Annotated in this window: 44 protein-coding genes and 3 tRNA genes (2 of these 47 cut by a window edge); 27 read left to right on the forward strand and 20 right to left on the reverse strand. The window is 62.7% G+C overall.

All coding sequences use genetic code 11. From position 1 onward, the window contains the following. On the reverse strand, positions 1–280 hold the start of the coding sequence (locus ASC63_RS06540; RefSeq protein WP_055810977.1) for an alkaline phosphatase family protein. The gene continues 956 nt to the left of window position 1, outside the view; 280 of the gene's 1236 nt are visible here — the first part of the coding sequence; it begins with the start codon at positions 278–280; its stop codon lies beyond the left edge, outside the window. A 791-nt stretch (positions 281–1071) separates the two neighbouring features. On the opposite strand from ASC63_RS06540, the gene ASC63_RS06545 reads away from it, so the two are divergent. Then, the gene (locus ASC63_RS06545) at positions 1072–3369 is read left to right on the forward strand and encodes a right-handed parallel beta-helix repeat-containing protein (protein WP_055810980.1); all 2298 of its coding nucleotides are present in this window, start codon (positions 1072–1074) and stop codon (positions 3367–3369) included. Between the two features lie 60 nt (positions 3370–3429). Here ASC63_RS06545 and cysC read toward each other — a convergent pair whose 3' ends face one another. Beyond that, positions 3430–4647: an adenylyl-sulfate kinase gene (cysC, locus tag ASC63_RS06550; RefSeq protein WP_055810983.1), complete on the reverse strand. Its 1218-nt coding sequence runs from the start codon at positions 4645–4647 to the stop codon at positions 3430–3432. Positions 4648–4652: 5 nt separating this feature from the next. Continuing rightward, positions 4653–5630: a sulfite exporter TauE/SafE family protein gene (locus ASC63_RS06555; RefSeq protein ID WP_055810985.1), complete on the reverse strand. Its 978-nt coding sequence runs from the start codon at positions 5628–5630 to the stop codon at positions 4653–4655. 219 nt (positions 5631–5849) lie between these two features. On the opposite strand from ASC63_RS06555, the gene ASC63_RS06560 reads away from it, so the two are divergent. The 5 genes from ASC63_RS06560 to ASC63_RS06580 all read left to right on the forward strand — a co-directional run bounded on the left by ASC63_RS06560 (position 5850) and on the right by ASC63_RS06580 (position 10630). Continuing rightward, the gene (locus tag ASC63_RS06560) at positions 5850–6605 is read left to right on the forward strand and encodes a 3'(2'),5'-bisphosphate nucleotidase CysQ (RefSeq protein WP_055810988.1); all 756 of its coding nucleotides are present in this window, start codon (positions 5850–5852) and stop codon (positions 6603–6605) included. Next, positions 6602–7522 (forward strand): sulfate adenylyltransferase subunit CysD, encoded by a 921-nt coding sequence (gene cysD / locus ASC63_RS06565; protein WP_055810991.1) that lies wholly within the window; start codon positions 6602–6604, stop codon positions 7520–7522. The genes ASC63_RS06560 and cysD overlap by 4 nt, the downstream gene beginning before the upstream one ends. Continuing rightward, positions 7522–8766: a sulfate adenylyltransferase subunit CysN gene (gene cysN, locus ASC63_RS06570; protein WP_055810993.1), complete on the forward strand. Its 1245-nt coding sequence runs from the start codon at positions 7522–7524 to the stop codon at positions 8764–8766. Before cysD ends, cysN begins: the two co-directional genes overlap by 1 nt. A 107-nt stretch (positions 8767–8873) precedes the next feature. Further along, complete coding sequence (locus ASC63_RS06575) at positions 8874–9719, forward strand: sulfotransferase domain-containing protein (protein ID WP_162242880.1); 846 nt, start codon at positions 8874–8876, stop codon at positions 9717–9719. Between the two features lie 110 nt (positions 9720–9829). Beyond that, on the forward strand, positions 9830–10630 hold the full coding sequence (locus tag ASC63_RS06580; protein ID WP_162242881.1) for a phosphotransferase: 801 nt from the start codon (positions 9830–9832) through the stop codon (positions 10628–10630). A gap of 29 nt (positions 10631–10659) precedes the next feature. Here the strand turns inward: ASC63_RS06580 and ASC63_RS06585 are convergent, their stop codons facing one another. From ASC63_RS06585 to ASC63_RS06625, 9 genes are all read right to left on the reverse strand, one after another. Next, positions 10660–12768 carry an acyltransferase family protein gene (locus ASC63_RS06585; protein ID WP_055811003.1) on the reverse strand — a complete coding sequence of 703 codons (2109 nt, stop codon included), beginning with the start codon at positions 12766–12768 and terminating at the stop codon, positions 10660–10662. A 56-nt stretch (positions 12769–12824) separates the two neighbouring features. Beyond that, entirely contained in the window at positions 12825–14267 is a 1443-nt protein-coding gene (locus ASC63_RS06590) for a Wzz/FepE/Etk N-terminal domain-containing protein (RefSeq protein ID WP_055811007.1), read from the reverse strand. 75 nt (positions 14268–14342) lie between these two features. Beyond that, positions 14343–15833, reverse strand: coding sequence for an O-antigen ligase family protein (locus ASC63_RS06595; RefSeq protein ID WP_157487601.1), 1491 nt, complete (start codon positions 15831–15833; stop codon positions 14343–14345). A gap of 6 nt (positions 15834–15839) precedes the next feature. Next, positions 15840–20273, reverse strand: coding sequence for a PKD domain-containing protein (locus ASC63_RS06600; protein WP_200936801.1), 4434 nt, complete (start codon positions 20271–20273; stop codon positions 15840–15842). A 73-nt stretch (positions 20274–20346) separates the two neighbouring features. Next, positions 20347–21312 carry a hypothetical protein gene (locus ASC63_RS06605; protein WP_055811016.1) on the reverse strand — a complete coding sequence of 322 codons (966 nt, stop codon included), beginning with the start codon at positions 21310–21312 and terminating at the stop codon, positions 20347–20349. A 335-nt stretch (positions 21313–21647) separates the two neighbouring features. Further along, positions 21648–22355: a DUF4352 domain-containing protein gene (locus tag ASC63_RS06610; protein WP_055811018.1), complete on the reverse strand. Its 708-nt coding sequence runs from the start codon at positions 22353–22355 to the stop codon at positions 21648–21650. 120 nt (positions 22356–22475) lie between these two features. Beyond that, complete coding sequence (locus ASC63_RS06615) at positions 22476–23741, reverse strand: glycosyltransferase family 4 protein (RefSeq protein ID WP_082487340.1); 1266 nt, start codon at positions 23739–23741, stop codon at positions 22476–22478. Beyond that, on the reverse strand, positions 23738–24970 hold the full coding sequence (locus ASC63_RS06620; RefSeq protein WP_082487342.1) for a DUF1972 domain-containing protein: 1233 nt from the start codon (positions 24968–24970) through the stop codon (positions 23738–23740). Before ASC63_RS06620 ends, ASC63_RS06615 begins: the two co-directional genes overlap by 4 nt. Beyond that, complete coding sequence (locus tag ASC63_RS06625; protein ID WP_055811021.1) at positions 24970–26364, reverse strand: sugar transferase; 1395 nt, start codon at positions 26362–26364, stop codon at positions 24970–24972. Before ASC63_RS06625 ends, ASC63_RS06620 begins: the two co-directional genes overlap by 1 nt. A 722-nt stretch (positions 26365–27086) precedes the next feature. Between ASC63_RS06625 and ASC63_RS06630 the strand changes: the two genes are divergently transcribed. The 6 genes from ASC63_RS06630 (at position 27087) to ASC63_RS06655 (ending at position 31833) form a co-directional block, all read left to right on the forward strand. Continuing rightward, entirely contained in the window at positions 27087–28136 is a 1050-nt protein-coding gene (locus ASC63_RS06630; protein ID WP_055811023.1) for an ABC transporter substrate-binding protein, read from the forward strand. Continuing rightward, a complete protein-coding gene (locus ASC63_RS06635; RefSeq protein WP_055811026.1) occupies positions 28133–28897 on the forward strand; it encodes an ABC transporter ATP-binding protein in 765 nt (254 codons plus the stop codon). The genes ASC63_RS06630 and ASC63_RS06635 overlap by 4 nt, the downstream gene beginning before the upstream one ends. A gap of 302 nt (positions 28898–29199) precedes the next feature. Next, positions 29200–29796 (forward strand): ABC transporter permease, encoded by a 597-nt coding sequence (locus ASC63_RS06640; protein ID WP_235492293.1) that lies wholly within the window; start codon positions 29200–29202, stop codon positions 29794–29796. A gap of 62 nt (positions 29797–29858) precedes the next feature. Then, positions 29859–30314, forward strand: a complete 456-nt coding sequence (locus ASC63_RS06645; RefSeq protein ID WP_055811029.1) for an RrF2 family transcriptional regulator — start codon at positions 29859–29861, stop codon at positions 30312–30314. Positions 30315–30501: 187 nt separating this feature from the next. After that, positions 30502–31011: a nuclear transport factor 2 family protein gene (locus ASC63_RS06650; protein ID WP_055811032.1), complete on the forward strand. Its 510-nt coding sequence runs from the start codon at positions 30502–30504 to the stop codon at positions 31009–31011. Positions 31012–31071: 60 nt separating this feature from the next. Beyond that, the gene (locus ASC63_RS06655) at positions 31072–31833 is read left to right on the forward strand and encodes a glycerophosphodiester phosphodiesterase (RefSeq protein ID WP_157487603.1); all 762 of its coding nucleotides are present in this window, start codon (positions 31072–31074) and stop codon (positions 31831–31833) included. A 167-nt stretch (positions 31834–32000) separates the two neighbouring features. On the opposite strand, the gene ASC63_RS06660 is transcribed toward ASC63_RS06655, so the two are convergent. Both ASC63_RS06660 and ASC63_RS06665 read right to left on the reverse strand, forming a co-directional pair. Beyond that, complete coding sequence (locus tag ASC63_RS06660) at positions 32001–33644, reverse strand: esterase-like activity of phytase family protein (RefSeq protein WP_055811037.1); 1644 nt, start codon at positions 33642–33644, stop codon at positions 32001–32003. 179 nt (positions 33645–33823) lie between these two features. After that, positions 33824–34624: an SGNH/GDSL hydrolase family protein gene (locus ASC63_RS06665; RefSeq protein WP_200936803.1), complete on the reverse strand. Its 801-nt coding sequence runs from the start codon at positions 34622–34624 to the stop codon at positions 33824–33826. A 165-nt stretch (positions 34625–34789) separates the two neighbouring features. Here ASC63_RS06665 and ASC63_RS06670 point away from each other — a divergent pair, with 165 nt between their 5' ends. Both ASC63_RS06670 and ASC63_RS06675 read left to right on the forward strand, forming a co-directional pair. Then, positions 34790–35926: a GDSL-type esterase/lipase family protein gene (locus ASC63_RS06670; RefSeq protein WP_055811043.1), complete on the forward strand. Its 1137-nt coding sequence runs from the start codon at positions 34790–34792 to the stop codon at positions 35924–35926. A gap of 101 nt (positions 35927–36027) precedes the next feature. Further along, positions 36028–36672: a DNA alkylation repair protein gene (locus ASC63_RS06675; RefSeq protein ID WP_055815074.1), complete on the forward strand. Its 645-nt coding sequence runs from the start codon at positions 36028–36030 to the stop codon at positions 36670–36672. 330 nt (positions 36673–37002) lie between these two features. On the opposite strand, the gene ASC63_RS06680 is transcribed toward ASC63_RS06675, so the two are convergent. Further along, a complete protein-coding gene (locus ASC63_RS06680; RefSeq protein WP_235491939.1) occupies positions 37003–38721 on the reverse strand; it encodes a DUF2130 domain-containing protein in 1719 nt (572 codons plus the stop codon). Between the two features lie 195 nt (positions 38722–38916). Here ASC63_RS06680 and ASC63_RS06685 point away from each other — a divergent pair, with 195 nt between their 5' ends. The 8 genes from ASC63_RS06685 (at position 38917) to ASC63_RS06715 (ending at position 49965) form a co-directional block, all read left to right on the forward strand. Then, positions 38917–40347, forward strand: coding sequence for a hypothetical protein (locus tag ASC63_RS06685; protein WP_157487604.1), 1431 nt, complete (start codon positions 38917–38919; stop codon positions 40345–40347). Between the two features lie 50 nt (positions 40348–40397). Beyond that, entirely contained in the window at positions 40398–41969 is a 1572-nt protein-coding gene (locus ASC63_RS06690; RefSeq protein WP_157487605.1) for a class I SAM-dependent DNA methyltransferase, read from the forward strand. Then, the gene (locus ASC63_RS06695; RefSeq protein ID WP_082487350.1) at positions 41962–43149 is read left to right on the forward strand and encodes a restriction endonuclease subunit S; all 1188 of its coding nucleotides are present in this window, start codon (positions 41962–41964) and stop codon (positions 43147–43149) included. Before ASC63_RS06690 ends, ASC63_RS06695 begins: the two co-directional genes overlap by 8 nt. After that, positions 43149–44129 (forward strand): 5'-nucleotidase, encoded by a 981-nt coding sequence (locus ASC63_RS06700; protein WP_055811058.1) that lies wholly within the window; start codon positions 43149–43151, stop codon positions 44127–44129. Before ASC63_RS06695 ends, ASC63_RS06700 begins: the two co-directional genes overlap by 1 nt. Next, positions 44130–44252 (forward strand): hypothetical protein, encoded by a 123-nt coding sequence (locus ASC63_RS16735; RefSeq protein WP_268765142.1) that lies wholly within the window; start codon positions 44130–44132, stop codon positions 44250–44252. After that, positions 44249–45454 carry a GTPase gene (locus ASC63_RS06705; RefSeq protein WP_235491942.1) on the forward strand — a complete coding sequence of 402 codons (1206 nt, stop codon included), beginning with the start codon at positions 44249–44251 and terminating at the stop codon, positions 45452–45454. The genes ASC63_RS16735 and ASC63_RS06705 overlap by 4 nt, the downstream gene beginning before the upstream one ends. A 141-nt stretch (positions 45455–45595) precedes the next feature. Continuing rightward, a complete protein-coding gene (locus ASC63_RS06710; RefSeq protein WP_200936805.1) occupies positions 45596–46783 on the forward strand; it encodes a Fic family protein in 1188 nt (395 codons plus the stop codon). Next, a complete protein-coding gene (locus ASC63_RS06715; RefSeq protein WP_055811061.1) occupies positions 46780–49965 on the forward strand; it encodes a type I restriction endonuclease subunit R in 3186 nt (1061 codons plus the stop codon). Before ASC63_RS06710 ends, ASC63_RS06715 begins: the two co-directional genes overlap by 4 nt. Positions 49966–50093: 128 nt before the next feature. Here ASC63_RS06715 and ASC63_RS06720 read toward each other — a convergent pair. The 3 genes from ASC63_RS06720 to ASC63_RS06730 all read right to left on the reverse strand — a co-directional run bounded on the left by ASC63_RS06720 (position 50094) and on the right by ASC63_RS06730 (position 50412). Beyond that, positions 50094–50166, reverse strand: a tRNA-Phe gene (locus ASC63_RS06720). 68 nt (positions 50167–50234) lie between these two features. After that, a tRNA-Asp gene (locus tag ASC63_RS06725) sits at positions 50235–50308 on the reverse strand. 31 nt (positions 50309–50339) lie between these two features. Next, positions 50340–50412, reverse strand: a tRNA-Glu gene (locus ASC63_RS06730). A 322-nt stretch (positions 50413–50734) separates the two neighbouring features. On the opposite strand from ASC63_RS06730, the gene ASC63_RS06735 reads away from it, so the two are divergent. Both ASC63_RS06735 and ASC63_RS06740 read left to right on the forward strand, forming a co-directional pair. Further along, the gene (locus ASC63_RS06735; RefSeq protein ID WP_055811064.1) at positions 50735–52015 is read left to right on the forward strand and encodes a M23 family metallopeptidase; all 1281 of its coding nucleotides are present in this window, start codon (positions 50735–50737) and stop codon (positions 52013–52015) included. Beyond that, positions 52008–53348, forward strand: a complete 1341-nt coding sequence (locus ASC63_RS06740; RefSeq protein WP_055811067.1) for a C40 family peptidase — start codon at positions 52008–52010, stop codon at positions 53346–53348. The genes ASC63_RS06735 and ASC63_RS06740 overlap by 8 nt, the downstream gene beginning before the upstream one ends. 159 nt (positions 53349–53507) lie before the next feature. Here the strand turns inward: ASC63_RS06740 and ASC63_RS06745 are convergent, their stop codons facing one another. Beyond that, entirely contained in the window at positions 53508–53999 is a 492-nt protein-coding gene (locus tag ASC63_RS06745; protein WP_055811069.1) for an inorganic diphosphatase, read from the reverse strand. Between the two features lie 43 nt (positions 54000–54042). On the opposite strand from ASC63_RS06745, the gene tilS reads away from it, so the two are divergent. Both tilS and hpt read left to right on the forward strand, forming a co-directional pair. Next, on the forward strand, positions 54043–55131 hold the full coding sequence (gene tilS, locus ASC63_RS06750; protein ID WP_055811071.1) for a tRNA lysidine(34) synthetase TilS: 1089 nt from the start codon (positions 54043–54045) through the stop codon (positions 55129–55131). A 31-nt stretch (positions 55132–55162) separates the two neighbouring features. Then, complete coding sequence (gene hpt, locus ASC63_RS06755) at positions 55163–55717, forward strand: hypoxanthine phosphoribosyltransferase (RefSeq protein WP_055811074.1); 555 nt, start codon at positions 55163–55165, stop codon at positions 55715–55717. A 33-nt stretch (positions 55718–55750) separates the two neighbouring features. Here the strand turns inward: hpt and ASC63_RS06760 are convergent, their stop codons facing one another. After that, the gene (locus ASC63_RS06760; RefSeq protein WP_055811076.1) at positions 55751–57193 is read right to left on the reverse strand and encodes a DHA2 family efflux MFS transporter permease subunit; all 1443 of its coding nucleotides are present in this window, start codon (positions 57191–57193) and stop codon (positions 55751–55753) included. 97 nt (positions 57194–57290) lie between these two features. On the opposite strand from ASC63_RS06760, the gene ASC63_RS06765 reads away from it, so the two are divergent. Next, on the forward strand, positions 57291–57671 hold the 5' portion of the coding sequence (locus ASC63_RS06765) for a TetR/AcrR family transcriptional regulator C-terminal domain-containing protein (RefSeq protein ID WP_055811079.1). 348 nt of this gene lie beyond the right edge of the window; the window shows 381 of its 729 coding nt (coding positions 1–381); the start codon lies at positions 57291–57293; the stop codon falls past the right edge of the window.

Below are 57671 nucleotides of genomic sequence, written 5' to 3' on the forward strand. Positions count from 1 at the left end.
TGTTCGCGAAGGGAGCGTCGGCGGAGCCATCGAGCGTCGACGCTGACTCGTTCTCGAGTACGATCAGCACGACTTTCTGCGGGGCCGATATCGTTTGGTGTACACCCGCACCCTGGCAGTAGGCGGAGTTCGACAGATCGGCAGGAGAGTGCGTCACCGGCGGCGCGGAATTCAGCGAGGCGAGCCCGACTCCCACTATGACGATAGTCGCGACGGCGACGGCGACAACGACGATCGCGAGCGGCCTTCGGGAACCAGCCGAGTTTGATTCTCCTGTCATGGTTCAATGGTGCCGCAAGAAAGGCGCCCACACGGTATATTGAAGAATCCTCAGTAATGTCCCAGCCTTGGCGTGATTCTCGGCGACGCGAACCTCGGAACCGAATTCGAGCCGAGCGCCGTCTTCGGAGAGCGGACTTGCTGAAAGAACGCCGTGAATCTTGATTCCACAAATATCCGATGCGGTCGAGATCAGGCGGCTTCCCCGCGAGCCTGCGGCCGCGAGCGGCCGTTCGCAGCAATATAGGGGCATGCACTCCTCCTGGGCCGGCGCCTCCTCTCTGCTGGCGCCTTCCCAATTGTGGGTTAAGCGTGCGCTTGCGTGGGGGTGCAATAGCCGGTACGCTCTGCCCCCAAGCGGCTCGACGCCGGCAAATCGGCCTGTTACTGTGCCAGAGATACCCCCCAAATGGCGGTCAACGAGCCGCTGAACCCTCACCAGTATTGGAATCTCGTCGTATGGTCATGAAGACCAATAAGCACGTCGCAAAGCCAGCGCGAACTCGTCGGCTATTCACGCTCCTTTCATGGAGTCTGGCTGTCGCTGTCGTGACCTCGTCGATTGGACTTGGAATTGGTGCGATCAGCGCAACCGCAGTGCCGAGCATCTGGGTCACAGGAAAGCAGATCGTATCCGACAACTTCAATCGAACGAGTCATTCTGGATGGGGATCCGCACAGCTCGGTGGCGTATATAGCTCCAGCAGCGCGGCTGCATTCTCTGCGACGGGGTCATCCGGTTTGATCGCGTTGCCCGTCCCGGGAAGGTCGGGAACGGCGACGCTGCGGTCGGTGTCGTCCCGTGACAGTGACGCATCACTTGTCGTGATCGTGCCGAGCCTTCCGAAGTCAGGCAAAGGTGTCTACGCCGGCCTGCAGCTCCGTTCCGCCGCCGGCTCGTACTATCAGGCACAGTTGCGCATCGGGTCAGACAGGACCGCCTCACTCGCGCTTTTGCGCGTAAACGGGTCGACCGTCTCCCAAGTCGCCCTCGTGGGCGAAAAGGTGATTGCACGCAACCTTGTGGCAGGTTCGCGCATCAATCTCGAGTTCCAGACGACTGGCTCTACCCCCGTTGCGCTGGCAGCTCGAGCGTGGCTGGCCGGCGTTCCGAAGCCCGGCTGGCAGGCGATGACCAAGGATGCGACCTCCAAGCGCTTGCAAAATTCAGGTGCGTTCGGTGTGTGGTCGTATCTGTCGCGAACCACCTCCAAGCAGCCTGTCGCCTTTGACAACCTTGCGGTTTACACGATGACGACAGCCCTCACGTCGATTCCATCCACGCCCACCCCGACACCGCCGTTGGTTGTTGCACAAACCCCTCCTACGCCGAATCCCAGCAGGACGCCGACTACACCGACGGTTCCCGCACCGGGGCAAACGGCAGGCGGCGGCGGCCAGGATGCGTCGGTCGACATGACGGGAACCCGGCGCGCGACCGGGGCGGCAGCCATTGGCAGCACCCGGTATCCGGTACCCGCCGATGCCATTGTTGTTGCTCCCGCCGGTTCGGATTCAGCGCAAGGCACACTCAAGGCTCCGTATTCGACTGTTCAGCATGCCGTTGACGCGGCTCGGTCAGGCGCGACAATCGTGCTCCGTGCTGGCAGTTATCACGAGTCAGTGACGATTCCGGCAAGCAAGCGATTGACGATCCAGTCGTATCCAGGCGAAGCCGTCTGGTTTGACGGCAGTGTTCCTGTAACCAACTGGCAGCAGTCAGGCTCGGCCTGGACCGCGAGCGGGTGGAACCATATTTTCGATTCGAGCGCGACCTACACGCGCGGTGCTCCGGATGCCTCTGCGGCTGGGTGGACTTGGTTGAATCCCTCGTATCCGATGGCGGCACACCCCGACCAAGTGTGGGTCGGTGGCGTCGCGCAGGCCCAAGTGGCCAGCCGTACCCAGCTCGCTCCCGGTCGCTTTTACTACGACACTGCGGCACGAACGCTCTATCTGGGCACGGATCCGCGCGGCGGTAACGTTCGCGCCAGCGATCTGCAGAAGGCGATGACCATTCAGGGCAGCGGTACGGTGCTCCGTGGGTTTGGCGTGCATCGCTACGCTCCATCTGTTCCGGACATGGGCTCGGTTACCTCGTACGGCGGTGGGTGCACCTTCGAAAACATGGCGTTCAATGACAACGCGACCACGGGCCTCTCGGTTGGCGGTGTCGGCGTGACGCTCAGAAATGTGACCGCGGCTCGCAATGGGTTGCTGGGAATTCACGGCAACCAGGCGGACTCGCTCAAGGCGACCGGGCTGCTGGCCTCCGGCAACAACGCCGAGCACTTCAATACCTCCCCGGTTTCTGGGGGTATGAAGGTGACGCGTTCGCGCGGGGTCCAAGTGACAGACAGCGCATTCGTTCGGAACCTCGGGCCCGGCCTGTGGATGGACGAATCCGTCTATAACATGACCATCGCGAACAACGATGTAGTCGGCAATGCTTCGCACGGGATTGCGATTGAGATTTCAGCGAAGGTCATACTCGCGAACAATCTTGTGACAGGTAACCGCGGCGACGGGTTCAAAGTGAATGACACGAGCGATGTGTCGATCTGGAACAACACTCTGACCGACAATGTTCGCAACCTCGATGTCGTGCAAGATCTGCGCCGTGCCAGCGATCGATCGGTTCCAGGTCACGACCCACGTCAGGCCTTCCCCGATCCGACCATGACATGGGTGCTCAAGTCGATCACAATCCATAACAACGTCATCTCTGGCGGGAGTGGCAACTGCCTCCTCTGCATCGAGGACTACTCCCATCAGTATTCTGCGGCCCAGATGCAGGTCAGTTCTGACGGGAATATCTATCAGAGACCGTCGGCAAATGCACCGACTTGGTTGGTCGTCTGGTCGCAGAGCGCGGGAAATCCGTCGGTCTATAACAGCCTCAGTCAGTTCACGGCGGCTACCGGGCAGGAATCCCACAGTCGTGCATTCGACTCGGCCAACGCAGTGAAGGCCACCGTGTTGACGCCGCAGGCGAGCGCTTTCGTTTCGGCAGTCGCCCTACCCTTGCCCGCGAATGTTGCCGGATTAGTCGGGCAGAGCGCGGGTACGCGACACCTTGGCACGTGGTGACGGTTCCTCGCCGTCGTGCAGAAAATGCCTGTGGGTCGGATGCGCTTTCATACGGAGCGACTAAATGACGGACGCTATCGCGTCGACACACTCCTGAAGAGTCATGGTGCTGGTGTCGATGACGAGGTCGGGGTCGGTGGGGGCCTCATAGGGCGAGTCAATGCCCGTGAAGTCGGTGATCTGCCCGGCCCGCGCCCGTGCATACAGTCCTTTTCGGTCGCGAGCTTCGCAGACGACCAATGGGGTTGCAACGTATACCAGCACGAATCTGGAGGCGCCTTCGGCCATCGCCCGCATCTCCGAGCGAGTTCGTTCGAACGGTGCAATAGGTGCACATATGGCCAAGCCGCCAACGGACGCGATCTTGGCGGCAACCCAGCCGATCCGGCGAAGGTTCGATTCGCGGTCTTCGGCGGAGAAGCCGAGTCCGGCGGAGAGGACGCGGCGCACATCGTCTCCATCAAGCAAAACAGGACGATGGTCACCGCTGGATACGAAGCGTTCCAGGAGACCACGCGCAACCGTCGACTTTCCCGATCCGGAGAGCCCGGTCAGTAGCACGACACAGCCAGCGACCGTCCGCAGGGAACTCGCAACCGGTACGGATCCGTGGTCGGGCGAAGAGAAGTCGAGCACGCGTCGCGGTCGCAAGCCCGAAAGGATGTAGTTGATGAGCATCGTGCGTTGCATCCCCGGATACAATGCCGAGGCTAGGAGTACGCGAACCGAAGATTCTGGAGTTTCCTCCGCACAACGGTGGAGGATCTCGAGAGTCCGCATAATCTCGTAGTCATCCTGACTGCGATCCCAGGCCACCGCGAGGAAGATCAGCGGATCATCACCGGCTTGAGTTATGGCGCGGGCGATGTGCGCCGGATCGGGGCCCCCGGTGAAGACGGCCACTGTGCTGCCCTGAAGGTCCTCATCTGATGTCAGCCGAAAGGGACGCGCCGGTGGATGCTCTGCGCGACGCAGCGGGGAAAGTGTCCCCGCCAAATTCGTGGTGCCGCAGCCCGAGGAAGCCGCGCTCACCTTCAGTTGGGCCAGGGGCGTGCCGTCCGGATCTGTCAGGATCACTGACGTCGCTTCTTTGGCGGCATCGAAATCTACCGCCGTGACATCGATGGTTGCCTCGAAGGGCCACGAGGTGGGCTTTTCACCTGGCAGGCAATAGCCATCGATCGGGGCGACGAGGCCGCCGAGAATCAGTTCCAGCGCATCGAGCTTCGCGCCATCCAAAGCGATGATCGGTTCGTTCAACAGGAAGCTGCCTTTCATTTCAGTCACTGTTCCGGCGGCGGGTGGACGGAGTCCTGTGGGCCCTCAGCAGACTTGCGCTTTCGGTATTCGCGTACCTCCACCGAGGCCAATGCCGGCAGCCCGTTGCGGCGACGGATCTGCATCCAGATGACCGGTGCCGCCACCAAGATAACGATCAACGTGACAGCGGTGGAAACGTTATCGATGCCGAGCATTTTCAAGCCTGAGGCCAAAAGCACGAAAGCAAGCGCGCGCCGCACGAATCCACCGGAAAGACGCGCGGATAGCTGCGCCCCGATGAACGCACCGGGGATACTTCCGATGAGGAGAGGAAGGGTCAGTCCGAGATCCAAGTCGCCGAAGAGAGTGTGTCCGATCGCGGCCGAGGCGACAAGGGGGACTGCCTGCACGAGATCGGTTCCGACGAGTTGACTGGCTCTCAACCCTGAGTACAGGATCATTAGTCCGATGATGATCAGCGAACCGGAGCCGACGGATGTCATTCCAACTATCAGTCCGCCAGCGGCGCCGAGGAGAATCGTCGGCATCGGCCGCACGACGACCTCCGGTCGGTTCTGAGGCAGACTCTCGCCAAGCCCGTCCCGGGACCGCGCTCTCTCGACGAGCCTGATGTAGGCACGCACCGTCAGCAAGGCAGCAGACAGCAGGAGCGCGGCGCCCAGAGCGTACTTGATGATGCTCTGCACCGCATCACCGTTGCCGAGCAGTTTGAGCACAAGAACACCGCAGAATGCCGCAGGCACCGACCCGATGCACAGGTAGCCGACAAGCTTGAGGTTCACTGTCTTGCGGCGAAGGTGCACGATCGATCCGACGGGTTTCATGATAGCGCTCGCGACGAGATCGCTGGACACGGCTGTCAGTGGCGGGATGCCGAAAACGAGGACCAGCATAGGTGTCATCAGCGCACCACCGCCCATCCCGGTGAGGCCGACAACAATTCCGATGCCGAAGGCTCCGAAAATCAACGGCAGATCCATGCGCTGATTGTCGCACACGTTCAGCGTGGGAGAATGGCATTACTGAGAATTATTCAGGTAAAGTCGCCTGCCCCGCACTGGGGATTTCATTCAATCGCCGGAGTATGGGATCATAAGTGATTATTGCTCAGTTAAACCGTTGCGATCAGTTGGCTGAGATATAGAAGGGTAGCGCCGATCCGCTGCCTTTCCTCAAGAGACACCACGTCTGGGGTTGGTATGCCGTCGAATGTTGAATACGCCGCCGATCTGGCTCTCGGGGCGGGACGCTTGCTGCGTACCCTGCAGCGCTCCGCCGGCGTCGCCCAGCTCGGCACCGAGGCTTTGCGAAAGCGCGGTGATCGTGCTTCGCAGGAGTACCTTATGGGTCGGCTCGAGAGCGAGCGTTCCTCCGATAGCGTGCTCTCGGAGGAGGCACCCGATTCCTCATCGAGGCTATCGGCTCACCGCGTGTGGATTATCGATCCCCTGGACGGCACGCGCGAGTTTGCCGAAGGCAGAGACGACTGGGCGGTGCATGTCGCGTTGTGGGAGGACGGAGAACTCGTGGCGGGCGCGGTGGCTCTCCCGGGCATCGACGAGATCTTGACGTCCGCTGACGTGCCGCGGATCGTGTCTCGGCCGCCGCGAATCAGACTCGCGGTTTCGCGGAGCAGGCCTCCCGCACTGGTTGGGTATCTCGCCGAAGTACTTGATGCAGAGCTCGTGCCGTTGGGTTCTGCGGGCTACAAGACTGCCGCCGTCGTGCGCGGCGAGGCTGACGCTTACGTTCACGCCGGCGGCCAGTACGAGTGGGATTCCGCTGCTCCTGTCGCGGTCGCGCGCCAGGCGAATCTCTTTACGAGCAGGATCGACGGGAGTCGGCCGGTATACAACCAACCCGATGTCTACCTCCCCGATTTGGTGGTCTGCGATCCCACCATTTCCGAGCTGGTCTTGGGTACGCTCAGTGCATATCGAGGGGAAATCGAGTGACCGAAGAAAAAGACGGCTCCCGCTACGGCTTGAGCCAACTGGATTACATCGAATCTGAGGCCATCTTTATCATTCGGGAAGTCGCCGCGGAGAGCGAACATCCGGCCATGCTCTTTTCCGGCGGCAAGGATTCACTCGTCATGCTTCATTTGGCGATGAAGGCGTTTGCGCCTGGTCCAATTCCGTTTCCCGTTGTGCACATCGACACGGGGCACAATTTCGGCGAAGTGCTTGAGTTCAGGGATCGACGCGTGGCGGAGTTGGGCGTGCGTCTTGTGATCGGCTCCGTACAGGACGCAATCGATTCGGGGAGAGTGCGAGAGGACCCAAGCGGTTCGCGAAACCGCATCCAGACCCCGGTGCTCCTACACACCGCTGAAGTGCATGGCTTCACTGCACTGATGGGCGGCGCACGCCGAGATGAAGAAAAGGCGAGGGCGAAGGAGCGCGTGTTCTCCTTTCGTGACGAGTTCGGACAGTGGGATCCCAAGAATCAGCGACCGGAATTGTGGTCGTTGTACAACGGCAGGATCGGAATCGGAGAGAGCATCCGAGTCTTCCCTCTCTCCAACTGGACCGAGCTGGACGTCTGGGAATACATCGCTAGAGAACGTGTCGAGGTTCCCGCGCTCTACTATGCGCGCAAGAGGCAGGTCTTCATGCGCAACTCGATGATCTTCGCGGTCAACGAGCACTGCCAGCCCGCCGAAGGGGAGGAGATCTTCGAGGCAACGGTTCGATATCGCACCGTTGGTGATGCGACGCTGACGGCCGCGGTCGCGTCCGAAGCCGATACTCCTGAAAAGGTGATAACCGAAGTGGCGGCGACCCGCATTACGGAACGCGGCGCGACCAGGGGTGACGATCGCGTGAGCGAGGCGGCAATGGAAGATCGGAAGAAGGAAGGGTACTTCTAATGGACATCCTCCGATTTGCCACTGCCGGCTCGGTCGATGACGGCAAGAGCACCCTCATCGGCCGCTTGCTCTACGACTCTAAGTCCGTCTTCACCGACCAAATGGATGCTGTCGAGCGTACGAGTCGGGAACGAGGAGATCTTTATACCGACCTGGCGCTACTGACTGATGGGCTGCGCGCCGAACGTGAACAGGGCATCACCATCGATGTCGCCTATCGTTATTTCGCCACGCCACGGCGCAAGTTCATCATCGCGGACACCCCGGGCCACATTCAGTACACCCGCAACATGGTGACCGGCTCCTCGACCGCAGATTTGGCCGTTGTGCTTGTCGACGCCCGAAAGGGTCTTCTGGAACAGAGTCGACGCCACGCGACCATCGTCTCGTTGTTGCGCGTTCCTCACCTCGTGCTGGCGGTGAACAAGATGGACCTAGTCGATTGGTCCGAGGAGGTCTTTGAGGAGATTCGCGCGGAATTCCTAGATTTTGCAGCGCGGCTGGACTTCACGGACGTGTCGATCATTCCGCTTTCTGCATTGTCCGGGGATAACGTTGTGCACCGCTCTGCGAACATGCCTTGGTACGAGGGCGCCTCGCTCCTACATCATCTGGAGAACGTCTATATCGCCAGCGACCGAAATCTTGTCGACGTTCGGTTTCCCGTCCAGTATGTTATTCGCCCGCAGAATGGTCGGGGCGACTATCGGGCATTCGCTGGACAGATCGCGGGTGGTGTACTCAAGCCCGGTGACGATGTCGTGGTGCTGCCGAGCGGTATGCCTACAAAGATCAAATCGATCGATACGGCGGATGGTGAGGTTGCCGAGGCATATTCGCCGATGTCGGTGACGATCCGGCTCGAGGACGAGGTGGATGTCTCGCGGGGCGACATGATTGCCCGACCTCACAATCAGCCGAGCATGGTTCAGGACATTGATGCCATGATCTGTTGGATGGATGAGACGGCGTTGCGGGTAGGGCAGAAGTACGCCATCAAGCACACGACGCGCACCGTGCGGGCTCTCATAAAGGAGATCCAATACGAGTTGGACATCAATTCGCTTCACCGCACGCAGCAGGTGGAATCGCTTGAGCTCAATGCCATCGGGCGGGTGAGATTGCGGACGATGCAGCCGCTGCTGGTCGACTCCTATCGACGTAACCGGCAAACCGGTGCCTTCATCATCATCGATGAGGTCACGAACCGCACTGTCGGCGCTGGCGTAATCAACGAGAATTAGGCGTTGCCCGGGGTCGGGAGAAGGGAATGCGTGTGGCGACGATGGAGAAGACGCGACGCGAGGGGGCTTCGAGTATGGCCACAAGCGTGAAGAGGGCTGGGAGCCAGGTGTTCCGCATCATGGGCTCGATGACGGCGAGCGTTCGGCCGCTGCCGGACTTCCTCCTGATCGGCACCAAGCGAGGCGGTACCACCTCGTTGTACTACGACATCTTGAAGTTGCCCAACATCCTCACGCTGTTTCCTTCCGCTCGACACCTTCCGAAGGCGAACGAGACGAAGGGGATCCACTATTTCGACACGAACTACTGGCGGGGTGAGCGGTGGTATCGCTCACACCTACCATCGAAGTGGGCGAGGCAGCGTGCAGAGCAAGCGCATGGCGGTCGGGTCGTCGTTGGCGAGGCCTCTCCCTACTATCTCTTTCACCCCCTCGCGGCTGAGCGGGCGGTGCGGTTAGTCCCGGACGCGAAACTTATCCTGCTCCTTCGCGATCCGGTGATGCGCACCTACTCACACTGGAAGGAACGTCGACGCAACAATGCCGAGCCTCTCGAGTTCCGTGCGGCTATCGAGGCTGAAGAGGCTCGGCTGGCTGGCGAGGCGGCGAAGCTAAAGGCGGATCCGACCTATTACAGCTACGCGCACGAGCAGCAGTCCTACGTGGCGCAGAGCAGGTACATTGATGCGCTGATGCCCTGGGTGGAGCGTTTCGGGCTCGACAAGATTCTGGTGCTCGCGAGTGAGGAGTATTACGCCGATCCCTCCTCGATCGCCCAGCAGATCGCCACCTTCGTTGGCATCGACTACGTGCCTGTTGAGCTCGGAGAACATCGCAACGCCGCAGCCGGGGAAGCACTCGACGGGGAGACGCAGGCGTATCTCCAGACTCTGTTCGCGGAAGACAATGCGCGCCTTGAGGCTCTGATCGGGCGCTCCTTGCCCTGGACATGATCCAGCCTTTCTCTCGAGATAGCATCCGCTTCCCGCAGGGAGGTCACATTTGGGTGCCGCGAAGTGGCGCGAGGGCAGCTGCAGCCGGGATGTCCATGTATTCGCCATGTGTGCGCCCCGTTGTCATCGCGCAGAGGCTGCTCTACATTGCCGTGCGAGTTCTTGGGCCTGGAGTCCTTCCTGGTAGACGCGATGCGTGGAAAGATCCGGTCGAGACAGAGATATGGAACTCATTCAACGCTCAGTGGCAGGAGCTGTGCGGCATCTGGGACAGCGCTGCGCTCTACCAGCGGCCGCAGAGCGGCCGCAGCGGCTTCGCGCTGCTTCTGTTGCGCGAAGGGCGTGGTGTCGGATTCATTCGCGTGACCGCCTCACGCTTGCGTGCTGAGAAGGAATTCTCGGTGATGAGAGCTGTGCACGCTGCGCGGCCGGAAACATTCTCGATCGCACGGCCGCTCGGCCACGGTCATGGCGGTGAGTGGGCATGGCTGGCGACCGAGTCGGTACCCAATTACCCGCTCGGAGCCGTTCGCCGCAGCACGACCCGGGAAAAGGTGACGGCAGAGATTTCGACGGTGCTGGATGAGGTGCTGCAGCGTGGATCTGAAACACCCCGGCACTGGCAGGGAAGCCACGGGGACCTTGCACCATGGAACTTGCGAACTGAATGGGGCGGGGCTGTGCGTGTGATCGATTGGGAAGACGCGGCATTTGCGCCGCCGGGCGTCGATTTGCTGTATGGAGCGCTGACGGCGCATCTGACGTTCGGCGCTCGATTACCGACGGCCACGAATATAGAAGCTGCTCAATGGGTCGCCGAACTCGTCTCAACGCGCCGTACCGTGGACGAGGGTATGGGGTCAGTTAACAACCGGTTGCTTGCGGCGCTTGAGTGCGTTCCGGCTCACTGAGCGATCATTGCAGAGCTGCGACGGATTCGTCAGGGTGCGCTCTTTGAAAGCATGTCCGCAAGCTCGGGTCCGAGCCCACTCGAGTACGCCACTGTCAGGTGATTCTCGTCGGTGCGAACGGGAACCGTACCGACAAAAGCCGGGCAGCTCCCGTCACTCGAACAGAACCATGATGACGTGTCGAAGTAACGCGCATGCGCTTCAGACGCCGCAGCCTGCTCGGCCTGGTTCATAGTCAGCCAATCCGTGCGGATCGGTGCCACGCACGAAGACGGTGTTGCGAAACGAGTGTTGCAGACGAGAAGTGATTTGCCGTCAGGTGGAGCGGCGAGGACGATGACGGTTCCGGTGCTATCGGACAATGCGCGTATCGTCTGCTCCGTACCCTTCGTAACCTCGGCGACGGCGTCCGTTCCGCTAGCTTCACTGCTCAGGCGCGTTATGGTGTTCGACGCGGAGGCGAGGATGGTCACGTCGGGGTGCAGCGCCCGAATCTGAGCGATCGCCCAATCGCGGTGAGCATTGCATGCGTCGTACTTCTTTCCACCTGTCCAGGTGACATCGACTGTGGTTGCCGGGCACTGCCCCATCGTGAACGGATGCAGTCGCCAACCGAGCTTGTCGGCTGCGGCCTGAAGCCCGGGCGTCCACGCAATTCCTATCGAGTCGCCGAGCACAGCCACGTTGACCTTCGCTGTGGATGGACCAACGATGCACTTCTCCGCATTCTTCGCGGTAATCTCAGCGCAGCCGCTCTTATTGACCTGCTTAACCCAATTTTCTGTACCCAGTTGCTCGACCGGGGGCGAGAGCTTAGGAAATGCCGTGGCAGACAACGCTGCTTGAATATCGGCGGCCCGGCCGGTGAGCTTAACGGCGGTCTCTTCCCCGTTCAGTCCAGAAGCCGCGTTGACGGAACCTCTTGAGATCGCCGCGGGTGCGGATGCTATCGGATAGATGAAGATCCCGACCGTCCAGATGGTGATTGCCGCGAGAGTCGCGTATCCCACAACGGGCCAGTTCAAAGTTGCATGAAGACGCTGGCGGCCTCGCCAACGCCGCTGTCGCCGCTCGTGCCTGCTGAGCCGGTCCAGCCATGTGGAGTTTCTGATCGGGTTTTCGAACCAGTGGAAGGATGCGGCCGCAAGTCCGAACACGAGCAGGATGGTGGCGACTGAGGTGATGACGGAGGTTGTCGGCAGGAGAGAGGCGGCGATGATAATGACGGGAAAGTGCCATAAGTACAGCGAGTAGGAGATTTCGCCGACATACCCCGCGGGCTTGCTCGTCAATGGCCAGACGCGCATGGCGGGCGCCCCCGTGCCTGCGGCGATCACCGCGGCCGTGCCGAGTACAGGGAGCATCGCCCAAGGGGCAGGGAAGGGAAGAGAGTCGTTGATGATGAAGAGTGACGCTACTATCACCGCGAGACCGCACCAGGCGAGGAGCGGGCGGATACGCGAGGGGAGGCGTTCTAGCCGCTTGGTGGCTACTGCTAAGAGCGCCCCGACGCCGAGTTCCCATGCCCTTGAGAGCGTGGAGAAATAGGCGAATGAAGGGTTGTGGAAAGTCTCCCACACTGACCACGCGAGCGAGACAACAATGATCACCACCATCGTGGCCGCAACTGCCTTGCGGCCGCTGAATTTACCGCCGCGCACCCGCCGCGTCACGACGAAGATCAGCAACATGAGCCACGGCCAGACGAAATAGAACTGTTCCTCGACACCGAGCGACCAATAGTGCTGGAGGGCCGAGGTCGGCCCGTCCGCCTGAAAATAGTCAGTCCCGATCAAGGCGAAGTGCCAATTGGCTGAGAAGAAGGTTGCCCAGATCGCGTCCGTCTCAGTCTGAAGGGCGCGCCCAATATTGAAGACAGCGAATGCGGCGGCGACAGTTACTGCCAGGACGAGCATTGATGCGGGGAGAATGCGCTTGATCCTGCGTCGATAGAAGCCGACGAACGAGATCTTCCCTGTGCGTTCCTGCTCGCGCAGCAGAAGCCCGGTGATAAGAAAGCCGCTGATCACAAAAAAGATATCGACGCCGACGAATCCGCCCGAAGGCCACACGAGCAGATGGTCGAGTATGACCGCGATGACCGCGAGCGCGCGCAGCCCCTGTACATCTGCGCGCAACGGCCGTTTCGGCTTTTGAGGGGCGCGTAGGGACAACTCGACGGGGGCGGGGGATATCACGATGTGCGCTGACTCAGCTCTCGGTCAACGCCCTTCTTCGGAGACGATATCTGGTGCGTCAGGATTGAGCTCCCGGAGTTCACGTGACGGGAACGGAACTCGAGAAGATCCTCTCCTTCCCAGTCGTCGCTAACGTTCACGCGCCGTCCGATGGGAACTGCGGTCAGAAGGACTCCGATCGGCTGGACGTTTGCCGCCTCAAGCCTTGAGACGAGGCGCGAAAGTTCTTCACGCCTAGTGCCGCCGAATCGTGCAAGGATCACAACGGCATCCGCGTAGGGCGCCAGAACACCGAGTTCCACCGGCTTCGACCGGAAGGTCGATTGCGCAATGCAGCAGTCGAATTGCGAGCGTAGCTCATCCATCAACATAGTGACGGCGAGGTCGGCGGACGGAGTCGTTGCGGGTTCGATAATGCCGGACGGAAGGATGGCGAGTTGCCGAGAAGCCGTCCATTTCAGCGCTTCATCAATGCTGCCTTTCTCATTGAGAAGTTCGGCGAGCCCACCATCCTGCTCACTCGGGGGGAACGGCAGCGCGGACGCGCCGCGCGAGTCCGTCTCGATTAGGCAGGTTTTCTGGCCGCCTTCCGTGATGGCCTGAATCAGGGCGAGCCGTGTCGGGTCGGAGTGCCGCAATCCAGATGCAGGAGCCAGGACGAGGAAGCCGGGCGTCTCGTCGCCCGACAGGCGCCGCAGATTCGATATCACGTCCGCGTATGCGCTTGCGAGGTCCTCATCGGAATGGCGGTCGAGGCGCCGGCGCCAACCGCGCCCGCCTCTTGGCAATTGCCCGAGCAACGGTAGGCCGCTCGCGCGTCGGATGTCGTCCGCCGTACGAATGCGGTGATCCAGAACCGACATCACTATCGCCAGAAGCAGTCCGGTGACGCCGCCGGTCAGAAAACCGAAGCCGACGTTGAGACTCGACTTGGGCGATTGCGGAGACAACGGAGTGCTCGCGGGGACTGTGACGGTCAATTGTACGAGCGGACTCTTCGCTCCGTTGGCCGACTCAAGGCTGCCGACCTCCTGCGAGAGGTGTTTTGAGACGGCATTCGCGATGCTGGCGGCGGCGTGCGCGTTCGAGGACACCGCGGTGATCTGAAGTGTTGCGGTGTCTACCGGGTTCGTGGCGGAAACGTCCGGTGCCAGCTGGTCGATGGTCATCCCGAGGTGAAGTTCATCGATCACGGGACCCAGAACATTGGGACTGTCAACGAGGTCTGTGTAGGACTTGACCCGTTGCACGCTGAACTGCGACGTGTCGAAGAGAGAGCCGGTGTTGGCCGAGACTTTGAGAAAGAGGGAGGCGGTCGCGGAATAAACGGGGGTGGTGAAGGTGTTCACAGCGATGGCGGCGTTCACGCCGAGAAGAAGGCATAGGACAATCGTCACCCAGCGCTCCCTGAAGATGCGCAGGTATGCGGCAAGATCCATCGGATACGTCCTATTCGGTCGGGAGGCGGTACGGCCGCGATGAAGTCACGTTCAAGCTAACACAAATAGTGAGCATTACTCGATACCTCCTTTGGGGGGTCTCTGACGCTTGGGCCGTGTTGACGGGAAAGAATGCCGGTTGCGAGAGAATGCAATCGACGACACCTGGGCACTTCTGTACGGCTCGACGTGCGGGAGACTACGGCTCACCGTCGTGAGGCCAGATAGAAGATTCTCCCGCTCGATCAGCAGGGCGAAAACGAAGAATACGATGAACATCAAATTTGAATCGATCAGCCCGTTCTCCAGGAAGCTCCGGATGAGCGTGAAGACAAGAACCGGAAATGCGAAGGAACGCAGGCGCCGAGCACGCACCGAGTTGAGGATCGTTGCCGCAACCCAGATGGCCATGACCAACGCGCCGAGTACGCCCGCTTGAGCCAGAGCTGAAATCCAGCTGCTGTCCAGAACCTGATCGGTCCAGTACTGACCGACAACAGCGACCTGCTTTACCGACAGTCCAGAACCGACCCATCGTGCCCACGTGTCGTTGGGCGTCGAGAGCACCGCCCCCCATGCGACGGTTCGCGAGTCCAAGGTCGAGATACCTCGACCCACGGCCTCGCCTCGTTGCGCCAGTTGCGTGAGCAGATTGCTGTAGAAGAGCACCGCGGTGGTCAGGGGAACCATGATTAGGATGGCGCTGAGCGTTTTGATGTCCAGCCGACGCGTGAAGACGAAAATGAGTACGATCGCGACCAAGAGGGCGACAAGTCCCGTTCGCGATTGAGTGAGTGCAACGATCCCGACGAGCACGATCAGGACCGGGAGCCGCGGCGCCCATGCGCGTCGAGCGATGACCAAGTCGTGCACGATCCCGATGGCCGGCAAGCTGCAGAGCATCGCAATGATGTTCGGCTGAAGAGGAGGGAACGCGCCGAAAAGCCGACCCGTGCTTGAAAGCGCGGGCAAACCGCTCACTGCCGAGATGACACCGAACACCGCGAATGCCACAAGCAGAGAACGGAGGAGTGATGCGGGGCGATGGCGGCGCACGATCAGCAGGATCGTTATCGCGAGGATTACCAGGCGAATGGATGAGACGGCGGCGGCTGGTAGGTCGTTGGCAGCGGCGCCGCCGAAGGTTGAGATGGCTGCGAATATGAGAATGAGCCCCAGCGAGGCGCCGCCGACCGGCGACAGGGCACGGCCCGAGCGCTGCGGGCTGCCAACGACCGCCGCGAGACCCAAGGCGCCTACGCCCAGCGCGGCCTTGATAACGACGACGGGATCGATCGAGCCTGAAAAGTAGACGCCTACGCGCCACGGAATAACGCTGGCCACCACGAGCGTCCAGATCACGAAGGGCATGACATCAAAGCGCGCAGTCGGCTGTGGGGCGGGGACGCGGTTGCGGGGGCGTGTTACGCCGAAGATCTGCGTGACGCTTCCCCGCGCCGCCAACGGGCGACCCGGGTGGGCCTGTACATTCCGCGCCGCATCCATGGCCGTCATCCGTCGAACCACGGTGATGCTGGTCCCTCGTTCACGGCGGCTCACTTCCATGACTGATTAGTTGGTGCTCTTGTTAACCAGAAGGTTCGACCACAGCGCGTTCACTGGGGCATTGGTCGCCGTGCTGGAGAGATAAGCGAACAATCCGATCGATCCGGCAGACTGCATCGCAGCAGTCGTGTCCGTCGTCGACCGCTGCCAGGTTGCCGGCTCAGTCGTTCCGTTCTTCCACACCTTCGCGTTGACGGTTGTCGGCGAGGTGCCGACCACCTGCATCCTGACATTCAGTACGTCTCCGACACTGTACGTCAGGCCTGGGATGACACCGCTCGCAACGAGCGTGGCCTGGGTTCCATTAGGCGCGCCCCTCTCAACGCCGAGAGCGACAGCTCCGTTGGAGAAGAAGGTCACTTTCGCGCGATAGTCACCCTGGCCGGAAACACTGCGTCCGATCACCGAGGCATACACGCCGCCACCAGTGGCTGCTTTGTCAAGGCCAAGGCCGACGTTCACCTCGGTGTCTGCCGCCGAGACACCAGCAAGCGAGATAGTAGGTCCGCTCCCCGGAGCCGAGAGCAGGATCTTTCCCACGCCCGGTATGACGCTGAATTTTGACGTCGAGTTCGACGTCGTCCATGCCCCACCGAGATCTGCGGTACCGAAGCCGTTCGCCACGGTGCGCCCGAAGGAATCCTTCGCATAAGCGGTGGGCACCACGACTGCTGAAACCGACACGGTGTGGGAGATTTGCGCTGTTGCTCCTTTGTTGTCGGTCACAGTGAGGGTGACAGGGTAGGTCCCGTTGGCGGCGTAGAGATGCGTTGTCATAGCGCCCGCAGCGGTGGTCCCGTCACCGAAGTTCCAGTTCCATGCGGACATGGTGCCGTCGGGATCGGATGAGCTGGACCCGTCGAACGAGGCGGTGAGGCCGTTCGTCTGGGACGTGAACAACGCGACCGGCGGAACGTTCGGCGGGGCCGCTACGGTGATGTTCTGACCGAGCGTGTTACTCGCTCCTTTGTTGTCGGTCACCGTTAAGCTCACGGTGTAGGTGCCGGCCGATGAGTAGGCATGCACGGCCGTCGGGGTCGCCGTCGGATCGCTCGCCGGTCCTCCGTCGCCCCAGTTCCAGGTGTAGCTCGCGATCGTGCCATCAGGATCGGCTGACGTCGATCCATCGGCGCTGACCGTTCCCGGAGTGGTCGTCATCGTGAATGCTGCGGTGGGCGGGACGTTTGGTGCTGTCGCAACCACTTGATGGCTGATCTGAGCGGTAGCTCCGTTGTTGTCCGTGACGGTCAGCGTGACGGTGTATTGCCCTGGGGCGCTGTACGTGTGTGTGGTTGTCGAACCGGAACCGATTGGGCTGCTGTCACCAAAGTTCCAGGCGTACGAGGCGATCGTGCCGTCCGGATCGTGCGATGCTGAGGCATCCAGCGTTGTCGTTAGGTCCGTCGTCGTCGGCGTGAACGCAGCGGTCGGCAACTGGTTCGGAACGGTTCCCGACCCGAGCTCATAGTGAGTCAGGATGCGATCGGAGGAGAGTGCCGTCGTGTACACGGCAGCTTCGTCCAGCTGGCCGTTGAAGAACGCGCTGGACGATCCCCAGGTTGTATCACCGCCAATGCGCCAGTAGCCGGTGTAGTTCTGTGCCGCCGTCTGTGAATTGGTGGCGACGAGAACCCCGTCAACATAGAGCTGCATGCCGTTTGATGACTGGGTTCCGACTACAGAGTGCCATTTTCCGTCGTTGTATGACAACGGACTAATGGCTGTATTGGTTACGCCTGTATATGTACCGAATACGAGGCTGCCATCGTTTTGCATGTAGATATGACGGTCGTAGTTGCCTGATGTGCCGGTTTGTGTGTTTCCGAATCCGATGAGCTTGCCGCCGACGGTGGTCGTGGTTTTGAACCACGTCTCGATCGAGTACACGGTCGGATTCGTCTCGCTGTTACTGGCGGCGATGAGTCCGTTCTGTCCGTTGAAGGTCGCCGCGGAGCCGACGCCTCCAGCGAGTGCTCCGCTGGTGCCGAGGGTCACTCCACCGCTGCGCAACCCGGCATTGCTCGACTCACTCGAGTCCTTCATGGTGGAGCCGCTGGTGTCGTCGAGTCGCCAGTAGATCTCCGGATTGTCAGCGAAGACGGCCTTGCCATAGGTATCCGTCGGAGCGGCCGGCACATTGGCCGTTCGACCGCTGGCGTTGTAGTGATTGACCACGGTGTCGCGGGTCAACACGGTCGGGTACACCGCGACTTGGCCAATCGACCCGGCGAGATCGTTACTTGATCCCGTGTTGGGCCAGCCATTCAGGTTGTCCCCGCCGATGCGCCAATAGCCGGAGTAGGCCTGCGCAGATGTCACATCGGACCGGCTGGCAACGCGTACGCCATCGAGATAGAGGGTCATCCCGGTCGCGCCAAGGCTGGCGGTCACCATGTGCCACTGGCCATCGTTGAATCCGGCACTGCTCGTCAGCGCGGCAACCCCACCGGGGTAGACACCGAAGGTGACATGACCCGCACCGTCTAAGTAGACCTGCCTGTCGTAGCTGGACGAGTCGCCAGTCTTAGTGTCGCCGAAGCCGATGATCTTGCCTCCAGCCGTGCTCGTCGTCTTGAACCAGGCTTCGAGCGTGAACACGTTCGGACCCACAATCGACGACCGAGTGGCGATGTTGCCGTTGTTCGTGCCGTCCATGGTCGACGCGGTCGCGTCCGGAACGGGTCCGGTCGTTCCACGTGTGACTCCGGTGCCGGCATCCGCGTCGCTGAAGCCCGCGTTGTCGTAGGCAACGGTTCCGCTCGCCTCGTTCAGCGGCCAGTAGTCCACGGCCCCGTCCGCGATCACCTGCTGCGAATACGCGCTCGGGACGCTGGAGGACACGGTGACAGGATCGGACTTCGGAGGTTGGGTGGAGTTGCCGGACGGGTCGGTCATCGTCACCTTGTAGGTGTGAGTGCTGCCGGGTGCGAGCCCGGTGTCTGTGAATCCGAGCTGTGGTAGTGCCCACCATGGAGAGTTCGCGTTCACGGTGTATACGGGGCTCGTCGAGCTGTCGCGGAACACCTTGTAGGTCAAGATCGCGTCATCAGGATCACTCGTACCTGTGAAGGCCACGCGAACTGTCCCGCCGGAGAGGGAAATCGCCGACGGCTTGGCTGCGGTGTATACGGGACCAATCTTGTTCGGTGCGACGTTGCGCGTCGCGAATGTCGCAAGGCCTTGCTGTGCCTTGCCGCCGATGGACGTGAACTCGCCCCCCATGATCAGGTAGGTGCCGTTCGTTCCGAGCGACCACCCACCCTGATACTGCCCAGTGTAGGTACCCGCATTAACGTCCGGGTACCAGTTCAATTGAGTGGGGACCGGCTGGTAGGAATAGTTCATGTTGGAGCCGGGAGCCCCCTGATCGGTGCCCGTGGCGAAGATCGTGTTGGCGATCCCACGCTTCCACACGTTCGGGTTCTGTTGCGGGAAGGTCCCCACCGAGGTGCAGTCATGGGAGTGGTCGACGTAGTAGATGACCTCGCCGATGACCGACTGGCCGTACGTAGCGCCATAACAATTGTCGAGCCAGACCAAGTCGCCGGTGGCTGCGTTCGCGGCGAACCTGCCGTCGAACCAGTGGCCACCCTCTCCGTCGGCTCCCCCGTAGACGATGCCATCCTTGATGATCAGGTCGGTCGTCCACGAGCGGTTGTTGACGCCTTGTGCAGTGGGAATCGGGCGGCTGGACCAGGCCTCGGAAGCACCGGTTGCGCCATCGACTGCTCCGATTCCAACGATCCCTTGACCGTTCAGACTCTGGAAACGACCTCCGACGATGATTCGGCTGTCGTCGGGGTACGCCGCCAAGGCCTGCACGATGTCATCAGCAGTCGGCGCCCACGTCTTTAGCGAACCATTTGCGCGGTTGAACGCCGCGAGGTTGGCGCGCGTCTGCGAGCCGGCCGAGGCGAACGAGCCACCCGCATATACCGTCGTATTACTGACGGAAACGGTGTTGATGTGACCATATGCGGCCGGCTTAAAAGCCGTATCGAGAGCGCCGGAGGGTAACTTGAAACCGGCAATTTTGTTCTGCGCTTGCCCGGATACGGCGGTGAAGTCACCGCCGACGTAGAGTTCGCTGGAATCGGGGCTCACCGAGATGGCTAGCCCCTGTGCGTTCAGGTTCGGATTCCAGGGAAGGATCGTTCCCGTCGCGATATCGAACGCCATCGCGTTGTTTCGCGTCACCTGGTTCACACCGGGTGCTGCTCCGGACGGCCGCGCGGAAGTGAAGCTGCCGACGGCGTACGCGGTGTTTCCAACAACGGCCACCTTCCAAACCACCCCATTGATCTGCGGCGTCGGCAACACGTCAGCACTGACGGTTGTCGGCAGCGCCGTGGGAGGGGCCGGAGTGTCAGCCAGCGCCGGCAAGGCGCTGAGGCCGGTCACCATAAGGGCCGCGGTAGCAAGGGAACTGGCCGCAATCATTGTGAGCCTGCGGGCGTGATGTGAGCGATACATCGAACGGTCTCTCTCTGAGGGTGTTGCTGTGGACGAAGACTTAAACATGAGCTTCTGCCTGACTGTGATGGGGGGAGATCGTGCGTGCGATCTCTTCCGGTCGGGAAGGGAAGGGGCGTCGCAATATGAACCAGCGAATGGCCAGACCGCCTAGGAGCGAGCCCGCTGTCAGTGCCACGGGTACGAGAACGACACCACCGCCCATCGCGAGGGCGATGACGGCGAGGCTGAGCGAGAACGTCGAGTCGGCGAGGCGCCATCCGAATACCGCAGCCTGGCGATGTCGAACCGCGGCGAGTGCCCCATACGGCGTGACCGCCGCAATCGAGGTGGAATAGGCGAACCAGCCGACACAGAGCCAGATGTCGAGCGCATGACCCGTCACGAGGTGGCCGAGCCAGGGCAGTACGCCGATGAAAACTCCGCCGACCGCGATCGTGGCGACAACGAGGAGCAACACCATGCGATCCGCGCTGCGGAGAAGCTCCGGAAGTGGTTTGGCGGTGTCTCGTGCGAAGGAGGCGAACAAGAAGGACGACAGCCCGCTGACAAACAGCATCGTCGGTGCGGCGTAGATGCGCGCGGCCTCGAGTTGGCCTGTGGCCGCTAGCCCGACGATGAGACCGACTGTCGCTCGCATTCCCGTGAGCAGCGCCGGTCGGAGGCCCTGCTGCGCCGCCCGCCACGCGCCATATCGAGCCACGGTGCCGTAGCCCCCACGTATCGGCTTCACCACGAACCGCTCCCGCCGTGGTAGCAACCCGGCGGCCAAGAAGAGTGCGGCAAATTGTCCGGCACCGAGCGCCAGAAAGAACGTGCTGAGCGTGAGGGGGCCGTTGTGTGCCGAGACGGCAAGGATTGCGAGTGAGACGAGGAAGGACGACATATCGACGCAGACGATGCGCCAGAACTTCAGATGCGCCATGAGGAGTCGGCGGAGCACGTCTTCTGCAACGAAGGTCACGACCGCCAGACCGTATGCTGCAGCAGTCCACCAGCCGGTCATGCCGGTCGCGGCGCATACCATGATCGCTACCGCCCCGGCCCCCAGAGCCAAGATGCAAGCCCAGCCCTGAAGCGCCGAGCGGATACGTAGATCCAGACGGTCCAGAACGGTTAGCGAATCACCGACGAAACCTGTACTCACCCCGGTAAACAGAACGACTGCGCCATAGAGAATGGCGAAAAGCCCGAATCCTGAGAGGCCCAGGGAGTGCGCTGCGATTAATTGGAGTGCAAGCCCGGCGAGAGCCTGGGATCCCTGAGCGCAGACAGCACCTAACGCTCCGCCACGCGCAAATCGCGTGAAACGGACAGTCAGGGCGTCGCTGCGCAGGCCCATCATTTCAGGAACGATCCACTGAACTCTGCAGGAGTGTGCGCGCCGTCGAGGTCGACATACAGAACTGCCTTGGTCGTCGGCTTGGGAACTTGGAAGGCGTAGACGGCAGATTTTGTCGAGCCTGGTGCCACCGTTCCGGAAAAGTCTCGGGCAGGGACATCGGTGTACAGCGGTGCCGCAACGAGGCCGTCCGCATATCGAAGCGTAAGCACCACCGATGCGAGGTCGAGGGTCTTCAGCGAGCCGTTCTTGAGCGTGACGGTGAAGACGATGAATGGTGCGCCGGTCACGATCCCGGTTCCTGTGCTCGTGACTGTGCCGCGCGAGAATCGTGAGGTAGAGATTGCCACGCCATCCTCGAAGACAGCCGGCGTCGTGAAGTTTGCAATTGGGGCCTTGGCGCGCTTGCTCGCGGATAGCTCTCCGGTTCTCTTGATCACCGGTGCGCCGGAGCCCGTGTCGTTGAAACCGACTGATGGATCGGCCCGAGTCGTGGAGGTGGGTTCGGGAATCGGCGTGGACGAACTGTGACCGGCGTACGGGGTGCTTGCTGCACCGGAGGGCTGAGGGGCCGCCTCGCCTTGCGAAACGCACCCCGTCAGCACGATCGCACACAATGTCGTGCTCGCAACGAAGATCGCTGTTGCGCCTACTTTGCCACCGCGAATGCGGCGTTTGGCGCTCGTGCCATTGTTATTCTTGTTCACTTTATACTCGCCTGCTATGTCGGGAAACGGGCTGAAGTTTGTGGAGGGGTATCGCGGGAGGGGCCTGCAAAAGAAAGTGATACATACTCAACTATTCACAAAGTTGACAATACCTCTTTTTCATGGCAGCACCTGCCTCCCCAGTTTGGGGGGTAGTTTTTCGCCGGGAATCAGGGCAGCCGAGAACGTTACCGCGCGTTGTGGGCGGCCTTCCAGGGCGTCGTCGACGATGGCGGCAATTCGGCGACGGTAGCGTTCTGGGGAGTGCCTCGCGACGGCCTGTGCGCGATCGAGCCATGCCTTCTCACGCACAGTCGGCCAATCGTCGGATATTGACTGCAATGCGTCAGCCAATGCGCTGGGATCGGATGGCGATATCAGTACGCTGGAACGATAGCCGCCAGCTGCTTCACGAAGGCCGGAGGTGTTGCTCGTGACCGCGGGCCGGGCACCGAGGATGGCCTCGACGGCGGTGTTTCCGAAGGGCTCGTCTAGGCGCGATGGCACGACAACCACGTCGCAGTCGCTGAGGAACGGCCAGATGCTCGAGTGAAAGCCGTGAAAGGTGATATCGGTGGCGAGTCCATATCGGGTGACTTGGTCGATGAGTTGATCTCGGTACCACTCGTATCCGGGAAACACGGCGCCAACTATGTCTAAATGCGCTGCGAGCCCACGATCACGCAGTTGCGCTACTGCATCGACCGCGATGTCGACACCCTTGCGTGCGGAGAGACGGCCGAGGTAGAGAATCTTGAGCGGTCCGTTCAGCTTTGGCCGACCGCGTTGCGGGTGCGGGGGTCCGACGACACCGTTGTAGACAATCGTCGAGCGCACAGCAAGGCGCGAATATGACTTGGCCAACACGTCCATACTGAACCGGCTGTTGATCACAACCTGGTGCGCGAGGAGGACTGGCGCGTTCAATGCGCGTTGCAGGAGGCGAGACGCCGAACCTTCGGCCTCATGCACATGGCAGATGACGCGCGTGCGAGAGACGCGCCCGAGGACTACCCAGAGAGGGATCGTCAGTGTATTGACGTAGACCAGATCAGGACGGACGCTGCGCAGGAGTCGACGCCCGTCAATGGAACCGCGTATCGTTTGAACGAGCAGATTGATCATGCCGCGCGGTTTGAGCATGCTCTTGCGCAGAACTGGCGTCGGGCAGCAGGCGACGTCGGCCCCGAGATCGTGAATGAGCGGCGCCAGCGGTCCGGTCTCGGGGAGAGTCACTATCACCCTGGCGCCGGCGTCTACAACGGCCTGGATACTCTCGAGCAGAACCCGATCCGAACCGTAAAGTTCCGCGCTCGGATGGGCGAACAATACCGTTCTTCCGGTGAGCGGAGATGGATTGGTATCCTCATCCGCGGCGCGGGTCATGGTGCACCTCGGTTGACAGCTTCTTCGACGCCAGGTGTGGCGCCGATGTCGCCGATGAGCTTCGTGTCCCGCGCGCTTGGGTCCCACGGAACTCGGGATCGTCGCGCATGGGGCCGGAGTCGCGGAACCGCACCAGCCGAGAGGCGCGAAGCAAGCGATTCGTAACCCGTGGCGACATCTTCCCAGTCGTATCGGGCACGCGCACGCGCCTGAAGCCTGTTGCCGTTTTGCGATGTCATTTGAGGCGCTGATTCGGCCTCGTTGACGTAACGTGCGACCGCATCGACGTTGGCGAAGTACTGCCCATCGGGGCCAAGCACTTCGCGATTGAAGATGACATCAAACGCGATCACCGGCGTCGCGGCACCCATCGCGCGCAGGAGTGAGGGATTCGTCCCCCCGACCGAATGACCGTGTAGGTACGTGCATGCGTGCGCATAGAGCTGGTCCAGAAGTTCCTGGTCGTAGATGCTCCCAACGAGTCTGATGCGGTCGTCGTTGGCCGCCGACGCCGCAATACCTTCCGTATACCGTGCCGCATACGGAGCGCCGCCCACGACGATAAGCGGCTTCTTCGCGGAGCTTTTTCGATATCCATCAACGATGACGTCGACGTGATTCTCTGGCTCGAAGCGGGCCACGACCAGATGGTAGTCGTCGGCGCTCAGCCCGAGCTCTGAAAGTCGATCACTTGGCTGCGCGACAAGGAGCGGTGCCCCGTAGGTGAGTAGCTGTGTCTCTGCAGAGAACTCATGACTGTAGTAGTCTGCGATTCCCTGAGCGTCCGCGATCAGGGCATCGGACCACTGCACGGAGAACCGTTCCGCCCAGCGATAGTAGCTACGCCCGAGTTTCCCCCATTTCCCGCGTTTCCACTCGAGTCCATCGACATGTACGGCGACGGGTATACCGCGCATTCTAAGCAATGGCAGAAACGGAGCGTTCGCGGCATTGAAGACGAAGGCGGCGTCAAACCGGCCTGCGAGGCCGGCATGGGCTGCTGAGAGGGCAGTGTGACTAAGCGTTTCTATGGACTTGCCGTGTAGCGCGGGGAGATGTACGAGCCGCATCCCGAGGTACTCTGCCTGGCGTGGGCCCTTTGCCCCTCGGCAATATACCGTGATGTCGTGTCCCCGTTCGGCAAGGCGCTTGCCAATCTCCTCGACGGCGGTCTCGAATCCTCCGTACGCGGCGGGTACGCCACGTGTGCCGATCATGGCGATGCGCATCAGTATGCACCTATAGGATGTAGCACCACGCTCAGCGTGCGCCAGAGCAGCACTAAGTCCCCAACTACCGACCAGTTCTCCACGTAGTAGAGGTCTAAACGGACACTTTCGTCCCAGGAGAGATTGGATCGACCGTTGACTTGCCACATGCCGGTAAGGCCAGGCTTAATGTAAAGTCGGCGGCCGACGTGGCCGGCGTAGCTTTCGACTTCGCGCTCTAACGGGGGACGAGGGCCGACGAGGCTCATGTTGCCGATCAACACATTCCAGAGCTGGGGCAGTTCGTCGAGCGAGTATTTGCGTAGCACTCGACCGATTCGCGTCACGCGTGGGTCGTCCTTCATTTTGAAGAGCAGTCCGCTTCCTTCGTTGCTCCCGACCAGGGCGGACAGCGCGCTTTCGGCGTCAACGTTCATCGAACGGAACTTCAGCATCATGAACGTTTCTCCCCCGCGGCCCACTCGCTCCTGACGGAAGATGACGGATCCGTGGCTGTCCACTCGAATGAGTAGGGCGACTACGAGCATGACTGGGAGTAGCGCCACCAAAGCGATGCCTGATATTGCGATATCCATGGCTCGTTTGAGAACGTGTTTGCTTCCTTCGAACTGCGGGATCTCCACATGGATAAGCGGCAGCCCTTCGACCGGGCGGAAGTGAATGCGGGGGCCCGCGACATCAGTCAGCCTCGACGCCAACACCAGTTCGGTCGCGGTGCCTTCGAGTTGCCAGCCAAGGCCTCGGATGAAGTCGCCGTCCGCGTGGGGCTGTCCTGCCACGATCACCGTCTCGGCGCCTACCCGCGCTGCGGCCGAGGCGACGTCAGCGAGAGACGAGGAGATTACGGGCACGGTATGGTGGCCAACCTCGACATGTGTGCTTCCCGTCTCGTATAGTGCAGCTCCGACGATGGTGAAGGCCGTGCCGGGCTTCTTGTCGACTTGGCCGATGACGTACTGCACGTCCTCGACCCAACCGACCACAATTGCGCGAGACAGATAGCGGTTGGAACGTCGTTGGCGGATGAGCCACTGCCGCCAAAGCCAGCGGCTGCTGAGCAGGCCGACTGTGCCGACCGGTAGAGCGAGAACGAAGTACCCGCGAGCCACGTCGACCTTGGCAACCAGGAAGATGATGGCGAGCAGTCCGAAAGTCAGCGAACTCGCGCTCACGATGCGTTTGTATTCGGTTGAGCCCAAGCCGACAACTCGGGCGTCGCGTGAGTGTGCGGCTCCCAAGGCGAGCAGCCAGGTGATGGCGATCAGTGGAACGAGGACCGTGTAGCCGGCCTTCGTTCCGTCGACGGTTGCCGAAGCATCGATAAAGCCAAAACGGGCAATGTAAGCAACCACGACGGCGCCGAGAATGATGGCCGTGTCGCTGATGTGCAGCATGGAGCGATACCGCCTTGACCAAGAACGTCGCACGGATGCCGCAGGAGGACGGGCTGGTGCGAACTCGAATGCCGACCCGACAGTGTGCGACCGCGTCGAGCGGATGCGGTTGCCGATACGGCCGGCGACAGGCAGGCGGGGCTTCAGCTCAGTCATTGTGCCCTCGCTCCCAAGACCAGAGAAGAGCCGGCGACGGCTGCGGGGGGATTGCCGTGCTTTCGAACGGCCAAGCCGCCGCCGGCTCTAGCAGGGGAGAACACCGAAATGCGGGGAGCGGGCCGTGGCGCGCGCAGTGCGCTTAAGGCCGCGGGCGCGGACTCAAGGGGGGTTAAGCGCCGAATCGGGTATCGGCACGTCAGATGCGCGTTCACTAGGTCTTTCCCTGCATTTCGGGTTACAGGTGGTGCGGGTGTGTGCTAGGTGTGGTGCGCTGCGTCTTTGTCAAAGCGAGGGGTAAGTCTCGCATTCGAAAATGATAAAAACTCAGTTATACACATGTCAGACACTATCGTCAAAAAGCCATAGTGCCTTCCCCCAACTCGGGGGTGATGAATCCTCAGTTATGAGAATAGCGAGTCCAGCGCCATTCCGCACCCCCGGCGTTGCACAACCGCGGTGGGCACGCTTGGGGGCGGCTGAAATTAAAACCCTTGACTCCTATGGAATTACTAGGTTTACTTGGCAAAAGAAAATGATTAATGCTCAGTTAAAAAGGAGACCTCGTGATCAATCGCTCCGTGATTGCCACTATTCTTGTGGCCGCTGCACTCCTGGGCTTGAGCGGATGCAGTGCTTCCGCCAGCGCCACGCTCAAGGGCCCCATCGAACCGCCTGAATTGCGACTCGGATATTTTCCCAACTTCACACACGCTCCGGCAATCGTTGGCGTCGAAAAGGGGTTCTACCAGAGCGAGCTCGGCACCCCGACGAAGCTGAGCACGCAAACTTTCAACGCGGGCCCTGCGGCGCTTGAAGCGCTCCTCAGCGGCTCGATCGATGCCGCGTTCATGGGACCGAGCCCGACGATCACTGGGTTTGTGCAGAGCAAAGGCGAAGCATTGCAAGTGGTCGCCGGAGCTGCTGCGAACGGCGCATTCCTGGTGGTGCGCAAGGGCATAACAAGCGTGGCCGACTTGAAGGGCAAGACGCTGGCAACGCCCCAGCTCGGCAACACGCAGGACGTCGCGCTGCGTTTTTGGCTCAAACGACAGGGATACAAGACCACCACGGAGGGCGGCGGTGACGTGACGATTCAACCCCAGTCGAATGGCACGGCGCTGCAGGCGTTCGTGCAGGGAAACATTGACGGTGCATGGGAGCCGGAACCATACGCATCCCAAATGATGGCAAAAGGCAACGGGCACGTGTTGGTCGACGAGTCGCAAATCTGGCCCAATCACAAGTTTGTGGTTACCAATCTTGTTGTGAGCAAGAGCTATCTGTCCCGGTATCCGGATGCGGTAAGTCGCCTTCTCAAGGGCCTCCTGAAGTCGCTGGACTACATCGATAAGGACCCCTCAGAATCAAAGACACTTGTCAATACCAGCTTGAAAGATCTCACGGGAACTGCCATTCCGGTGCAGGAACTCGATAGGGCGTGGAGCAACGTCGAATTCACCTCGGATCCGATTGCGAGCAGCCTCATTGAGGGGGCACAGCATGCCCAGGCTGTGGGTCTGCTCGCGAGCGCCAATCTCAGCGGTCTCTATGACCTCAAGCCGTTGAACAAGCTCCTTGCCGAGAGCGGGTCGAAGGAAGTGGCGGGACCATGACCACAATGATGGTCGATGAGTCTGCCGTTCGCTTGGATGCGGTCAGCAAGATATTCGGCAATGGCCTCAACGGCACCCAAGCGCTGGCGTCGGTGGATCTCTCGGTGCGCGAAGGCGAGTTTGTCTGCTTCCTGGGTCGCTCAGGTTGTGGAAAGAGCACATTGCTCTCAATCATTGCGGGCCTCGACGTCCCTACGGAGGGGAGGGTGGATGTCGGTGGTCGCCGAGTTGCGATGATGTTCCAGGACGCTAATCTCTTTCCTTGGCTCACCGTTGCTGAAAACATTAAGCTCGCCCTTCGTCTTTCCGGTATTCCAAAAGATGACTGGGACCGGCGCACGGGTGAACTGCTCAATATTGTGCGCCTGAGGGGCCTGGAGAAGATGAGGCCACACGAACTTTCGGGGGGTATGCGGCAACGTGTCGCACTTGCGCGTTCGCTGGCACAGGAGTGTGATGTGCTCTTGATGGATGAGCCGTTCGCGGCACTGGATGCGATCACTCGAGACGCGTTGCACAATGAGCTGGAACGCATCTGGCTGGAACGGTCCCTCACTATTCTCTTCGTGACTCATAATGTTCGCGAGGCCGTGCGTCTCGGTGACCGTGTCGTCTTGATGCACCCGGCTCCGGGCCGTATTAGCAGGGAGATGGAGGTCGAGCTCTCCCGACCGCGGCGAATGGATGATGCCGAGGTGGCAGTTCGCGCCGCTGTCCTGCACGCCGAACTTGATGATCAGATTATCGGCGGTGAGAACTGATGGCCGGGATGGAGCTTCGCGCACCTCTGATCGGTCGTAAAGGCGACGTGGCTTATTCAAGAATCGAGTCTTCAACCTCGGCGAGAACACTTCATACCGGGGGCCATCCTGGCCGATGGTCAAAGTTGTATTCACGTCTTTGGCCGCTCCTGCTAGCGATTCTGTTTGTGCTTGTGATCTGGCAGGGGGTGTATTTTTCGGGTTGGAAACCGAGCTATGTTCTGCCATCGCCGGCCGCGGTTGGTCAACAAATTCTCACAATGCTTGGCGAGCCACGGTTTTGGCAGGCTGTCGCAACAACGATGACTCGTGCGCTAATCGGGTTCGGTGTAGCAGTCTCGCTTGGCACAGCGCTGGGTATTGCCGTGAGCAGGTTTCGCATAGTCAAGGCCGCAGTAGGGTCCCTTTTGACAGGCCTGCAGACAATGCCATCCATCGCTTGGTTTCCCTTCGCGATACTTCTGTTTGGGCTGACCGAACAGGCGATCCTCTTCGTGGTGGTGTTGGGGGCGGCGCCGTCGGTCGCGAACGGCCTCATCTCCGGGATCGGAGATGTCTCTCCCCACCTAATTCGTGCGGCACGGACGATGGGCGCGCGAGGTGTTTCGCTCTACCGATTCATCGTTCTTCCAGCCGCTCTCCCGGCCTACCTCAGCGGATTGAACCAGGGGTGGGCATTTGCATGGCGATCCTTGATGGCGGGTGAGCTATTAGTGATCATCGCGTCCCGACCGTCGCTGGGTGTACAACTGGCTTACTATCGTGACTTTGCGAATGCTCCCGCCCTGGTTGCGAGCATGATATTCATTTTGGTCATTGGTATGGTTGTTGACGGGGTCTTCTCCCGGATCTCTAACGCAGCCCGCGTCCGTCGTGGGCTTGGTGCGGTCAGCCGCTGACGCGTCTGCTGGCCGTATTCGCTACGCGTACGGATGCTTTCGGCCACTCGAGGGAGTAGACGATGCAGGTCACGGCAAAAGCTGACTATGCGCTCAGGGCGCTCGCGGAGCTGGCCGCGACGCCGTCGGGGGTCGCAACGAGAGCCCAGCTCGCTGAAGCTCAACAAGTTCCAAGCAAGTTTCTTGAAGCGATTCTGCTTGATCTCAAACGGGCGGGCTTACTGACTGCCCAGCGGGGCGCAGCCGGCGGCTATGCGCTCGCGATTGCTGCCGATCAGATCTCACTGGCTGACGGCATGCGTGCGGTCGAAGGACCGCTTGCCGGAGTGCGTGGTCTCCCGCCCGAGGATACGGAATATCGAGGCGCCGCAGCGCCTTTGCGCGAGGTGTGGGTCGCCGTGCGGGCAGGTATTAGGGCTGTTCTTGAAGCGACCACCATCGCCGATCTGGTGTCGGGAAGTCTCCCTAAGTCGGTGCGAGAACTTCTGGAGCCGGATGACGTTTGGCAGCGTCGCTGAGCGAGTCTTGATGCGGGCATGACCCCACATGCAGGCTCCTGCTCGATTCATTCTTGTGCGGCTCGGGCTTCCCGGCGCTTCTCTTAAAGCCTGCCGCTGAGTCAGTGCGTGCGGTAGCGTTCGCTCAACGCAACTGACGGCGGTCGCGGGGTGCGGCATCCGTTCTGATCGAGGAGGATCCACCGTCGTGACAGCTGCACTCAAGCAATTGATTGACCGGAATCTCGAGGCGGTCTCCGCCAAAGATCTTGACAAAGCGGTGGCAGCATTCGCCGTTGACGGCGCGCTGATCGACCCGCACTACCCGATCGACCGCATGCAAGGGCATGAGCAGATCGCCGAGGGATTCCGCTGGGTTTTCGCCGGTATGCAACAGCTGGGCTTCACCGTCGAGCGGTACTTCTTCGCCGATGACGGGCTCACCGTCTCGGTTGAGGTGCTTTCGAACCACGTGCTCAAGAACGGTCGCCCGCTTGAGTTTCGTCAAGTGTTCGTCGTCGAAACCTGCGACGGACTTATCACCCGCTGGCAGGCATACGAGCCATACGGGCCGCACGGCGTTGGTGGCTTCTTCCTGGGCCTCGGCAAACGAGCTACCGGATGCGTCACCGCGCCCCCGCCTGAACCGGTGCGAGCGATCCTCCAGCGACACGGTGCCGGGGTCGCTCACCACTCCACGGTGATGGGCGCGGAATGAGAGTTTCGCGCTCGGGGTTCATCAACCCCGATCTGGTTCAGTACGGGTTACGGTTTACCCGTGGAAGAAGAGCACGCTCCCGAACGGATGCCGGACGGTCACCCTGACCCACGGCCCGCTCTGACGCGCCGCACGGTCATCACCGGTGCGGCGGGAATTGTCGCGTTGGCCGCGGTTGGCGTTGGTGCGTTCCGTCTTCTGCAGCCGGCGGGGCCTGGCAAGCTCGTTCCCTCATTGATCGCGGCAAAGTCTTTTTACGTTGCCCATCATGGCGGGTCTGCCGATTGGCCGGAGATGTCGATGGAGGCGTATCGAAACTCCGTCGCTCGGGGAGTCGACGCCCTTGAGATCTCGCTTGCCCGCACTTCTGATGGCGTGTGGTTCGGCTTGCACGACAAGACTTTGGATCGCACGTCGGGAACAAGCGGATTCATCGCATCCGAACACAGCTGGAACGAGGTGCGACAGCACAAGATCGCGTATCCGCAAACAGCCCGCCAAGGCGGCGCGGCGCAGCCGTACGCCAGGGTCGAGGAGCTCATCGACGCATTCGGCGGCAGCCACACGATCTTCATCGATCCCAAGTGGGTTCCGCGCACCCACTACGGTGAGTTGCTGACGATCATGGAGCGTCATGCCGAGAAGCCGACGCAGACATTCGTGGCGAAGTCGTATTGCACGGGTCTCGCGTGGTCAGCCGTGAAGGCATTCCACAAACCCGTGATCGGCCATGTGATCCCCAACCGCAAGGCGGCACGGGTGGCTTTGTCAAAGGGGGCTAGCGGGCTCATGGTCTCAGGTGTTCTCGAAGTACTTGAATGAGGTAGCAGTGACACCGCCTTGGCGCAAGGCGGGGCGGTAACGGTTTCCGACTGCGTAGTCGGGCTCATCCCGCGCTGGCAGGCCCCGGTGTCGGTGCCGGAACCTTCTTGCCGGGCGTCGACAAATGAGCCGCCGATTCCTCCGCAGCTCCCTCCGAGGCGGTCACATCAGCGTTGCACGTGGATGCCCTTCGGCGTGACGAAGATCGAGACCGTCGCCGTGCTGTTCGGGTGGTCGAGCTTCGTGGTGTCGATCGCCAGGTACTGCCCGTCATCCTGCTGCCCGTTCGGCAGCATCTTGGCGTGCAACGTGTACGGGGCGGCGGAATTCGTCACGCCGTCGATGCCGAAGTCGTTGTCGTTGCTGATCACGAGCGTGCGTCCGCCATCCGTCGTCGCCACGCCCTCGATCTTGTCGTGACCGAAGAATCCGCCCGTGGGGTCGAGCTTGGTGAGCAGCACGCCGAGGTCGACGGCTGTCGACTTGGCGGCTGGAGTGATGCCCACCGAGGCAAGTGCGGTGGCGGATGCCGCGGTGTCGGCCGTTCCCACGAAGGCGTCGATCGACTGCTTCGCGGTGCCCACAAGCAGGCCGCCCTTGGCCGCGTCGTATCGCGCGCCGGCTACGCGGGAGGCGGGGCCGACATCCGTCGCGTGGGAGAGGTCGATCGAGTAGAGCCGCTTGTACGCCGAGGGCTCAACCTTGCCGTCGCGCTCGTCAACGATGAACCTGGTGCTCGAGAGAGCCGTGATCTCACTGACCGCGCCGCTGTTCATCTTGGGGTCGGTGAGCAGATAAATGTATTCGTGTGTGGCGCGGCTCTTCAGGTCGTACGTCACGATGCGCAGGGTGGTCACTTTGGAGGGCTTGGCGGTCAGGTCCGGCGTCTGCAGAGCGGACTGCATGATTCCGACCAGCGTCTTGCCATCGGGAGTGACCGTCAGGCCCTCCATCCCCTTGTTCGGCACACGCATGGCGAGCTCGGCGGGCAGGCTGCCGTCGAACGGTGACAGGCGCCCGATCTGGCGACCATTGCGGTCGAAATGGGTGATGAAGGGGCCGTATTCGTCGGAGACCCAGAAGGTGCCGTCTCTAAGGGCGACGATGCCTTCAGGGTCGTACCCGTTCGTGCTCGTCGGCAGCGCCTTGCCATTGAGGTCGGTGATAGTCTCGCCGGTGTTCGCCTGCGAATTCACCAGGCCGTTGTAAGGGCTGCCGTCGGCGGCGCGCAGCGGGATGGTCTTCTTCAGCACGGCCTTCGTGCCCGTGAGCGTGAACCTGCCGATTGCCGGCGTGAACGTCGGCAGTGGCTCGATCTTGGTGCTGCCGTCGGGCGAGTCCACGTTCGGGCCGCGGTCGGTGAGTCCGTAGAACTCGTTCTTCGAGCCCGGAACCGGCGTCAGTGACGATCCGTACGCGCCTTCGGTGATCTTCACGCCACCGATCGTGGCGAGTGGTGGAAGGTTGGTGCTGTACAGCGTGACGGCATCATTGATCGTGTACGTGAAGCTGTCGACGCCGGTGAAGTCGGTGGCGGGAACGTAGCGGAACGTGCCATCCGGGTTCAACGTGAGGGCGCCGTGCGCGGTGCTCGTGTGCGAGACGATGGTGCCGGATGCCCCGCGATCGTTGTCGAAAACCCCGTCACGCGAATGCACATCCAGCGCGCGCCCCGCGGTGATGAGGTAGGCGTCGTCTACGGCCGCGCTCGGCCCGCTCGGCTGGTGCGCGGATGCCACGCCGCCGGCGAGCAGCGAGAAGGCCACCCCACCCACGACGGCGGCGGACATGGCGATGGTCGGACGCTTCATTCTGGAGACTCCCTGGTGGCTGGCGGCCTGGAGAGCGACCGCTTGTCAGTCATACCGAGGGGGAGTGGACTCGACGCAGACGGACCGTGACGCGCAGGCGCGTTGCCCCAGAACGGGGGGTGAACGACAATCGCCGTTGGCTCCGATCGTGGCTCTGATCGAGCCGCCGATCGGCGCCGTCAGCCGTGGCTCAGGTGCTGCAGGATGGCCGTCGAGACGGCCTGCATCCCAGCCGCATTCGGGTGGAATGGTGCGCCATCTCGCGCGCGTACGCCGAAGGTGAACCCGGTGACCCACGGATCGGCCGAGCCGACCGCATGGTCGGTGCTCAGCGCGGCCATCGGAATGAACTCGGCGACAGATTCGCGCGCCGCTGTCTCGAAGGCGCTCGTGAGCTCGGCGCCGACAGCGCGGAACCCGGCCAGTTCGTCGACGGTGAACGGCGCGGTGCGGCTGGGTTCGGTCAGCGGGCCGATGATCGTGAGATAGTCCACGAGCAGAATCCGCGCGTGCGGCGCTCGCCGAGCTGCCTCCTCGACCACGGCGATGAGCCCCGCCGCCGCAGCCGCGACGCGCTGCGGGGTGACCGCCCCGATCGGGTCGCCGACGCGGTGCCGCAGCAACAAGCGGGCAACGGGACGCGACGACATCCAGGCCGTGAACGCCGTCTGCAGCATCGACCCGACGTATCCCAGGTCGTTGCCGCCGACGGTGATGGTCACCAGATCGAGCTCGTCTGCGAAGTTGATGGACTCGATCTGCGGTGCGAAACGACCGCGGCCTGTGCCCTGGGCCGCCGTGAGGATCGTCTCGGTGGTTGCCCCGGAGATGGAGGCATCGATGAGACTGGCGCCGAGCGCCGCGGCGGTCAGGTGGGCATAGTTGCGCTCGGAGCGCCCCGCGCGGCGCTGGGCAAAGGGTGGGATGCCGGGGCCCGACGCGAATGAACTACCGAGCGCGGCCATGCGGGAGATGCTCACGCAGCAACCTTAGCGACGTGCGCCCGGCGGTCTGGCGACGGTGATCGGTGGGTAGTGAGCGAAGCGCTACCGTTGTACCCGACTCATCGACGATTCGCGGCCCCGTTCATGGGGCCAGGGACGTTGCCCTGAGCGCTTTTTCCACGAGTGAAAGGACAACGCCCGGTGTCGGAATATGCATTGACGGAACGCGAGCTCGAGGGCAGAGTGTACGGGGCTCTCGAATTCGAATCCGTTCCCGGCGGAATCGCGCCGTTGCGCCTGCCCGCCTGGACGCGGCCGCAGCATGCCGGCGGGGGCATCGACCGCATGTCGGCGCAGACGAGTGGCGTGCGCATCCGCGTGCTTACGGCGGCCGCACGCATCCGGCTCGAGGTGACCTTCACGCGCACCACAACGCGCGGCAACCCGGCCCGTCTGATTCGCGTCGTTGCCGAGACCCCGCTCGTCGAGCTCCCGCTCACCCTCGACGAGGGCGACCTGCTCTTTGAGGCAACCGACGGCACCGCCGTGCGCGAGGCCGGTGAGCGCTCGCAGCTCGTTTTCGAGCTCGACGACGCCGGGGTCGAGCGACTCGTCACCATCTGGCTGCCGACCCCGGCCGCCTGCGTTTTTCATTCGCTGAGTGCGGATGCACCGCTGCGCCCCGCACCGGCACAGGGCGCGCGCTGGATTCACTACGGCAGCTCCATCAGTCACGGATCGAGCCTGGCTGACCCGCGCGGGCCCTGGCCGCAGCAGGTGGCGCGCGAGCTCGGCCTCGATCTGGTCAATATGGGCTTCGCTGGCAACGCGATGCTCGACGGTTTCGTTGCGCGGTCGATCGCACAGGCTCCCGCCGAGCTGATCACGCTGAAGATCGGCATCAACATCGTCAACGGCGACGCAATGCGCGCTCGCACCTTCGTGCCTGCGGTGCACAATTTTCTGGACCTCGTGAGGGCGGGGCATCCGTCGACGCCGCTCGCCGTCATCACCGCGCTCGCCTGCCCGATTCACGAGGATGCGACGGGGCCGACTCGCGAAGTCTCCCCCGGCAAGACCGGTGCCACGCCGCGAGAAATTCCTGACGGAGACGGCAGCCTCACCCTGCGACGCACTCGCTCGCTGCTCGAGCAGGTGGTCGCGGCGCGGGAGGACACGGCGCTGCACCTTGTCGACGGGCTGACCCTGCTCGGTGTTGATGATGGGCGCCTGCCCGACAACCTGCATCCCGACCAGGTCGGCCACGACCTCATCGCAGCGCGCTTCATGCCTGTCGCTCGCCGGCTGTTGGAGTCGACGCCGGTCGTTGGCCGCTAGAGCTTTTCCGCGCGGTCGACGTACGCTGAAGGCAGGGCAGAAGGGGGATCGTCGTGGCAACTCGTTCGGCGTCTCGGGCCACCGTCAGCGTCAGTGACGTGATGGCAGAACTGGCCGCCTTGGAAGACCCGAAGGTTCGTGCGGTGAATGAACGCCACGGCGACGATCACGGTGTCAATCTCACCAGACTGCGGGCGGTGGCGAAGCGCCAGGGGACACAGCATGAGTTCGCCGGCCAGCTGTGGGCGACCGGCGACACCGCGGCACGTCTCGTCGCGATTCTGATCAGTCGACCCAAGGCGTACACCGCGGGTGAGTTGCACACGATGCTGCGCGACGCGCACGCGCCCAAGGTGCACGCCTGGCTCGTCAACTACATCGTCAAGAAGAGCCCGCACGTCGAAGAACTTCGCGTCGCCTGGTTCGCCGACCCTGACCCGGTTATCGCGAGTGCGGGGTGGGCGCTGACGAGTGATCGGGTGGCGAAAGCCCCTGACGGGCTCAACCTGAGCGAGCTCCTCGACCTCATTGAGTCGCAGATGAAGGATGCGCCGGACCGCCTGCAGTGGGCCATGAACGAGTGCCTCGCCACCATCGGCATCCACCACCCCGAGCATCGCGCCCGCGCGATCGGCATCGGCGAACGTCTCGAAGTTCTCAAGGATTACCCCACCCCACCGAACTGCACATCCCCCTATGCGCCGATCTGGATCACCGAGATCGTGCGCCGCCAGACACTCGCGTAGAAAGAGAAAAGCCCCACTCCCCGTAGAAGCCGGGAAGCGGGGCAGTGGCTCCGACCGGCATCGATCCGGTGACCTTTCGATTTTCAGTCGAAATCGAAGGACCTGATAGAGCGCCATGCGGTTGAAAATCGTTGATTTGTCGCAGAAGCCGATCTTGTGTTACCTCAAAGTATTGGGTTCGTTCTCACACGCTTGTAGTCAAAATGTAGTCAGGCGGGTCGAGTCTAAGCTGCCGATCCGCGATTCCCGATGACGTGGCCAGTCATCGGGTCTTCGCCGCGTAGGAGCCCTCCGATCCCTTGGCGGGCGGAAGGCTCCTACCTGTTGAGGCTAGGCGGCGTCCTGCGGTTTCGGGGATTCCAGCTCGGCGAACTTGGCCTGCATAGTGGGGTTGCCCTTGGTGAGCTTCTTGATGGAGAGGCCAGTCGCCTTGTCATTGGCGAGGCGGAGGTTGTTCTCCGAGCCGAGCAGGCCCTCCTTGACCTTTTGGAGACGGTCGATGGCCACATCGATCTCCTTGATTGCGCCGTCGAACTTGCGCTTGGCGAGGTCCCAATTGCGACCGAATCCCGCCTTGAAGTCCTCGAGCTCGCTCTCAAAGTCCGTAATGTCGATGTTCTGCTTCTTGACCTGCTCCAGCTCGGCCTTAACCTCGATCGTGTCCTGGGCGGCGTTGCGGAGCAGCGCAATGATGGCAAGGAAGAACTGCGGGCGGATGACGAACATCTTCGGATACAGGTGCGAAACGTCAGTTATACCGGTGTACAGCGCGGAGTCCTCCTCGAGCATGGACACGAGCACCGCGTACTCGCAGCCCTTCTCGGTGCGGTCCCTGTCCAGCTTGGCGAGGAAGTCTACGTTCTTCTTCTTAGTGGAAGTCAGGTCCGCCTCGTTCTTCATCTCGAACATGATCGAGATGTACTCGACTGCGCCGTCGTTGAAGTCGCGGAAGACGTAGTCACCTTTGGTGCCAGCGGACGCGTCGTTGTCCTTGCCGAACTCTGCGTACGGGAAAGCCAGCGAGCGCACGCGATTGAACTCGGTCTCGCAGTGCTGTTCGAGAGTCTCGCCGAGCAGCTTGACCGACAGCTTCGCCTTCATGTCCTTATAGCGCTCGATGAGCTCATCCTTCAGGGCGAGCTCCTTGGTATGCGTCTCCGCTAATGTGGCGTTCTTGACCTTCTGCTCCGCCGTCTGCAGGGCGAGCGCAGCCTCGGCCTCGGTCAGCTTCTTCTCCATCGCGGAGACAGCCTCGTTTACCGCGAGCTTCTGCAGGGTATCCGTCTTATCCAGCTCGGCCGTAAGAGTCAGGATCTTCGCGTCTTTTTCGGCGGCGATGTTCTGGGCGTGCTGAGCAACCCTAGTCTCAGCGAGCTGAATCTCGGTCTTCTTGGCCATCTCGGCCTCGGCGAGACGAGAGTGGAGCTCCTTCTCGAACTCCGCGGTGCGCACCTGCTGCGCGATATTCGCATACTCCGCCTGGTCGACCGTAAACACGGTCGAGCAGTGGGGGCACTTGATCTCGTGGGTAGTGCTGGGCGTTGCCTGGTTCATGGGTGGGCTCCGATCTCGGGTAGGGGTTGGTAGCGGGTAGCAGTGGCAATGATTGCGCGTTTGCGGCGGTTGGCGCACAATATGCATGATAAGTAGGGTTATCAGGACAAACGTGACGGTCACCGGCCGATTGTGTAGATTTACCTCATGACCACGACCCCACGGCTCCTCCTCGACATGGCCGGCGTTGCCCGCCTTGCCGATGTGCGGCGACCCGTGGCATCCGTCTGGCGACGCCGATTCGCGTCGACGGATGATCCGTTCCCTCCAGTAGCGGGCCAGTCCCGCGGCCGAGCGCTCTTCGACGCGATGTCGGTTGCGCAGTGGCTTGCGCGGACCGAGCACGGGAACAACCTGGATGCGGTCGCGGATGCCGCGGCGTCGGCATCGCCCCCCGATTTCGATGTCGCCGATGCTGAGCACGTCGCGAGCATCGATGCGTTGCTTGCTCTTCGCTCGGCTTCGGGCGACGCCGTGGGCGGTCACGGCGCTCACGAACTGCAGCGACGTGCGGCCGCCGCGGACCCCGATGACGCATGTATAGTGACGGAAATCTCGGGGGCGCCCGCGAGCTGGGCTGAGTGGGCTGACCTGTTCGCAGACGCTGCCTACTCGCCAATCGAAGCTTCACGACTGCTGGAGCGACGGCACGCGGCGACGCGCTCTTCGGCAGGATCGTCGGGTCCACTCGTGCCCTCCGCGGAGGCACTCCTAGTCGAGCTTGCTGGGGCGCTCGCGGTTGATGACCAGGCCGAGCTGGTCGTGGGTGCGGAGATCACCCCTAGCCTTGTCGCTAGCCTCCTCGAACGGCTGGGAGATGGTGTCGACCTCGTCGTGTCCGGATTGCGTGAGGGCCGCCGCATCCGCCGTCGCCATTTGTGCGACGGATTAGCGTTGCCTACTACTGACTCGGTCACGGATGCGCCACGGCTCCTCATCGAGCGACTTCCGTCGGGTGCCGCGCGGTCGACCTCGGAGATTCTGCGGGCCGTCGACGAGGTCCTGCTCGGGATGCGCGACCACGATCGTGCTGTGGTGCTCGCCCCTGCGATGGCGCTGGTCGAGGCCATCTCGGCCTCCGACGGGCTCGCCCGTGCTGACTTGCTGCGCTCAGGGCGCGTTCGGGCGATTGCGAAGCTGCCCGCAGGTTTACTCACTGCAGCCCCGCGTGAGGCACTCGCGTTGTGGGTCTTGGGCCGCGTGACGGGGGACAGCTCAGTGGCGGACCGCGTCACAGCGGTTGCCGACCTGAGCGATGTGACCCTCGCCAAAGCCCAACGCACCGGTCTCGTCAATGATGTGCTGGCAGCAATGGGCAGCGCTCGCGACATGTATGCCCACGCCTTCCGCTTTGCGCGGTTGCCGCGCACGACCTCATTGATTGCTTCGCGTCGCGCGCTTGTTACCGGCGGAAGCCCGCGAGCGAGCACCTTCCGCTCGACTCAAGATTTGCCGGCTCTCCTCGACCAGGCCCTTGAGAATCTCGGCGAGGACGCTCCAGAGCTTTCGCCGACTTCAGCGCCCGGTCGCGTCTTGCCTGCCGCATCCCTGGAGCAACTCATCGCCGAGCGACATTTGCGGCTGCTTGCGGGTACGCGCGTCGCGGCTGACGAGTATTACGAATCAGGCTTCGTTGTGATCGGCCCAGCAGATCTAGATGACCCTGCGCGGATCGGCGCTCGCCATGTCGATCCCATTGTGTTCCGCGCGCGACATCCCGCAGCTCGCGTATCCGTTGCCGGGGACGTCATTTTCCGCACGGCACCCACGGCGAAGGCGTGGGTAGACCCCGTTGGCTCGAAGGTCGTGCTTTACCCCGCTCGGGTTCTTCGCGTAAACCGCGCTGACCCAGGTGGTCTGGTTTCCGAACTTATCGCGGCTGATATCACTGCATCCACGGGGGGCGCTGGAGTTTGGAAACGGTGGCGCCTTCGCCGAGTAACGCCCCAGACCGTGGAACCTCTTCGCGAGACTCTCGCCGACTTGGCAACCCGTCGTGAGGTCCTCGCGCGCCGCATCCGGTCGCTCGACACGTACGCCGACCTGCTCTCTGCTGGACTCGTCTCCGGCGCCCTCACTTATCCCGACAACGCTGCTACCGCGACACCCAACCCTCACTGAAGGACACCATGCCCCGCGTACCGAAGTCCGCCCCAACGGCGCCGTCAACGATGAAGGAGCTGAAAGACACGCTCTGGAAGGCCGCCGACAAGCTGCGCGGTTCGATGGATGCCTCGCAGTACAAGGACGTGATCCTCGGGCTTGTCTTCCTCAAGTACGTGTCGGACGCATTCGACGAGCGCCGCGGGCAGATCCGCACCGAGCTCGCCGCCGCCGACTATGACGCGGAGCAGATCGCCTCGCTCATCGATGACACCGACGAGTACACGGGCCACGGTGTCTTCTGGGTGCCCGCCAGCGCACGATGGTCGTTCCTCGCGGAACACGCGAAGGGGCTTGGGCCGTCGATGGGCGAATCCGAGAAGTCGATCGGGCTGCTGATCGACGAGGCAATGGATGCCGTCATGCAGGCGAATCCGCAGCTGACGGGCACTCTCCCGCGCATCTTCAACCGCGACAGTGTCGACCAGCGCCGGCTGGGCGAGCTGATCGACCTGCTGAACTCGGCGCGGTTCGCGGGGCAGGGCCAGTCCGGTGCGTCGGGGCGGCGAGCGCGCGACCTGCTGGGCGAGGTGTACGAGTATTTCCTCGAGAAGTTCGCCGCAGCCGAGGGTAAGCGGGGCGGAGAGTTCTACACGCCCGCCAGCGTGGTGCGGGTGCTCGTCGAGCTGCTGCAGCCGACACACGGGCGCGTGTACGACCCAGCGTGCGGGTCGGGCGGTATGTTCGTGCAGGCCGAGAAGTTCCTCGAGACGCACGAAGGCGAAGGCTCCGACATCTCGGTCTTCGGGCAGGAGCTCAACGAGCGCACGTGGCGCATGGCGAAGATGAACCTCGCGATCCACGGGCTGACGGGCAACCTCGGGCCGCGCTGGGGCGACACGTTCGCCCGCGATCTGCATCCCGAGTTGCAGGCCGACTTCGTCATGGCCAACCCGCCGTTCAACATCAAGGACTGGGCGCGCAGCGAGTCCGATCCACGCTGGACGTACGGGGTGCCGCCCACCGGCAACGCAAACTACGCGTGGATCCAGCACATCCTGTCGAAGCTCGCGCCCGGCGGCACTGCGGGTGTGGTGATGGCGAACGGATCGATGTCGTCGAACTCGGGTGGCGAGGGTCAGATTCGAGCCGAGATTGTTGAGGCTGACCTGGTGTCGTGCATGGTGGCGCTGCCGACGCAGCTGTTCCGCTCGACCGGCATCCCGGTGTGCGTGTGGTTCTTCGCGAAAGACAAGGGCGTACGCGCCGGCGAGGTGCTCTTCATCGACGCGCGGGGCCTCGGCCACATGGTCGACCGAGCCGAGCGTGCCCTGTCGGACGAGGACATCGCTCGCATCGCCGGCACCTTCCACGCCTGGCGCGGAACCGAATCGGATGCCGTACCCGGCCCGTATGCTGACACCGCCGGCTTCTGCTACTCGGCGACACTCGCGGAGATCAAGGCCGCCGACTACGCGCTCACGCCCGGCCGTTACGTCGGCGCAGCCGAGGTCGAGGACGACGGAGAGCCGATCGAGGAGAAACTTGCGCGACTTCGCGCCGAGCTAGAAGAGCAGTTCGCGGAATCTGCGCGGCTCGCCGAGGTCGTGCGTGAGCAGCTGGGGAGGGTCGATGTCTGAAACCTTGAGCTCCGTTTGCAGCGAAATTGTCGACTGCGTAAACCGGACAGCTCCGGAGACGATCGACGGGGCGTACCTACTGGTGGGAACACCCGCGATGCGCGGTAACACCATCGACAAGGCACAAGCCCGGCGAGTCTCCGAAGAGACCTTCCGAATCTGGACTCGCAGGCTCGAACCGCAAGCTGGCGATCTCCTCCTTGCACGCGAAGCGCCGGTCGGGCCTGTAGTGATCATCCCGGAAGGCGGTCGCATCGGCGCCGGGCAACGAACCACACACCTCAGAGCATCCCCTTCGAAGGTTTCCAACCGGTACCTCTACTACCTCCTAACTGCTCCTTTCACACAAGAGCGGCTGCTTGGCCGAGCAATGGGGTCGACCGTCGCGCACTTGCGAGTGGCAGATTTGAAGTCATTTGCGCTTCCGGATCTACCCCCGCTCCCGACCCAGCAAGCGATTGCCGAAGTTCTGGGCGCGCTCGATGACAAGATTGCCGCCAACACGGAGGTTGCCTCGACCGCAGAACAATTCCTTAGGACAGAGATGGACTCAGCTTGGCTTCAACGCCCTGACCGCGAGGCGGTGTTGTCCGACTTCGTAGATCTCAACCCTCCAACGCCAAAGCCCAACGACAGCCAGCCGCTCTACGTGGATATGAAGAAGCTCCCGGAGTCGGGCTGGTCGATCGATGCACCCGATCGACGAGAAGCGAAGGGTGGTGCCCGGTTTCAGCGAGGTGACGTTCTGCTCGCGCGCATCACACCGTGTCTCGAGAATCGCAAGACGGGCTATGTCGACAACATCGATGACGGCGAAACAGCGATCGGTTCCACTGAGTTCATCGTCCTCCGTGCCCGGGATGGTGTCGCTCCTCCAATCGCGTTTCTGCTCGCGACCGAGGCGCGCTTCCGCGAGTTCGCGATTCAGAACATGGTAGGAACATCCGGGCGGCAACGCGTGACGGCTTCAGACCTAGCTCGATTTGCGCTTCCGAAGCCCGGAGAGGGCTGGCTCGCTGACTTCGGCAATCGCGCAACCGCCCTATTCGAGCAGGTTGAGTCACTACACAAAGAGAACACGACGCTCGCCGCGACGCGCGACGCGCTCCTCCCGCAACTCATGTCGGGAACGCTTCGCGTCCGCGATGTCGAGAAGCTCGCTTCGGAAGTGGGTGCGTGATGGCGTATCGTCTCGCCGACCGACTCGTCATCGGCATCGCTTCCAGTGCTCTCTTCGATTTGGCTGACTCCGACGCATTCTTCCGTGAGCACGGGGAGGATGCCTATCGCAGGTACCAGGCGGATCGCATCGACGATACATTGCAACCGGGAATCGCGTTCGGCTTCATCCGGAAACTTCTGGGCCTGAACGATCTTCGCCCAGGGGACTCCCTGGTCGAAGTCATCATCCTTTCTCGCAACGATCCATCGACGGGCCTCCGGGTGATGCGCTCCGTCGAAGCCCATGGCCTCGAGATAAGCAGGGCAGTCTTCACCCAAGGAGAAGCTCCGCATGAATACATTGGCGCATTCTCGATGTCGCTCTTCCTCTCTGGCGAGGAGCAGAGCGTGCGCGCAGCGTTGTCCAACGGCTTCCCGGCCGGCTTGGTGGTCGCGTCCGCCAACACCGCGCGCGACGATGAAACTGTTCGCGTCGCACTCGATTTCGATGGAGTGATCGCCAGCGATGAGTCGGAGCGCATCTTCCAAACGGGCGGTGGCCTTCCCGCTTTCCACGAGAATGAAGTGGCCAAGCGAGCAGTTCCTCTCCAAGATGGGCCGCTGCGAGAGTTCCTCAGCGATCTCAATATGATCCAGAGCATTGAACGGGAACGCGCAATGACGGATAAGTCGTACCGACCCCGACTTCGTGTGTCGATCGTGACGGCTCGTAACGCGCCGGCGCACGAACGGGCGATCAACACGCTCGACGAGTGGGGCGTCACCGTAAACGACGCGTTCTTCCTGGGTGGCATCGACAAGGGAACGGTGCTCGAGGTGATGCGTCCTGATATCTACTTCGACGATCAAGAAAGTCACCTCAAGTCCACGTCCAAGTATGCAGCGAGCGTTCTGATTCCCTATGGAATTGCCAACGAACGGGCGGTTGTTGTTGACGCGTTGGAAGAGCCCTCCCCGTTTGCCGAGGATGCGGCGTGAGTGACAACTTCGGCTGCCTGCCTGCCTGCCCGCCCGACGAAAGAGAGGTCACCGTTGACGACCGCCACGACCAAGGCGCACTTCTGGGTGAAGGCACTGCTCGACTTTGAGGTCACGCAATGACCTCGGGAAACGAAAAGAAGGAGAACACCAAGATGGCGATGGAGCCAGAAGACCACGCGGCCAACGCGCCCGATATCGACGACCAGCCTTTTCTCGAGGCGAACGCCCAAGCGAAGAGCCGGTATGGCCGGTTCAACCTCGCGATCATCGGCGACTCGGGCGTGGGGAAGTCCTCGCTCGTCAACGCTGTCTTCGGGCGCGATTGGGCGCATGTCGGCAAGGGCCTGCCGGTGACCCGCGGTGTGCAGTATTACCACGATGACTCGCTCGGCATCTGGGACATCGAAGGGTTCGAGATCGGGTCGCCCATGCCGCCGGCCGAACAGCTGAGGGCTCACCTGAAGACCATCTCGGAGCGTCCCGCGAACCAGCAGATCTCGGTCGTCTGGTACTGCGTGCACTCCAGCAGTGACCGTCTCACGTCCGCCGCGATCGCCATGATTCGTGAGCTCGACGCGGCGGGGCTGCCGGTCATCCTCGTCCTTACAAAGGTCGACTGGGTGAAGAACCCGATCACAGGCAAGCGCGCCGTTACGAAGGACCTCGAGGAATTTGTCTCCTGGTTGGAAAGCCCTACCGACGGCAAGACTAAGCAGCCGATTGTCATTCCGTATGAGCGCGTCATCCTGACCTCCAACCGCGACAGACACGGGAAGGGCAAGGGGCATGGCCTCGGTGAGCTCGTCGCGGAGACCCTGACCCTCTCGCCCGAAGACGAGAAGGATGCCTTTCGCATCGCTCAGCGACTCAACCTCCCCTGGAAGCGCGAGATGGCTCGACCCGTCATCGCGGTGGCCGCGTCCGCAGCCGCCGCTGCCGCCGCGATCCCCGTTCCTGTCGCGGATGCCGCGATTCTGGCGCCGATCCAATTAACGATGATGGGACGCATTGCGGCCATCTACGACCTCGAGCTCAAGTCCATGCTGTCCCCAGGAGCGCTCGCGCAACTGGGCGTGCAGATCACCGGCCAGGCGCTCGCGCGTAGCTTCCTCAAGCTGATCCCAGGCGCGGGAAGTGTCATCGGCGCGGGCGTCGCGTTCGCTCTCACGGCAGCCACCGGCGAGGGATGGTTGCGACTGTGCGAGCAGGTCCACACAGGCAAACTCGACCTGGCCAAGATCGCCGAAACTTGGGGCAGATACGCCCCAAGCTTCCTTGATGTCATCCGCAAGATGACTGAGCAGCGCATCGCGAAGCCATGATCGGGAACAAGTAAAGGGGGCACTGTGGGGTGATAAAGCGAACCGGCCGAGTTATTTGAGCGCCGGCTTCACTCCTTTGGGATAACTTATAAGCAAGGAGCCTCCAGGCTTATAAGTTCGATTGCTTTCTATAAAACTCGGATGGACGAGATGCGATCCAGTGATTTCACCAGCGCTAGGTTCGGTGCGCTGGCGACCAAGCCACTGAGTGCCTGGCCGCACGCGTACTTTCTGCCTGCACCGATCCCGCGCGAGCTCACACTGGAGCCGGAGACAGTCGCAGCGGTGTCGCGGGCCGACCTCGCCCTCGGCCGCCTCTCCGGCCTCGCACTGCTCATCGACGACCCGGCTCTGCTGCTAGGGCCGGCGCTCGCGCAGGAGGCCCTGGCGAGCTCGCGGATCGAGGGTACCGAGGCATCTCTCAGCGAGGTACTCTCTGCCGAGAACGAAGACCTCCCGATCGAGAACGAGAACCTCCGCGAGGTCGCCAATTACCTTCGCGCGATCGAGCAGGGCACTGAACTGATCAAGACGTGGCCGCTCACACTGCGCTTCTTCTGCGCCCTGCACGAGACCCTGCTCAGTAGCGTGCGCGGCGAGGAGAAATCGCCGGGCGAACTGAGGCAATCGCCGGTGTGGATCGGCTCGCCTAATGCCCGGCCCGAGACGGCGCGCTTCATACCGCCTCATCAGGACGAGCTCGGTGCGTTGCTCGCCGATTGGGAGCGCTTCGTCAACGAGCCTTCCACGATGCCTCCCGTGCTTCGTGGGGCGTTGATGCACTATCAGTTCGAAACCATCCACCCGTTCCTCGATGGCAACGGCCGCATCGGTCGTCTGCTAATCGGCCTCGAACTCATGCACGACCACGTTCTGAGTGCGCCGATCCTTCACATTTCGGGATACTTCGAGACCAAACGCACCGAATACTACGACCGCCTGCAGGCTGTGCGCGAGCGCGGCGAGATCGACGAGTGGATCCAGTTCTTCGCGGCGGCCGTCGAGCATCAGGCGAACGAGAGCGCAGGCCGCATCCGCACTCTGCTCGACATTCGTGAGCGCTATCGCGCACAGGTGCGAGGCGATAGATCCCAGGTGGCAGACCTCATCGATATCCTGCTCGAGAATCCCGTTGTCACCGTTGGAGCTGTGGTGCGCGCACTGAGCGTCACCCAGCCGACCGGGTCGAACTTGTTGCGAAAGGCCGAGGCGCTGGGCTGGGTGCGTTCGGCCGGCCGGTGGGGTCGCGGTGGCAAGGAACGCTGGGTAGCCGCCGAGATCTGGCAGGCGATCACACGCAGTGACTTCGATGAAGGGGACACTAAGTGACCGGGATCTCGGAAGCCGAATGGGAGAGCGCCGCCCTCGAGACCCTCGCGGAGCCACTGGGATGGGAGCCGAAACGTGGCGAGGAGATCGCTCCCGGCAGCGGCGAGCGCGAGGCATGGGATGCGCTGCTGATCCGTCCGCGCCTGCTCGATGCAATGCGGCGGCTCAATCCCGACGTGCCGGTGAGCTACCTCCAGCAGGCCGCCGCCGAGATCGCCGCACCGAAGTCGCTCGACGCGATCACAGAGAACCACCGCATCCACGAATACCTCGTCGGCGGCTACCCGCTCAGCTACATCGATACCGACGGTGTCGAGCAGAATCCGCGCATCCGCCTGCTCGGTGCGCCGGAGCAGAACGATTGGCTGGCCGTCAACCAGGTGACGATCCGGCAGACCGACCTGCGCCGCCGGTTCGACATCGTGCTGTATGTGAATGGCATGCCACTGAGCATCGTCGAGCTCAAGAAGGCCGGCTCCACCTCGACGGGCGTCGCGCCCGCGCACGCCCAGCTGCAGACCTACCTGCGCGAGTTTCCGATGGCGTTCCGCTTCTGCGTCTTCACACTCGCAAGCGACGGGCTTGATGCCAAGTACGGCACGCCGTTCACGCCGCTCAACCACTTCGCCCCGTGGAACGTCGACGACGACGGAGCGCCACTCACGCAGCCGCGCATCGAAGGCGGCGTCGATGTGCAGCCGCTCGATGATGCGCTGGGCGGCCTCTACAACCAAGAGCGCTTCCTGCAGCTCACCCGCAACTTCACCGCGTTCGACGAAGGGTCCGGGGGCCTCGTCAAGCGCATCGCGAAGCCGCACCAGTACTTCGCCGTCACGAAAGCGGTCGGTACCACGATTCAGGCCGTCGAGACGAATGGCAAGGCCGGAGTCGTGTGGCACACCCAGGGCTCGGGCAAGTCGATGGAGATGGAGCTGTACACGAATCTCGTGTCACGGCATCCGAAGCTCAAGAACCCCACGGTGATCGTGGTGACCGACCGCAACGAACTCGACGGGCAGCTGTTTCGCACGTTCGATCGCAGCCTGCTCCTCGCCGAGAAGCCCGTACGAGTGCGCGAGCGCGCGCAACTGCGCGACGAACTGAGCAAGCGAGTCACGGGCGGCATCTACTTCACGACACTGCAGAAGTTCGGGCTGACGGATGCAGAGAAGAAGGCGGGGGCGCAGCATCCGCTTCTCACTGATCGACGCAACGTGATCGTCGTCGTCGACGAGGCGCACCGCAGCCACTACGACGAACTCGACGGCTACGCGCGCCACCTGCGCGACGCGCTGCCGAACGCCTCGTTCATCGCCTTCACGGGAACGCCTCTGTCTCTCGCTGAGCGTGACACTCGGGCCGTTTTTGGCCCGGACATCGACCAATATGACCTGACGCGGGCCGTGAAAGATGGCGCGACCGTGCCTGTCTACTTCGAGCCGCGGCTCATCAAGGTGACGTTCGCTGATGGTACAACCGAAGAAGACATCGATCGCGCAGCCGATGAGTACACGCTCGGCCTCGACGACACCGAGCGAGCACGGATCGAGGCAACCGTCGCCGTTGTCAACGCGGTGTACGGATCACCCGAGCGCATCCAGACCCTCGCGAAGGATCTCGTCACGCACTGGGAAGAACGCCGCACCCGCATGGTGCCTTTCCTCGAATCTCCTGGGAAGGCGCTCATTGTCGGAGGCACGCGCGAGATCTGCGCACGACTGTACTCGGCGATCGTGGCGCTGCGTCCCGACTGGCACTCCGACGCCCTCGACGGGGGCAAGATCAAGGTTGTCTACTCGGGGTCGGCAACCGACCAGCCGCCCATCAGCGACCATGTGCGCCGCGATTCGGCGAACAGTGCGATCAAGGACCGACTGAAGGATTCTTCGGACGAGCTTGAACTCGTCATCGTCAAAGACATGATGCTGACCGGCTTCGACGCACCGCCGCTGCACACGCTTTATCTGGATCGCCCACTCAAAGGCGCACTGCTGATGCAGACTCTGGCGCGCGTGAATCGCACGTTCGAGGGCAAGGAGGACGGCCTGCTCGTTGCTTACGCGCCGCTCGCCGACAATCTCGCCAAGGCTCTTTCGGAGTACACGACTGCCGACCAGGAGAATCGGCCGGTCGGCCGCGACGTTGACGAGGTTGTGGGGATCGCGGCCGAACTTGTTGCACAGATCCGCGACATGCTCGCCGACTGCGACTGGCGTGCGATCCTGAGCCGCGGTGGTCCGCGGGCGATGCGCACCGCCGCGACGACTGCGACGAACTTCCTGCGGGATGCGTCGAACTCGCTCAACGACCCTGAGCTTGGCGTCGACCGGCTCGCGAATCGCTATCGCGCCACGAGCGGCCGGCTCGCTCGCGCGTGGGCGCTGAGCTCAGGCAGAGCGGGGCTCGCCGAACTGCACGATGAGATCGCCTTCTACGAAGAAGTGCGTGTGTGGATGGCGAAGTTCGATGCCATGGAACGGCAGTCGCGCGACGAGCCAGTGCCAGAGGAAATCGAGCGCCTGCTGACCGGCCTGGTCGCCGAGGCGATGTCGATGGGCGAAGTGCTTGACATCTACGATGCCGCCGGGCTGCCGCGACTCTCGCTCGACAATCTAGGTCCGGAGTTCCTTGCGAAGGTGCAGGCAGCGCCGAACGTGCACCTGGCGATCGAGGCGCTGCGCAAGTCGCTCGTCGAAGCCGGGTCCGGCGTAACGCAGGGGAACCTGATCCGCCAGCGCGCGTTCTCGGAGCGCATAGCCGAGATCATGAAGCGGTACACGAATCAACAGCTCTCGACGGCAGAGGTCATCGCCGAGCTCATCGAGCTCGCGAAGGAGGTCGCCGCCGAGGCAGCCCGTGGTGCGCGCTTCTCGCCCCCGCTCTCGAACGACGAACTCGCGTTCTATGACGCGGTCGTGCAGAACGAATCCGCCGTAACGGACCAGGGTGAAGACGTGCTCGCGCAGATTGCGCGCGAGCTCGTCGCAGTGATGCGCCGCGACGTGCGCACCGACTGGACGGTGCGCGACGACGTGCGGGCGAAGCTGCGTTCATCGATCAAGCGGCTGCTCGTCAAGTACAAGTACCCACCAGACAAGCAGCCCGAGGCCATCAAGCTGGTCATGGACCAGATGGAGTCGATGGCGCCGCGGTATGCCGACGACCGGCGGCCGGGCGCATGAACAGGTGCTCGATTTCGCTCAGCTGTATGTCGATCGTGGGGACGTCGACATGCAAGCCTGACAATTCGGACAGGCTCACGAGGGTATTAAAAAGCCCCACTCCCCGTAGAAGCCGGGAAGCGGGGCAGTGGCTCCGACCGGCATCGATCCGGTGACCTTTCGATTTTCAGTCGAACGCTCTACCAACTGAGCTACAGAGCCGAAAGCCGCACTCGAGAGTGCGCCCTTCTCGGCAAAAGCCCCTCCTTGCGGAAGGGCTTATACCTTTGCGACCCTGACCGGACTTGAACCGGCGACCTCCGCCGTGACAGGGCGGCGCGCTAACCAACTGCGCTACAGGGCCTCGAATGAAACCATTATATTCAACTTTTGCGTGACCCCAACGGGATTCGAACCCGTGTTAACGCCGTGAAAGGGCGCCGTCCTAGGCCGCTAAACGATGGGGCCGGTGGGTCACAGACTGCATGACTACCGACGCACAAGCATACGGGGCGACCCGCAAATTGCCAAACCGGATGCCGCAGCCCGCCGAATACGCGACGAGCGCCGAATGGGCGCCGGAATCGGGCATCCGAGGGTTAGATTCGCCGGGACGGTCCGACCGGGCCGTCGCACGGACTTCGATGACGATTGCGGCGCGATCCCGATGTGACCCATGCGGGGTACTGGGCAAGCGCGCTCCTGATTGTTACTGTTAACGCTGTTAACAACGGTATCCGTGTGACTGGAGTGACCGAAGCGGGTCACGAGCAGACGGGTTCGAGGAACAATGAAACGCACTCAACCGACCGACGGGCGCACGATCGTCACTCGCGCCCGGCGTTGGCGAGCCCGCACGGCCGTCGTCGCCATCTTCTCCATGGCCGCGGTGGGCCTCATCGCCCAGCCCGCATACGCCACGAGTTATCCCAGCTGGCAGGATGTGCAGAACGCCAAGGCCAGCCAGTCGGCGGCGGCCACTCAGGTCACCCGCATCAACAATCTGATCGCCGCGCTGCAGTCCGAGGTCGCGCAGACCCAGGCCGAAGCGAAGAAGCGCGGCGACGAGCTGGCCATCGCCCAGGCCAAGTTCGACGACGCCGATCTGAAGGCGCGTCAGCTGCAGCAGCAGGCTGACGACAGCAAGAAGAAGGCGGATGCCGCAACCGAGCAGGCGGGCCGCCTCGCCGGGCAGCTCTACCGCACTGGCGGCACCGACCTCTCCACCAACATCTTCCTCAGTGGAGGCAGCGGCGCGAAGGCCAACAAACCCGACCAGCTGCTGGCCGATCTCGGCAGCATGTCCAAGCTGGTCGAACGTTCGACCGAGGTATACCGTCAGGCGAAGACCGCACAGAACTCAGCGAAGGCTCTGTCTGAGACGGCCGCCGTCGCGAAGGCCGAGCGCGAGAAGCTGCGCGTTGCCGCCGATGCCGCGCTCAAGGCGGCCGCGGCCGCGGCGCAGGCCGCGCAAGACAAGCTAGCCGAGCAGCAGAAGCAGATCGTGGTCATGCAGGCGCAACTCGCCGCGTTGAAAGACAAGACGACCAAAGTCGTCAGCGGCTACCAGAAGGGCGTCGCGGTTCGGGCGGCGGCGAAGGCTGCCGCAGAGCGTAAGGCCGCAGCTGCAGCTGCAGCTGCACGAGGCAACGTCAGTTACTCGGGTTGGGCGGTGCCCGCCTTCGGCCCCATCACCGACGGCTACGGGCCGCGCACCTCGCCCTGCCCGGGCTGCTCCAGCTGGCACCTCGGCATCGACATCGGCGCCGGGTACAACGCGCCGATCCGCGCTGCGCACTCCGGCACGGTCATCTACGCCGGCTGGAATGGCGGCTATGGCAACTTCGTGCTGCTCGACAACGGCGGCGGCATCTCCACCGGCTATGGACACATCCACCCGGGCGGCATCATCGTCGGTTACGGCCAGCATGTCTCGGCCGGCCAGGTCATCGCGTATGTCGGCAGCACCGGCAACTCGAGCGGGTACCACCTGCATTTCGAGGTGCGCATCAACGGCTCGCCGATCGACGGCATCCCGTTCATGAGACAACGAGGAGCGGCACTTGGCTGAGTTCACGAAGGCCACACGATCGCGGGCGAAGACCGCGGCATCCATCGGCGCCGGTGTGATGGGCGTGGTGACGGCATCCGTCGGTATCATCACTCCCGCCGCATACGCCGCCGACTATCCGTCGTGGAACGATGTGCAGCAGGCCAAGGCCAACGTGCAGCAGCAGCAGACGATGATCGGCAACATCACAACGCTCATCAACGGCCTGCAAGAGTCGGTTGCGGCGGCATCGAAGGCATCGATGAAGGCTGATGAGGCCTATCTCGAGGCCAAGATGCAGTTGCAGCAGGCAACCGAGAAGGCCACCAACCTGCAGCAGCAGGCGGATGCCGCCGACAAGAAGTCCAAGACGTCGCAGATGCGGGCGGGACTGCTCGCCTCTCATCTTGCACGCGCGGGCGGCCAGGACATTTCGGTCGACCTCATGCTCAAGGGCGGCGACGGCGGCGACGCGGCCAACAAGCTGCTCTACCAGCTCGGCACGATGAGCAAGCTCACCGAGCAGTCGCAAGCCATCTACAAGCAGGCCACGACAGACAAGAACAATGCGCAGTCGCTCACCGACCAGGCGAAATCGGCCGAGAAAGAGCGGGTGAAGCGGTCGGATGCCGCGACCGAGGCGCTCAACGCGGCACACGCCGCAGAGGCGGCTTCGCGGGCGGCATTGCAGACCCAGCAGCAGAAGTCGACCGAACTGATCTCGCAGCTGGCCACACTGAAGAACACCTCGGTGGCGGTCGAGAGTTCGTATCTCAAAGGCGAGGCGGAGCGTAAGGCTGCCGAGGCTGCGGCGCGCGCGGCGGCCGAACAGAAGGCGCGTGACGAGGCCGCGGCACGCGCGGCAGCCGCCGCGGCAGCAGCAGCCGCGGCGAACAACGGCGGCGGCAGCAACAGCGGATCGAGCGGCGGTGGATCGACTGCGCCGGCGTCGAACCCGAACCCCGTGCCGAATAGCAACACGGTTGAGCGAGCCATTTCCTACGCGATGGCGCAGCTCGGGGAGCCATATGTGATGGGCGGCGCGGGCCCGTACACCTGGGATTGCTCAGGGCTCACGATGATGGCATACCGCTACGCGGGCATCAACATCGGCGGGCACGGCGTGACCTACCAGTACTACACGATGCAGGATCGCGGGCTGCTCTTTTCATATTCACAGCGCAAGCGCGGCGATCTGCTGTTCTGGTACGACGGCGGTTTTTACCACGAGGCGATCTACCTCGGAGGCGGCATGATGATCGCGGCGCCGAAGTCGGGCGACGTGGTCAAGGTGCAGCCTGTATGGGGCCAGGGCGGCGACCTCTGGTACCAGGTGGGCCGCCCCGCCGGCTAGCGTCTTGGCTGGTTGAGGAGCGAGGAACGAGCGTCTCGAAACCTGGCGCGCGGCCTTGGTTTCGAGACGCGCTCGTACTATGCGCATCGCACTACGTGCGATCCCTCTTGTTCTTCGACGCTGTCGCGTCCAAGCGCGCTCCTCAACCAGCGATGAGGCTCAGTGGCCTTCTTCGGCGAGCTTCTTCAGGCCCGCCTGCACGATCTGCTCGGCCTCGGCGGCGTCGCCCCAGCCCTCGATCTTGACCCACTTGTTCGGCTCAAGGTCTTTGTAGCGCGCGAAGAAGTGCTCGATCTCCTTGCGGGTCTGCTCGGCAACATCCGTGATGTCCTGAATGTGCGCCCAGCGCGGGTCCTTGTAAGGAACGACGACGACCTTGGCATCGCTGCCCGCCTCGTCGCTCATGTTGAGCACGCCGACGGGGCGCACCTTGATGCCCACGCCGGGGAACAGCGGGTACTCGAGTAGCACGAGCGCATCGACGGGGTCGCCGTCGAGGCCGAGCGTGTTCTCGAAGTAGCCATAGTCGACCGGGTAGACGAAGCTTGTGAAGAGCACGCGGTCCAGATACACGCGACCGGTCTCGTGGTCGACCTCGTACTTGTTGCGGCTGCCGCGGGGAATCTCTACGACGACGTCGTACTCTGCCATGACTGTTCTCCCTTGTATTGAAAATCAGGAATAACGTTACTGGATGCAGCCTGACGTTTCTTCAGCCCGCCGCCCACGGCTGACCCCCGCGATAGCCGACATCCGCCGCGCCGTGCGCGCCGCCCTCGTCGCGCCGCTTAACCAAAACGACGGAGAAAGTGCCGGATCGGGCCACAAAGCCGCGATTTCGGGCTCACACGGCGAAAAATCCGTCGTTTTCGACAAAGCACTCGTGTTGGTGGGGTTGAGCGGGGGAGCGGACTCGCTGGCGCTCGCGGCGGCGACGAACTTCGAGGCGCCGCGGGCGGGCATCCAGGCGGGAGTAGTGATCGTTGACCACGGCCTACAGGAGGGGTCGTCGCATGTCGCGGCGCAAGCCGCGCAGCAGGCGCGCGACCTGGGGCTCAACCCTGTGCTGGTGAAGCGCGTTGTCGTGTCTGGGGAGAATGACGGCGGCCCCGAGGCGGCGGCTCGGGAGGCGCGCTATGGCGCGTTTGCCGAGGCCCTCGCCGAGACCGGGGCGAGTGCGGTGCTGCTCGCGCACACGCTCGACGACCAGGCCGAGACGGTGCTACTCGGCCTGGCGCGCGGTTCGGGGGCGGCGAGCCTGCAGGGGATGGCGCCGCAGAACGGGCCGTATCTGCGCCCGCTGCTCGGCATCCGTCGTGCGACGACCAGGCAGTTCTGCGTCGATTCGCGCCTCGAGCCCTGGGACGACCCGCAGAACCTCGACCCGGCGTATGCGCGGGTGCGGGTGCGCCAGAGCTCCCTGCCGACACTCGAGGCAGACCTCGGCCCGGGCATCGCCGAGGCGCTGGCCCGCACCGCCGAGCAGCTGCGCGAAGACGCCGACGCACTCGACGCCATGATCGTGGAAACCATCGAGGACATCTGCGAGCACGCCGAGGCGGGCATCTCGGTGTCGGTGGGCGCGCTGGCGGCGAACCCGCCCGCGCTGCGCCACCGCATCATCCGCTATGTGGCACAGAGCGAGTTCGGGGTTTCTCTCGAGCGAGTGCACACGCTCGCCGTCGCCAGGCTGGTCACCGATTGGCACGGGCAGGAGGGGCTCGACCTGCCAGGCGTTAGAGTTGTCAGGCAGGGGGGCCGCGTGATTTTCACCCGGGCCTGACGTTTCGATACATAAGGACCATACCGCTGACATGGAACTCTCCGACGTTCAGGATGATCTGACCGAACTGCTTATCAGCGAGGAGCAGATCCGAGCCCGGATCGCCGAACTCGCGAGGCAGATCGAGGCCGATTACGCGGGCGAAGACGTGCTGCTCGTCGGTGTGCTCAAGGGCGCCGTCATGGTCATGGCCGACCTCGCGCGGGAGTTGCGCATTCCGGTGACCATGGACTGGATGGCCGTGAGCTCGTACGGCAGCGGCACGGCGTCGAGCGGCGTCGTGCGCATTCTCAAGGACCTGGATGCCGACCTCACCGGTCGTCGCGTGCTCATCGTCGAAGACATCATCGACTCCGGTCTCACCCTCTCGTGGCTGCTGGCCAACCTGAATTCGCGCGGACCGGCATCCATCGAGATCTGCGCACTTCTGCGCAAGCCGGATGCGGCCCGCGTCGCGATCGACGTCAAGTACGTCGGCTTCGAGATACCGAACCAGTTCGTGGTGGGCTATGGCCTCGACTACGACGAGCGCTACCGCAATCTGCGCGGCGTGGGCGTGCTGGCCCCCAAGGTCTACGGCGGCTGATCGCCAGGGCGCCTGATTGACACAGCGGCACGCTCACACCGAGTCAAGCAGCACAGCCGCAGCGTCCCGCGGCGCGTCGACACGAGACGGCGTCATGCGCGGCAGCGCGAGCGCTGCGAGACCGGCCAGCAGGTACGCGGCGACGGGTACCCAGAGCCCGGTGGTAACCGCACCCTGCGCACTGCTTCGGGTCGCGTTCTCGCCGAGCATGCCGAAGTAGACGGCGCCGGCGAGTGCGACGCCGAGAACCATTCCAAGCTGACCGAACGTCGTGAGCGTTCCGGATGCCGCGCCGGCCTCCGTTGCCGGAATGGTTGCCAGGGTCAGCCCCATCAACGGCATGATCAGCAGCATCATTCCGACACCGGCGAGAGTGAGCGGGAGCGCGAGATCCCAGCCATTCAGTTCGGATCCGCGCGCGGCGATCGCGGCAACGACCCACGTGAATGCGCCCGCCTGAATCACTCCGCCCACCAGCACAAGGCTCTTCCCGAACCTCTGCGAGAGCGGTACCGCGATGCCGGTGGCGATCATCGAGCCGAGGGCGATGGGGAGGATCGTGAGCCCGGCAGACAACGCCGTGAAGCCGAGCGCCTGCTGCACGTAGAACAACAGGATCAGCGCGTATCCGCCGTTGCCGACCGACGAGAGCACCTGCACGAGAAGCCCCGAACTGAATCCGCGGTTGCGGAAGAGCGGCATCGGCAGCAGGGCCGAACTGTCGCGCGCCAGCCGTCGCTTCTGGTGCGCGATGAATGCCGCGATAGCGAATGGCGCCGCGATGAGCATCGCCCAGATCCAGGCCGCCCATCCGGCCTGGCGCCCGTCGGTGAGCGGAAAGACGACGAGAAAGACTGAAACCGCGCCGAGCAGCACACCGACCAGGTCGAGCTTCAGCGGATGCTCAGACCTGCTGCGCGGCACCACGAGAAGGGCGGCGAGAATCAGCACGATCCCGATCGGGATATTGACCAGGAAGATGCTGCGCCAGCCCAGCCCGAAGGCGTTGACCGTCACGATCCAGCCGCCGAACAGCAGCCCGGCGACGGCACCCAGTGCACTCAGCGCGCCCGTGATGCCCAGGATGGGCCCGCGTTCCTCGGGGGTGAACATGACCTGGATGCTGGAGAGCACCTGCGGCACCATGATGCCCGCGAAGGCACCTTGCACGATGCGGGCGGCAACCAGAAAGTCGCCCGACTGCGCAAGCGAGGCGAACAACGAAGCAAGTGTGAATCCGGCGACCCCGATCACGAAGATCCGGCGTCGGCCGACGACATCACCCAACCGTCCCCCCGTGATCAACAGCGTGGCAAATGCGATGACGTAGCCGGCAAGTGTCCATTCGAGTTGGGCCGGATTGGCGCCAAGGTCGGCGCCGATCGCCGGCAGCGCCACGTTGGTGATAGTCGAATCCATCAGATCCATGAACATCGCGACCATCAGGACGATCGTGGCGATAACGCGTGTACTCATATGCTCGGTTCTCTCAGTCCAGGCGGATGCGTACAGTGTACGCACTAGTTGCGTACACTGTACGCAGATGTTAGATTCGATGTCAAGGGAGGCTCTGATGGCAACGATCGACGAGGCATCCCAGACGCCGCCGAATTGGGTGACGACCGCATGGGCGATGCACGATTCGCCCCGCCAGGACGAGCCCGGCCTGAACGCCACAAAAATCGTGGCGGCGGCAATCGAGCTGGCAGACGATGAAGGCATAGCGGGGCTCTCGATCCGCAAGCTCGGCGGTCGGCTCGGCGCCGGCACGATGGCCGCGTATCGTCACGTGGAATCTCGCGAGGACCTCGTCATACTCATGGTCGATTCTGCGCTCGGCACGCCGCCGGTCAGCATCCTCGATACGGATGACTGGCGCGAACGGGTGAGGCGATGGGCCGGCGCGATCTCCGCTCGCTACGCGCGGCATCCGTGGCTGGTGGATGCGCCGATT

Origin of the sequence: Leifsonia sp. Root112D2, from assembly GCF_001424905.1 — a bacterium.
Lineage (GTDB): Bacteria > Actinomycetota > Actinomycetes > Actinomycetales > Microbacteriaceae > Root112D2.

What these genes read in the sequence shown, in the direction of transcription:
- ASC63_RS06735 (WP_055811064.1), top strand. Translation starts at nt 50,735, where the DNA reads ATGAAACGCACTCAACCGACCGACGGGCGCACGATCGTCACTCGCGCC.
- tilS (WP_055811071.1), top strand. Translation starts at nt 54,043, where the DNA reads ATGCAGCCTGACGTTTCTTCAGCCCGCCGCCCACGGCTGACCCCCGCG.
- ASC63_RS06605 (WP_055811016.1), bottom strand. Translation starts at nt 21,312, where the DNA reads ATGACCGGCTGGTGGACTGCTGCAGCATACGGTCTGGCGGTCGTGACC.
- ASC63_RS06695 (WP_082487350.1), top strand. Translation starts at nt 41,962, where the DNA reads ATGTCTGAAACCTTGAGCTCCGTTTGCAGCGAAATTGTCGACTGCGTA.
- ASC63_RS06645 (WP_055811029.1), top strand. Translation starts at nt 29,859, where the DNA reads ATGCAGGTCACGGCAAAAGCTGACTATGCGCTCAGGGCGCTCGCGGAG.
- ASC63_RS06560 (WP_055810988.1), top strand. Translation starts at nt 5,850, where the DNA reads ATGCCGTCGAATGTTGAATACGCCGCCGATCTGGCTCTCGGGGCGGGA.
- ASC63_RS06675 (WP_055815074.1), top strand. Translation starts at nt 36,028, where the DNA reads ATGGCAGAACTGGCCGCCTTGGAAGACCCGAAGGTTCGTGCGGTGAAT.
- ASC63_RS06615 (WP_082487340.1), bottom strand. Translation starts at nt 23,741, where the DNA reads ATGACCCGCGCCGCGGATGAGGATACCAATCCATCTCCGCTCACCGGA.
- ASC63_RS06710 (WP_200936805.1), top strand. Translation starts at nt 45,596, where the DNA reads ATGGACGAGATGCGATCCAGTGATTTCACCAGCGCTAGGTTCGGTGCG.
- ASC63_RS06760 (WP_055811076.1), bottom strand. Translation starts at nt 57,193, where the DNA reads ATGAGTACACGCGTTATCGCCACGATCGTCCTGATGGTCGCGATGTTC.
- ASC63_RS06595 (WP_157487601.1), bottom strand. Translation starts at nt 15,833, where the DNA reads ATGGAAGTGAGCCGCCGTGAACGAGGGACCAGCATCACCGTGGTTCGA.
- ASC63_RS06690 (WP_157487605.1), top strand. Translation starts at nt 40,398, where the DNA reads ATGAAGGAGCTGAAAGACACGCTCTGGAAGGCCGCCGACAAGCTGCGC.
- ASC63_RS06625 (WP_055811021.1), bottom strand. Translation starts at nt 26,364, where the DNA reads ATGCTGCACATCAGCGACACGGCCATCATTCTCGGCGCCGTCGTGGTT.
- ASC63_RS06705 (WP_235491942.1), top strand. Translation starts at nt 44,249, where the DNA reads ATGACCTCGGGAAACGAAAAGAAGGAGAACACCAAGATGGCGATGGAG.
- ASC63_RS06635 (WP_055811026.1), top strand. Translation starts at nt 28,133, where the DNA reads ATGACCACAATGATGGTCGATGAGTCTGCCGTTCGCTTGGATGCGGTC.
- cysN (WP_055810993.1), top strand. Translation starts at nt 7,522, where the DNA reads ATGGACATCCTCCGATTTGCCACTGCCGGCTCGGTCGATGACGGCAAG.
- ASC63_RS06660 (WP_055811037.1), bottom strand. Translation starts at nt 33,644, where the DNA reads ATGAAGCGTCCGACCATCGCCATGTCCGCCGCCGTCGTGGGTGGGGTG.
- ASC63_RS06700 (WP_055811058.1), top strand. Translation starts at nt 43,149, where the DNA reads ATGGCGTATCGTCTCGCCGACCGACTCGTCATCGGCATCGCTTCCAGT.
- ASC63_RS06590 (WP_055811007.1), bottom strand. Translation starts at nt 14,267, where the DNA reads ATGGATCTTGCCGCATACCTGCGCATCTTCAGGGAGCGCTGGGTGACG.
- ASC63_RS06640 (WP_235492293.1), top strand. Translation starts at nt 29,200, where the DNA reads ATGACTCGTGCGCTAATCGGGTTCGGTGTAGCAGTCTCGCTTGGCACA.
- ASC63_RS06600 (WP_200936801.1), bottom strand. Translation starts at nt 20,273, where the DNA reads ATGATTGCGGCCAGTTCCCTTGCTACCGCGGCCCTTATGGTGACCGGC.
- ASC63_RS06620 (WP_082487342.1), bottom strand. Translation starts at nt 24,970, where the DNA reads ATGCGCATCGCCATGATCGGCACACGTGGCGTACCCGCCGCGTACGGA.
- ASC63_RS06555 (WP_055810985.1), bottom strand. Translation starts at nt 5,630, where the DNA reads ATGGATCTGCCGTTGATTTTCGGAGCCTTCGGCATCGGAATTGTTGTC.
- hpt (WP_055811074.1), top strand. Translation starts at nt 55,163, where the DNA reads ATGGAACTCTCCGACGTTCAGGATGATCTGACCGAACTGCTTATCAGC.
- cysC (WP_055810983.1), bottom strand. Translation starts at nt 4,647, where the DNA reads ATGAAAGGCAGCTTCCTGTTGAACGAACCGATCATCGCTTTGGATGGC.
- ASC63_RS06745 (WP_055811069.1), bottom strand. Translation starts at nt 53,999, where the DNA reads ATGGCAGAGTACGACGTCGTCGTAGAGATTCCCCGCGGCAGCCGCAAC.